This is a genomic window from Nitrincola sp. A-D6, assembly GCF_000764495.1.
In the GTDB taxonomy this organism is placed as follows: Bacteria; Pseudomonadota; Gammaproteobacteria; order Pseudomonadales; family Balneatricaceae; genus Nitrincola.
In genome coordinates, this window is the sequence record NZ_JRLB01000025.1 from 1 (window position 1) to 57,171 (window position 57,171).

General features: G+C 49.5%; 56 protein-coding genes and 9 pseudogenes (1 of these 65 only partly in view). 27 read left to right on the forward strand and 38 right to left on the reverse strand.

The genetic code is table 11. The annotated features are described in order from the left end of the window. Positions 1–15: 15 nt before the first annotated feature. A complete protein-coding gene (locus LH51_RS24655) occupies positions 16–114 on the forward strand; it encodes a type II toxin-antitoxin system RelB/DinJ family antitoxin (RefSeq protein WP_442934812.1) in 99 nt (32 codons plus the stop codon). Positions 115–197: 83 nt separating this feature from the next. Here LH51_RS24655 and LH51_RS04945 read toward each other — a convergent pair whose 3' ends face one another. Together LH51_RS04945 and LH51_RS04950 are read right to left on the reverse strand one after the other, a co-directional pair. Then, entirely contained in the window at positions 198–557 is a 360-nt protein-coding gene (locus LH51_RS04945) for a hypothetical protein (protein ID WP_144244181.1), read from the reverse strand. A 106-nt stretch (positions 558–663) separates the two neighbouring features. Continuing rightward, the gene (locus LH51_RS04950) at positions 664–1,260 is read right to left on the reverse strand and encodes a DUF459 domain-containing protein (protein WP_036520360.1); all 597 of its coding nucleotides are present in this window, start codon (positions 1,258–1,260) and stop codon (positions 664–666) included. Positions 1,261–1,422: 162 nt separating this feature from the next. Here LH51_RS04950 and rlmF point away from each other — a divergent pair, with 162 nt between their 5' ends. Continuing rightward, the gene (gene rlmF, locus LH51_RS04955) at positions 1,423–2,397 is read left to right on the forward strand and encodes a 23S rRNA (adenine(1618)-N(6))-methyltransferase RlmF (protein ID WP_235263528.1); all 975 of its coding nucleotides are present in this window, start codon (positions 1,423–1,425) and stop codon (positions 2,395–2,397) included. Positions 2,398–2,512: 115 nt separating this feature from the next. Here rlmF and LH51_RS04960 read toward each other — a convergent pair whose 3' ends face one another. From LH51_RS04960 to LH51_RS23405, 3 genes are all read right to left on the reverse strand, one after another. Then, a complete protein-coding gene (locus tag LH51_RS04960; RefSeq protein ID WP_036520363.1) occupies positions 2,513–2,788 on the reverse strand; it encodes a CopG family antitoxin in 276 nt (91 codons plus the stop codon). Positions 2,789–2,913: 125 nt separating this feature from the next. Continuing rightward, on the reverse strand, positions 2,914–3,396 hold the full coding sequence (locus tag LH51_RS23400) for a LysR substrate-binding domain-containing protein (protein WP_327124301.1): 483 nt from the start codon (positions 3,394–3,396) through the stop codon (positions 2,914–2,916). Next, positions 3,299–3,877 carry a LysR family transcriptional regulator gene (locus LH51_RS23405; RefSeq protein WP_200881875.1) on the reverse strand — a complete coding sequence of 193 codons (579 nt, stop codon included), beginning with the start codon at positions 3,875–3,877 and terminating at the stop codon, positions 3,299–3,301. Before LH51_RS23405 ends, LH51_RS23400 begins: the two co-directional genes overlap by 98 nt. Positions 3,878–4,029: 152 nt before the next feature. Here LH51_RS23405 and LH51_RS04970 point away from each other — a divergent pair, with 152 nt between their 5' ends. The 4 genes from LH51_RS04970 (at position 4,030) to LH51_RS04985 (ending at position 7,471) form a co-directional block, all read left to right on the forward strand. Further along, positions 4,030–5,217, forward strand: a complete 1,188-nt coding sequence (locus LH51_RS04970; RefSeq protein WP_081960666.1) for an MFS transporter — start codon at positions 4,030–4,032, stop codon at positions 5,215–5,217. Positions 5,218–5,322: 105 nt separating this feature from the next. Next, the gene (locus tag LH51_RS04975; RefSeq protein ID WP_200881876.1) at positions 5,323–5,868 is read left to right on the forward strand and encodes a hypothetical protein; all 546 of its coding nucleotides are present in this window, start codon (positions 5,323–5,325) and stop codon (positions 5,866–5,868) included. Then, on the forward strand, positions 5,861–6,262 hold the full coding sequence (locus tag LH51_RS04980; protein ID WP_036520371.1) for a hypothetical protein: 402 nt from the start codon (positions 5,861–5,863) through the stop codon (positions 6,260–6,262). Before LH51_RS04975 ends, LH51_RS04980 begins: the two co-directional genes overlap by 8 nt. A 309-nt stretch (positions 6,263–6,571) precedes the next feature. After that, on the forward strand, positions 6,572–7,471 hold the full coding sequence (locus tag LH51_RS04985; RefSeq protein ID WP_081960667.1) for a DNA ligase: 900 nt from the start codon (positions 6,572–6,574) through the stop codon (positions 7,469–7,471). Here the strand turns inward: LH51_RS04985 and LH51_RS04990 are convergent. Next, positions 7,441–8,430, reverse strand: coding sequence for a LysR substrate-binding domain-containing protein (locus tag LH51_RS04990; RefSeq protein WP_052063454.1), 990 nt, complete (start codon positions 8,428–8,430; stop codon positions 7,441–7,443). The genes LH51_RS04985 and LH51_RS04990 overlap by 31 nt on opposite strands. Positions 8,431–8,757: 327 nt before the next feature. On the opposite strand from LH51_RS04990, the gene LH51_RS19865 reads away from it, so the two are divergent. Further along, positions 8,758–8,886, forward strand: coding sequence for a DUF1127 domain-containing protein (locus tag LH51_RS19865; protein WP_160173679.1), 129 nt, complete (start codon positions 8,758–8,760; stop codon positions 8,884–8,886). A gap of 113 nt (positions 8,887–8,999) precedes the next feature. Here the strand turns inward: LH51_RS19865 and LH51_RS04995 are convergent, their stop codons facing one another. From LH51_RS04995 to LH51_RS05030, 7 genes are all read right to left on the reverse strand, one after another. Next, positions 9,000–9,263 carry a Txe/YoeB family addiction module toxin gene (locus LH51_RS04995; protein WP_036520373.1) on the reverse strand — a complete coding sequence of 88 codons (264 nt, stop codon included), beginning with the start codon at positions 9,261–9,263 and terminating at the stop codon, positions 9,000–9,002. Beyond that, complete coding sequence (locus LH51_RS05000; RefSeq protein ID WP_036520375.1) at positions 9,260–9,502, reverse strand: type II toxin-antitoxin system Phd/YefM family antitoxin; 243 nt, start codon at positions 9,500–9,502, stop codon at positions 9,260–9,262. The genes LH51_RS04995 and LH51_RS05000 overlap by 4 nt, the downstream gene beginning before the upstream one ends. A gap of 383 nt (positions 9,503–9,885) precedes the next feature. Continuing rightward, on the reverse strand, positions 9,886–10,581 hold the full coding sequence (locus LH51_RS05010) for a hypothetical protein (RefSeq protein ID WP_036520379.1): 696 nt from the start codon (positions 10,579–10,581) through the stop codon (positions 9,886–9,888). A gap of 241 nt (positions 10,582–10,822) precedes the next feature. Then, positions 10,823–11,038, reverse strand: coding sequence for a TIGR02450 family Trp-rich protein (locus tag LH51_RS05015; RefSeq protein ID WP_036520381.1), 216 nt, complete (start codon positions 11,036–11,038; stop codon positions 10,823–10,825). Positions 11,039–11,195: 157 nt separating this feature from the next. Then, the gene (locus LH51_RS05020) at positions 11,196–11,585 is read right to left on the reverse strand and encodes a tautomerase family protein (protein ID WP_036520383.1); all 390 of its coding nucleotides are present in this window, start codon (positions 11,583–11,585) and stop codon (positions 11,196–11,198) included. A gap of 48 nt (positions 11,586–11,633) precedes the next feature. Then, positions 11,634–11,990, reverse strand: a complete 357-nt coding sequence (locus LH51_RS05025; protein ID WP_200881878.1) for a MarR family transcriptional regulator — start codon at positions 11,988–11,990, stop codon at positions 11,634–11,636. 182 nt (positions 11,991–12,172) lie between these two features. Beyond that, on the reverse strand, positions 12,173–13,126 hold the full coding sequence (locus LH51_RS05030; RefSeq protein ID WP_036520385.1) for a LysR family transcriptional regulator: 954 nt from the start codon (positions 13,124–13,126) through the stop codon (positions 12,173–12,175). A 47-nt stretch (positions 13,127–13,173) separates the two neighbouring features. On the opposite strand from LH51_RS05030, the gene LH51_RS05035 reads away from it, so the two are divergent. Beyond that, positions 13,174–14,181, forward strand: a complete 1,008-nt coding sequence (locus LH51_RS05035) for a quinone oxidoreductase family protein (protein WP_200881879.1) — start codon at positions 13,174–13,176, stop codon at positions 14,179–14,181. Between the two features lie 211 nt (positions 14,182–14,392). Here LH51_RS05035 and LH51_RS05040 read toward each other — a convergent pair whose 3' ends face one another. After that, the gene (locus LH51_RS05040; protein ID WP_081960669.1) at positions 14,393–15,157 is read right to left on the reverse strand and encodes an AAA family ATPase; all 765 of its coding nucleotides are present in this window, start codon (positions 15,155–15,157) and stop codon (positions 14,393–14,395) included. Positions 15,158–15,258: 101 nt separating this feature from the next. Continuing rightward, positions 15,259–15,684: an acyltransferase gene (locus LH51_RS23410; protein WP_052063456.1), complete on the reverse strand. Its 426-nt coding sequence runs from the start codon at positions 15,682–15,684 to the stop codon at positions 15,259–15,261. 304 nt (positions 15,685–15,988) lie between these two features. Between LH51_RS23410 and LH51_RS20415 the strand changes: the two genes are divergently transcribed. After that, complete coding sequence (locus LH51_RS20415) at positions 15,989–16,222, forward strand: hypothetical protein (protein ID WP_144244182.1); 234 nt, start codon at positions 15,989–15,991, stop codon at positions 16,220–16,222. Then, on the forward strand, positions 16,174–16,908 hold the full coding sequence (locus LH51_RS05050; RefSeq protein ID WP_052063457.1) for an alpha/beta hydrolase: 735 nt from the start codon (positions 16,174–16,176) through the stop codon (positions 16,906–16,908). The genes LH51_RS20415 and LH51_RS05050 overlap by 49 nt, the downstream gene beginning before the upstream one ends. Positions 16,909–16,914: 6 nt before the next feature. Here the strand turns inward: LH51_RS05050 and mgtE are convergent. From mgtE to LH51_RS05090, 8 genes and pseudogenes are all read right to left on the reverse strand, one after another. Further along, positions 16,915–18,257, reverse strand: a pseudogene (gene mgtE, locus LH51_RS05055) (magnesium transporter). Between the two features lie 225 nt (positions 18,258–18,482). Further along, positions 18,483–18,956 (reverse strand): OmpA family protein, encoded by a 474-nt coding sequence (locus LH51_RS05060; protein WP_052063458.1) that lies wholly within the window; start codon positions 18,954–18,956, stop codon positions 18,483–18,485. A gap of 24 nt (positions 18,957–18,980) precedes the next feature. Continuing rightward, on the reverse strand, positions 18,981–20,216 hold the full coding sequence (locus LH51_RS05065) for a diguanylate cyclase domain-containing protein (RefSeq protein WP_052063459.1): 1,236 nt from the start codon (positions 20,214–20,216) through the stop codon (positions 18,981–18,983). Further along, entirely contained in the window at positions 20,213–20,758 is a 546-nt protein-coding gene (locus LH51_RS05070) for a YfiR family protein (RefSeq protein WP_036520391.1), read from the reverse strand. The genes LH51_RS05065 and LH51_RS05070 overlap by 4 nt, the downstream gene beginning before the upstream one ends. A gap of 41 nt (positions 20,759–20,799) precedes the next feature. Further along, on the reverse strand, positions 20,800–21,858 hold the full coding sequence (locus LH51_RS05075) for an FAD:protein FMN transferase (protein ID WP_052063460.1): 1,059 nt from the start codon (positions 21,856–21,858) through the stop codon (positions 20,800–20,802). Then, the gene (gene tcdA / locus LH51_RS05080; protein WP_052063461.1) at positions 21,858–22,727 is read right to left on the reverse strand and encodes a tRNA cyclic N6-threonylcarbamoyladenosine(37) synthase TcdA; all 870 of its coding nucleotides are present in this window, start codon (positions 22,725–22,727) and stop codon (positions 21,858–21,860) included. Before tcdA ends, LH51_RS05075 begins: the two co-directional genes overlap by 1 nt. Further along, a complete protein-coding gene (gene hda, locus LH51_RS05085; protein WP_036520394.1) occupies positions 22,721–23,428 on the reverse strand; it encodes a DnaA regulatory inactivator Hda in 708 nt (235 codons plus the stop codon). The genes tcdA and hda overlap by 7 nt, the downstream gene beginning before the upstream one ends. Beyond that, on the reverse strand, positions 23,416–24,204 hold the full coding sequence (locus LH51_RS05090) for a DUF2066 domain-containing protein (protein ID WP_036520397.1): 789 nt from the start codon (positions 24,202–24,204) through the stop codon (positions 23,416–23,418). The genes hda and LH51_RS05090 overlap by 13 nt, the downstream gene beginning before the upstream one ends. A 151-nt stretch (positions 24,205–24,355) precedes the next feature. Here LH51_RS05090 and purM point away from each other — a divergent pair, with 151 nt between their 5' ends. From purM to LH51_RS05130, 8 genes and pseudogenes are all read left to right on the forward strand, one after another. Continuing rightward, a complete protein-coding gene (gene purM, locus LH51_RS05095; RefSeq protein WP_036520468.1) occupies positions 24,356–25,417 on the forward strand; it encodes a phosphoribosylformylglycinamidine cyclo-ligase in 1,062 nt (353 codons plus the stop codon). Next, a complete protein-coding gene (gene purN / locus LH51_RS05100; protein WP_036520399.1) occupies positions 25,414–26,058 on the forward strand; it encodes a phosphoribosylglycinamide formyltransferase in 645 nt (214 codons plus the stop codon). Before purM ends, purN begins: the two co-directional genes overlap by 4 nt. A gap of 14 nt (positions 26,059–26,072) precedes the next feature. After that, positions 26,073–26,768 (forward strand): DUF3108 domain-containing protein, encoded by a 696-nt coding sequence (locus tag LH51_RS05105; RefSeq protein ID WP_036520401.1) that lies wholly within the window; start codon positions 26,073–26,075, stop codon positions 26,766–26,768. Between the two features lies 1 nt (position 26,769). Beyond that, positions 26,770–27,048 carry a YfcL family protein gene (locus LH51_RS05110; protein ID WP_036520404.1) on the forward strand — a complete coding sequence of 93 codons (279 nt, stop codon included), beginning with the start codon at positions 26,770–26,772 and terminating at the stop codon, positions 27,046–27,048. Positions 27,049–27,115: 67 nt separating this feature from the next. Beyond that, a complete protein-coding gene (locus LH51_RS05115) occupies positions 27,116–27,487 on the forward strand; it encodes a response regulator transcription factor (RefSeq protein WP_036520406.1) in 372 nt (123 codons plus the stop codon). Positions 27,488–27,491: 4 nt separating this feature from the next. Then, positions 27,492–29,528, forward strand: a complete 2,037-nt coding sequence (locus LH51_RS05120; RefSeq protein ID WP_036520410.1) for a 3'-5' exonuclease — start codon at positions 27,492–27,494, stop codon at positions 29,526–29,528. Between the two features lie 3 nt (positions 29,529–29,531). After that, positions 29,532–29,729: a hypothetical protein gene (locus LH51_RS05125; RefSeq protein ID WP_036520411.1), complete on the forward strand. Its 198-nt coding sequence runs from the start codon at positions 29,532–29,534 to the stop codon at positions 29,727–29,729. Beyond that, a pseudogene (locus LH51_RS05130) lies at positions 29,719–32,489 on the forward strand (ATP-binding protein). Before LH51_RS05125 ends, LH51_RS05130 begins: the two are co-directional and overlap by 11 nt. A gap of 11 nt (positions 32,490–32,500) precedes the next feature. Here LH51_RS05130 and LH51_RS05135 read toward each other — a convergent pair. After that, positions 32,501–33,613 (reverse strand): DUF294 nucleotidyltransferase-like domain-containing protein, encoded by a 1,113-nt coding sequence (locus LH51_RS05135; RefSeq protein ID WP_235263530.1) that lies wholly within the window; start codon positions 33,611–33,613, stop codon positions 32,501–32,503. A gap of 246 nt (positions 33,614–33,859) precedes the next feature. Here LH51_RS05135 and LH51_RS05140 point away from each other — a divergent pair, with 246 nt between their 5' ends. The 5 genes and pseudogenes from LH51_RS05140 to LH51_RS05160 all read left to right on the forward strand — a co-directional run bounded on the left by LH51_RS05140 (position 33,860) and on the right by LH51_RS05160 (position 39,940). Next, positions 33,860–35,389 carry a peptidoglycan DD-metalloendopeptidase family protein gene (locus LH51_RS05140; RefSeq protein WP_052063462.1) on the forward strand — a complete coding sequence of 510 codons (1,530 nt, stop codon included), beginning with the start codon at positions 33,860–33,862 and terminating at the stop codon, positions 35,387–35,389. A 44-nt stretch (positions 35,390–35,433) separates the two neighbouring features. Further along, positions 35,434–36,158, forward strand: a pseudogene (locus tag LH51_RS05145) (TSUP family transporter). A gap of 34 nt (positions 36,159–36,192) precedes the next feature. Further along, a complete protein-coding gene (locus LH51_RS05150) occupies positions 36,193–36,810 on the forward strand; it encodes a hypothetical protein (protein WP_036520413.1) in 618 nt (205 codons plus the stop codon). Between the two features lie 97 nt (positions 36,811–36,907). After that, positions 36,908–38,311 (forward strand): two-component system sensor histidine kinase NtrB, encoded by a 1,404-nt coding sequence (locus LH51_RS05155; RefSeq protein WP_036520415.1) that lies wholly within the window; start codon positions 36,908–36,910, stop codon positions 38,309–38,311. A gap of 29 nt (positions 38,312–38,340) precedes the next feature. Further along, positions 38,341–39,940: pseudogene (locus LH51_RS05160) on the forward strand (ABC transporter ATP-binding protein). Between the two features lie 47 nt (positions 39,941–39,987). Here the strand turns inward: LH51_RS05160 and LH51_RS05165 are convergent. The 5 genes and pseudogenes from LH51_RS05165 to nfuA all read right to left on the reverse strand — a co-directional run bounded on the left by LH51_RS05165 (position 39,988) and on the right by nfuA (position 45,548). Continuing rightward, positions 39,988–41,457 carry a peptidyl-prolyl cis-trans isomerase gene (locus LH51_RS05165; protein ID WP_442934813.1) on the reverse strand — a complete coding sequence of 490 codons (1,470 nt, stop codon included), beginning with the start codon at positions 41,455–41,457 and terminating at the stop codon, positions 39,988–39,990. Further along, positions 41,443–41,867 (reverse strand): annotated as a pseudogene (locus LH51_RS24660) (SurA N-terminal domain-containing protein); the annotation flags it as partial. The gene LH51_RS05165 and the pseudogene LH51_RS24660, both read right to left, overlap by 15 nt. Positions 41,868–41,953: 86 nt before the next feature. Then, a pseudogene (locus LH51_RS05170) lies at positions 41,954–42,232 on the reverse strand (HU family DNA-binding protein); the annotation flags it as partial. Positions 42,233–42,361: 129 nt separating this feature from the next. Beyond that, positions 42,362–44,805 (reverse strand): annotated as a pseudogene (gene lon / locus LH51_RS05175) (endopeptidase La). A gap of 149 nt (positions 44,806–44,954) precedes the next feature. Beyond that, positions 44,955–45,548, reverse strand: a complete 594-nt coding sequence (nfuA, locus tag LH51_RS05180) for a Fe-S biogenesis protein NfuA (protein WP_036520475.1) — start codon at positions 45,546–45,548, stop codon at positions 44,955–44,957. 164 nt (positions 45,549–45,712) lie between these two features. On the opposite strand from nfuA, the gene rlmD reads away from it, so the two are divergent. Both rlmD and LH51_RS05190 read left to right on the forward strand, forming a co-directional pair. Then, positions 45,713–47,053: a 23S rRNA (uracil(1939)-C(5))-methyltransferase RlmD gene (gene rlmD, locus LH51_RS05185; RefSeq protein WP_036520417.1), complete on the forward strand. Its 1,341-nt coding sequence runs from the start codon at positions 45,713–45,715 to the stop codon at positions 47,051–47,053. After that, complete coding sequence (locus LH51_RS05190) at positions 47,050–47,670, forward strand: RluA family pseudouridine synthase (protein ID WP_036520418.1); 621 nt, start codon at positions 47,050–47,052, stop codon at positions 47,668–47,670. Before rlmD ends, LH51_RS05190 begins: the two co-directional genes overlap by 4 nt. 12 nt (positions 47,671–47,682) lie before the next feature. On the opposite strand, the gene LH51_RS05195 is transcribed toward LH51_RS05190, so the two are convergent. The 5 genes from LH51_RS05195 to dapA all read right to left on the reverse strand — a co-directional run bounded on the left by LH51_RS05195 (position 47,683) and on the right by dapA (position 51,704). Continuing rightward, entirely contained in the window at positions 47,683–48,630 is a 948-nt protein-coding gene (locus LH51_RS05195; RefSeq protein WP_036520420.1) for a 2-hydroxyacid dehydrogenase, read from the reverse strand. A 15-nt stretch (positions 48,631–48,645) separates the two neighbouring features. Continuing rightward, positions 48,646–49,359 carry a phosphoribosylaminoimidazolesuccinocarboxamide synthase gene (gene purC, locus LH51_RS05200; RefSeq protein WP_036520421.1) on the reverse strand — a complete coding sequence of 238 codons (714 nt, stop codon included), beginning with the start codon at positions 49,357–49,359 and terminating at the stop codon, positions 48,646–48,648. A 61-nt stretch (positions 49,360–49,420) separates the two neighbouring features. Next, complete coding sequence (locus tag LH51_RS22200; RefSeq protein ID WP_235263531.1) at positions 49,421–49,978, reverse strand: hypothetical protein; 558 nt, start codon at positions 49,976–49,978, stop codon at positions 49,421–49,423. After that, on the reverse strand, positions 49,972–50,832 hold the full coding sequence (gene bamC, locus LH51_RS22205) for an outer membrane protein assembly factor BamC (RefSeq protein ID WP_235263532.1): 861 nt from the start codon (positions 50,830–50,832) through the stop codon (positions 49,972–49,974). Before bamC ends, LH51_RS22200 begins: the two co-directional genes overlap by 7 nt. Beyond that, complete coding sequence (dapA, locus tag LH51_RS05210) at positions 50,829–51,704, reverse strand: 4-hydroxy-tetrahydrodipicolinate synthase (RefSeq protein ID WP_036520423.1); 876 nt, start codon at positions 51,702–51,704, stop codon at positions 50,829–50,831. Before dapA ends, bamC begins: the two co-directional genes overlap by 4 nt. 191 nt (positions 51,705–51,895) lie before the next feature. Between dapA and LH51_RS05215 the strand changes: the two are divergent. Next, a pseudogene (locus LH51_RS05215) lies at positions 51,896–52,362 on the forward strand (peroxiredoxin). A gap of 36 nt (positions 52,363–52,398) precedes the next feature. Here the strand turns inward: LH51_RS05215 and LH51_RS05220 are convergent. Beyond that, a complete protein-coding gene (locus LH51_RS05220; RefSeq protein WP_036520426.1) occupies positions 52,399–53,508 on the reverse strand; it encodes an AI-2E family transporter in 1,110 nt (369 codons plus the stop codon). A 29-nt stretch (positions 53,509–53,537) separates the two neighbouring features. Further along, positions 53,538–53,777 carry a sulfurtransferase TusA family protein gene (locus tag LH51_RS05225; protein ID WP_036520477.1) on the reverse strand — a complete coding sequence of 80 codons (240 nt, stop codon included), beginning with the start codon at positions 53,775–53,777 and terminating at the stop codon, positions 53,538–53,540. Positions 53,778–53,912: 135 nt separating this feature from the next. Here LH51_RS05225 and LH51_RS05230 point away from each other — a divergent pair, with 135 nt between their 5' ends. Further along, the gene (locus LH51_RS05230; RefSeq protein ID WP_235263533.1) at positions 53,913–55,355 is read left to right on the forward strand and encodes a M48 family metalloprotease; all 1,443 of its coding nucleotides are present in this window, start codon (positions 53,913–53,915) and stop codon (positions 55,353–55,355) included. Between the two features lie 12 nt (positions 55,356–55,367). Here LH51_RS05230 and nadA read toward each other — a convergent pair. Together nadA and queC are read right to left on the reverse strand one after the other, a co-directional pair. Beyond that, positions 55,368–56,410, reverse strand: a pseudogene (nadA, locus tag LH51_RS05235) (quinolinate synthase NadA). A 98-nt stretch (positions 56,411–56,508) separates the two neighbouring features. Then, positions 56,509–57,171: the 3' portion of a 7-cyano-7-deazaguanine synthase QueC gene (queC, locus tag LH51_RS05240; protein WP_036520432.1), read on the reverse strand. 30 nt of this gene lie beyond the right edge of the window; only the last 663 of its 693 coding nucleotides appear in the window; its start codon lies off the right edge, out of view; it ends in the stop codon at positions 56,509–56,511.

The following is a 57,171-nucleotide window of genomic DNA, read 5'->3' on the forward strand; positions in this document are numbered from 1 at the left end:
ATTAATTACGGCGGCATCCCCTTTGAGCTTAAAATGAAGCAGCCCAATGCAGCAACAGCCGCAGCCATCTCCGAGCTAGAGTCCGGCAAGGCGAGTTCCGTTTCCAATCTTTAGGAGCTCTGAACATCGGCAAACTCCCGTGATATGTCCATGAATTCAGCAATTTCACGCTGAAGCAACCCTGGCGGCACGAATTATTAACCATACTTGATGGCTAGTAACATTACCGACACAGAAGCTGCCGCTGCAAAAGGGCTCAGCAGCAAGAGCAAAGAAACGCGGTATTCCTTCAAGGATTGATAAGTCCAATAGGCTGCAATAAAAAAGGAAGCAACCCCTGCCCCGTGGGCATTCTTACCCGAAAACTCAGCCATGCCGGTGCGTCCAGGATACGTCACATGATCAAAATAGAATGCCACTATACCAGCCACCAAGAACGTGAAACTGAGCAAACCGTATATGATTATCAAACGCCGACGGTAATAGTCAGCATCTCTGATTACTGGGTCAAACTTCATAAAACCACTACTCTCCCATGTAGTTAATGCAGGCAGCATGCTCGGCTGAAAAATAAGGACGAAGCAGCAAGTTGATTTTTCCCCTTTCCTTCATGACATCCTCCTGTATGCATAACGCCACTTTCCAGCTCTGCTGCATATTTTTTTAGGGCGCGTAAAACCACCAGTTTGGTGACGACGAAATTATGTGCGCCATTTTCACATAACCGCTGCTTCCAGGATGTGAACCGTCATTGTTCATCACCTCAAGCTTGTATGAATCATCAGACACCAGGGACGAAAAAAGATCAATGTAGGGCACGCTCTGCGCTGCCGCTTCTTCCGCAAAGGCCTGTGAAAGCGCCATGATTCTCTCATTTTGTTTGTCTTCACCAACTGGGGGTGGGCCAACCAAAATTGTTTTGTATTGTTTAGCCCTGTGAAGTAGCTCTCGTACATTTGCACGTGACTCAGCGTATGGAATACGCCTAGCTCCGTTTTCGATAACAGTGTCGTTGACTCCGCAGGAAAGCACGACTCGGCTATCACAGGTCTCGGGTAACCGCAGAGGGCATTCAATTTCAAAACGCTGCAGAATATCTCTGCTGGTGTTTCGTCGTATACCGAGGTTGTAGTAGGTGACGGGAATGTCGCGCGTATTCGCGGCAGCACACAATCGTCCAGCCCATCCAAGCGCTTCTTCATCCCCCGTGCCATTGACGAAAGAATCACCCACAAAACAAATTCTAATATCTGTAGTCATTAATACCTCGCGATTTTCATCCTGACGAGCCAGCCATAAACGGACGAGTGCGATGACGCCCTTCTGTATGCATAACACCCCGGTATGCCCAACACATACATAAAGATTATAATCATCGACTCAACCAGATCCACTCTACTTTTGAACTCAAGCCTCAGGCCTATGACTGTGAACACACGCCATCGAAGTAACAAAAGCCAAACCAGGACAGTTCTCAAAGGCCTGCACCCGAGGAATCTACATAACCAGGGCTATGATTTCCCGGCGCTGGTAAAAAGCCACCCCGCACTTGCCCCCCATGTGAAACCCAACGCTTACGGCGACCTTTCCATCGATTTCGCAGACCCCTTGGCGGTAAAAACGCTCAACGCGGCGTTATTAAACCGATACTACAATATTGTCGGCTGGGATATTCCAGAAGGCGCGCTTTGCCCGCCGATTCCAGGCAGAGCCGACTATATCCATTACATGGCTGACCTGCTTGGAGCTGAGCCTGGACTTGGCTCTGGACTTAACCCTGGACTTGAACAGCCCAGCATCAAACTGCTCGATATAGGCACTGGAGCCAATGGAATCTACCCGCTACTGGCCTGCCAAATTTACGGCTGGCAGTGTGTCGGTAGTGACATTAACACTCAGTCGCTTGAGAACGTCACCAGGATTATCGCCAAAAACCCCACACTCAAAGACCGTTTCACGCTGCGCAGGCAGCCGGATAAGAACCACATGTTTGAAGGCATCATTCAAGCAGGTGAATTCTTTGACGTCAGTGTATGCAACCCACCCTTTCATGCCTCGCTCGATGACGCACTTAAGGGCAGCCAGCTTAAAATCAACAACCTTGCTCGCAGTCGCGGTGTGCAAAACGCAACAGCCGAATCCCCCACTCTGAATTTTGGCGGGCTGGGAGCCGAGCTGTGGTGTAAGGGGGGCGAACAGCTGTTTCTTAAAAAGCTGGTCAGAGAAAGTCAGATGTATTCAACGCAATGTCGCTGGTTTACCAGCCTGGTTTCAAAAGCCGACACAGTTAAGCCTCTAAAGAAGCTGATTAGTAAGCTCGGTGCCGTTGATATACGGGAAATAGAGATGAAGCAGGGAAATAAGATTACCAGGGTATTGGCCTGGACATTTATTTGAGCCGCGCAGTGAAACTGCACCTGTTGCAACCGCTGGTTATGCGGCTGACTCATGTTCAACATCCCAGCCAGGAAATACTAATACAGCAGGATGAGATAAGAGAGGCCCATATAGGTTAGCTACGATCCTCATGCAAGCGACCCTCAACATACTTATGGAGGATACTGGCAACAAGTGTTTGGTAGGGGATACCTTCAGACAGTGCTTTTTTCTGAAGTCCCCGCAGGTCCTTGGAAGAAAGCCTGATGTTGATGCGGGCATCTTTCTTGAACATGGTTTCGGCATACTGTTGGTGCCGCACTTTTCGATCTTCAACATCTGGTGCACGCAGCAACTCGCCAGCATCGAACGCGTCCAGAATTTCCTGCTCTTCTTTATCCAGTCTGCTCATGTCGAACCTCCCAAATAGGTTTTAGTTGCCTTCCGGCTCGGAATGATCGTTTTCAGAAAAACTTCATCTTCCGACTCTACAAAGGGCACAAGATAGATGGCGCTTGTTTGGACCAGCCTCCGCTTTCATCGAGGAAAATCAACAACAGGGATCCAACTTTCAGCCCAGGTCTTATTAGCACTTTCACCCATGGACTCTAACGATGACATCATAAACTCAATAAAGACCCTGACCTTGGCGGGTAAATAATCTCGTTTGGGATAAATGGCAAACACGCCACTATCAGCTTGTGGCGGCCTGAAACAGGGGAACAGGGAAACCAAAGCTCCGCTGTTCAAACCACTTTTTGCAAGAAAGTGAGGCAGTTGAGCAAAACCCAGACCATCGGTACACATATGCGCCATTGTCTCGCCGTCATCGGTGATATGACTACGTTCTAATTCATAAGGGAGATACTCCCCTTTCTCATTCGGCAAAAAGATAGGCTGTAGCTGCTGTGTTTCCTTGATTCTAAAGCCAATCCAGCTGTGTTGTTGAAAATCGTCGGCACAACTCGGTGTGCCGTGTGCTTCCAGATATTGAGGGGACACACATGTCATAAAGTCCATTGGGCTGAGACTGCCTTGCCACTAGACGGCTGTCTGTCACGAAACCCGTTCGCAGCGCCACATCTATTTCATTCTCAATGATATCCACATATAGATCATTGATCTCTATTTCAAGCTTGATTTCCGGATAGCGCTGACAGAATGCCTGCAATAACGGGCGCAAATAGAGGTGGCCGTAGCAGGCGGCAGAATTAATACGCAAGGTGCCGCAAGGTGAATCATTTAAATGCCTCAGTTCATCTTCGCAGGAGGTAAGGTCCTGGAACAACTTGCGCACAGTATCGGCATAGCGCTTACCAGCTGTAGTTATGCGCAACTGACGGGTGGAGCGTTGGAAAAGAGTCAATCCCAACTGGGCTTCCAGACGGCCAATTGCCTTGCTGACCGTGGATGGATCTGTGTTGCAGCTTCTCGCTGCCGCCGCAAAGTTACCACTATCACAAGTGGCTAAGAATATTTCCAGTGAACGTAGCTTATCCATTGGCTGAGTATAGTCGGTCGTTCCTCAGACTGTCTATAACACGAAAATAATGAATATTCTTCACGACTGATAGGGAAGCCAACCTATTTTTCTGGGCTTTTCAGGGTCATAGAATTCCTGACGACAGAATACAGATATCTAAGTGAGGAATCATGTTGAAGCACTCTCTTTCAATACAACTACCGGCAAGCAATCCACTTGCATACTTTTTCCTAGGCTTTATCGCCATGGCTGGGCTGGCTTATATTAACTTTTTGCCGGGCGTTGTAAATGCACTGGCAGGCGGTATTGGTTTCAATGAGGCCGAAGCCGGGCAGATAGTTGCGCTTAATGGATATGGAAGTCTGCTGGGGTGTATTGTGTCCATTTTTATGGTCCGGTGCTTTCATTGGCAACCCGTTATGTTGGTATTTTTGACTCTGTTGGCGCTGGTTGATATCGGCACTATATGGGTTGATGACTACACCATCATGCTAGGCTGGCGTTTTCTGGCCGGGTTGCTGGGTGGGCTATGCGTCGGGATTGGCTTCTCGGTACTGGCTCGGCTGAATAATCCGGATCGTGCTTTTGGAACCTTGCTGTTTATACAGTTCAGTATTGGCTCTATCGTAATGTATGGGTTACCAGCGCTCGAAGAGCTACTGAACGCACATGCGGTTTTTTACGTCATGGCGGGTTTTATCTTTATCAGCCTGGTTCTGATACCCTTTCTTCCCGCTCTTCCACTGAGCAGTCAGTCAATCAGCCAATCCATGCCCTTAGCTAAGCTGTTTGGAAAACCAGTGCTATTGCTGTTGGCAATCGTGTTATATCTGACAGCTGCCAGTGCCATTTATGCTTACGTAGGGCTCATCGGCCTGGGCGCCAGTCTTACGTCTGAAAATATCAGTACCTACATCGCTATAACCGGCATGCTGGGGTTACTGGGGGCGATGATTCCAGTAATCAGTGGTAAACGTGTTAGTCGCATCTATATGGTTGTTACAGGCATCGCCATGTCGATACTGGCTGCAATACTGCTCAACTTTTCACACTTTACCTCTCTCTATGTTGTTGCCATGTCCTTACTGTTTTTTTCATGGCCAGCAGTCCAGTCATACTTGTTTGCAGTCACCGCCGAGATGGATAACAGCGGCAGGCTTTCAACCATTGCGGCAGTCGTCTCCTTTGTCGGACTGGCAACAGGACCGCTGCTAGCATCCAGTCTTCTGAATGATGGCAGCTTTGCAGTGATGCTTTACACCTGCGCGATGATCTTCCTGCTGAGCTTTTTGCTCTTGTTCAAACCTGTAAAGGCACAGGCAAAAGCACAAGACAGTGCATTTTCATCACAGCCTTGATCTTGGCACCTATAAAATTTGTGCTGTTTACAGCAAAGCATTGTTCTTAAATGGGATTGATACAAATCCTCAGGAGCTAAAATGATTCGATATATATGCAACAAAATGCTGCTATCCATGAAAAAGCGGTACGACTATGACGTTGGTTATATGCAGGATATTCTTCAAGCAGATGTAGGGGCGTTTTTAAAGTTTATGGGGTTTCAAACCATGTCATCCCACTCAGGACATGTACCGCCAGGGCCACTGTGCGCTGCCAGGATACGCGCAATTATCTGGGACGATTGCGGCCCCTGCACGCAGTTGGTGGTCAATATGGCTTTGGAAGCCAACGTAAGCCCGGATATTGTGAGCGCAATTATTGATAGAGACTTGAACAAGCTGCCCAAAGATATCGCACTGGTCGTGCAATTTACAGAGTCAGTGTTGGCCCACAATCCTGAGGCTGATGATTTGCGTGAAGAAATATTGGCCTTATGGGGCAAAAAAGGACTTATCACCCTTAGCTTTTGCATCAGTTCCTCGCGGGTTTATCCTGCACTGAAGTACGCCCTGGGATACGGTAAAACCTGTAGCAAAGTCATAGTGAATGACGCATCGCTGGCACCGACACGGCAAGCAGCGTTGCCCGTGAGACAGAAAAATGTTTAACAAAGCAACCATGATGACCGCCACCCTCTTGGGCTTGGCGGCCTTGGCTAATGGATTTTTTATGACATTCGCTCCTGAAGCCTGGTACTGGTTTGTACCTGGCGTACCGGGCCGAGGGCTGTTCAACCAGCATTTTGTCCGCGATATAGGTATCAACTACATTTTGATAGGTGTGGCCTTTATTGCTGGCGAAATGTCCATCAAACACCGGCTGGTACTCTGGTTGATGCCTACTGCATGGCTGACAGGTCACGCTATTATCCATGTGTGGGAGGTCATTGTTGGTATATGTGGAACGATATCCTTGTTTGAGGATTTTGCTGGCGTGACACTACCGGCATTATTGGCGCTAAGTTTGGTTTATGTCAGCTATAGGGATCAGAAAAATGAATAGAGCTAGAGTTCACCTTCAAAGCCAGACCACACTAACTCCACCCCATACGCCATTATGCATCATCTTTTAATGCCTGCCAGGAAAGTCTGTACACCTGTCGAGTCAGCACCGCCTCTAGCAAACACGCTCTACCCGCTCCTGCTCATCCCGAACCAGTTTCGTGACCACAAACACAGCAATGGCGGCTCTTCTGCGAGCGGAGAGTGACTAACTCATTGCCGCAGTGCGAAGCATAATTCCCGGTGCTATACTCTATTCGTACCGCTAGCGCAGGAGCGCTGCAACTTACTGACAAGCAAGGATGCTATGATGTCAAAACTCTCGAAGCTCTCAAAACGCTCAACATTACCTCGCGTTTATTTTACTCTTCTGTGTGTTGGCGCTTGTGCCCTATTCTCGGTGAAATCTTCAGCACAAGTGCAACTGGCAAAGGTCTATAACCAGGATAGTGCCGTCACCATCAGCGACTATTTAGTCAGTGAAAAATATGATGGTGTAAGGGCTATATGGACAGGCGAACAACTGCTGACCCGGCAAGGTAACCCGATACCAGCGCCTAATTGGTTCACCGCCCCCTTACCTGCGGTTTGGCTGGATGGTGAGTTATGGACACAACGTCAGGATTTCGAAGCCCTGAGTGGCATCGTACGCACCCAAGTAGCCAACGATGACCAATGGCGTCAGGTCAACTATATGGTTTTTGACATGCCTGATGCCCAGCTTCCCTTTGAGCAGCGTTACAGAAACTATACCGACTTAATAGAACAGATAAATGCAGAGCATATCAAAGCCGTAAAACAGCTGCGTTTTGATTCCAATCAGGCGTTAAGTGAACATCTGCAGGATGTTGTTGAAAGCGGCGCGGAAGGCTTGATGCTGCATTTAGCCAGCGCACAGCATCGGTCTGGCAGAACTGATGCGTTATTGAAGTTAAAGCCTTATTTTGATGCCGAAGCCGAGGTGATTGCGCATTTACCCGGCCGAGGCAAATACACCGGCATGCTGGGCGCTCTGCGAGTGCGAAATCAACAAGGCATTGAATTTTCTGTCGGCAGCGGATTCACTGACGCCGAACGCGCCAATCCACCGTCTATCGGCAGTACAATTACCTATAAATACCACGGCTACACCAATAATGGTTTGCCCCGTTTTACCAGTTTTTTACGGGTTCGGGACGATCACCCTTTAACAACGGCGCGAACGCAATGAGCGTCCGCTTGCCTGACCTCTTCCATATTGGGATGCGTCTTTAAATAGGTCATCCACGATACATCAATGGCTTTCACTTCATCTTCAATCCAGCGTTTGAACGCCATCACCTTTTGATACTTAAAATGAGGGGCAGGCGCGACAAGGTAAAAGTCATACTGCGACTTCATATAAATGGGCAGCGGGCAAATAAGCTGACCTTTTTCTATCTGCTCATACACCAGACTATAACGCATCATCGCCAGCCCTTGGCGAGACAACAACGCCTCCATCAAAGAGGTCGAATCCGCCACATGCAAATGCGATTTCATCGGCATATCGTAAAGGTCTAAAAATCGCTGTAACACCGGCCACACATGCTGAACATCCGGTCCAGTATCGGTAATAATAGGAATATTGAGTAATTGTGCCTTAATTGGCTCGTCCATGTTAATCATCGATGGATGGCACACCAACACTAAGTACTCTTTAAACAACAACTGTGAAGTCAGCCCAGCATACTGGCCTTGACCTAAACGAATACATAAGTCCAAATCACTGTCCGCAAAGGTCGATATATCAATGCTTGGACTCAGCCGAAGATGAATCTCCGGCTGCTGAGCCTGGAAGCGACCCAAACGCGACACCAGCCAACGGTTGGAAAACGACGGTACCGTACTGATCACCAGGGTATTAGGATTCGGGTCCTCCATAATCCCTTTGACCCCCTCTTCCAATAAGCCAAACGCCTTCTCAACATACTCAAATAAATACTGCCCTTCCACCGTCAGCACCACTTGGCGGGTGTGTCGTTCAAACAACGCCACCCCCAACGCCTGCTCCAAGGTTTTAATCTGCTGACTCACCGCCGCCTGCGTGACAAAAAGAGACTCCGCCGCCTTCTTAAAACTCAACGTCTGTGCCGCATAACGAAAGGCTTGTAAGGATTTAAGCGGTGGTAAAACACGACTGGAAGACATTGACGGCAGTTCTCATAAATAAGATTTTCTTAACTATAAAGCACTTTTTCTCGTTTGTCGCACCGCATTGAATAACCGATTATTTATCTAAAGCAGACTACCTATAAAGGGACCAGATCTCTTAAAGATAAAAGTACCGAGAACCCTCACATGAACTAGGCGCTTAGGGGATCTGCCCCGTAAACAGACAGACAAGGAAAAGGAGAAACACCATGAAAACATGCCCATCAGAAGAAATGAGCATCGTTAAAAGCAACCACTTAGACATCAACAACTGCTGCAAAGTAACATTAGAGAATCTAAAAGAAAAACCATGGAAAGCGAATCTTGAAAAAAGTCGTCCATAACTGGCGCACCAGAAGCCGACTCAGCCAGCTAAACGAAGCGCAACTGAAAGACATCGGCCTGACCGTCGCCGACGTAGATCACGAAATCAACAAACCGCTGTGGAGGTGATTGTCTTCATAATTCACTATTTCGGCGTCCCGTCCTCAAACCGGAACGTCACACGCCGTTTGGGAGCCGAGAAGCGGTGGAGAAATTGTCAGGCAGCAGCGGCTGGTTATACATTATTCGTAGTGGCTCCAGAGCCTCAGAACTTTCACCACTTGCTCATCTTCCAGCACTTGGTAGACCAGACGATGCTGAATATTGATGCGGCGCGAATAGGCCCCCGCAAGATCCCCAATGAGCTTTTCAAATGGAGGCGGCTTGCGGTATGGATCTTCCGCTATCAGCGTTAACAGTTCTTGGGCTTTGGGTTTGAGGCCGCTGGAGGCCAATTTCTTTGCGTCTTTCTGGGCTTGCTTGATGTAAACCAACTTCCATGTCACCAGTCCAACTCCTCATTGCATTCATCCACGGGGGTATCCATCCCCTCACGAATAGACTCCCGCATACCGGGTACGGAGAGTAGGTAAAGTGTTTCCTGAATTGCAGACCAGTCTTCCTCGGAGACCAGGATGGCTTTGTTCCGCTTACCCATGATGACGATTGGTTGGTGGGACTCAGCGGTCTCGTCAATCAACCGATAAAGGTTGCTGCGCGCTTCAGTTGCTGTGATTCCGTTCATAACGCACCTCTTGCGTGTTTAACTTTTAATCAAGTGTACGCTTATAAGTACGTACGTCAAGACGAACGCCTTGTGCAACGCTCTGCTTTGGGCACCAGATAGACCTATACCTCTATTTCAATCACTCAGTATTAATTTTTGAAAAAAGCAGTGACCTTCTTCAGAACATATATATATATAACAACTACCAAAACAATATAAGCACAAAGAACAACACCAATAACAAACGTGTTGCTCAAGTAGCTTAAAAGCACAAAAATTCCATAGATAGCAAGCGCCCAATACAATAAACCCAAAATCTCATCAATCAACGTGAATTTTGATATGTAATATGCCCATTTTCTCTTCTGCATATCAGATGCCTCATGTCTCGTGGGATCAGTTTAATTCATATTTTCTGTTGATCGCATCCATGAATTCATCATGATTTCGTTCAGCAGTAGATATATAGCCTGAACATATTTTTCCAAGGGCTTTTCCAGTAGAAAATATAGCAGCTGCAAATCCCCTTTTCTTTGTAGGATGAAGTAGAGTTGCGGACTCTTCATTCGAAGTCTCATGGCTGCATGTGAAGAGCGCTGCATTAGCCCTTGCATCATAAGCAGACCGATGGGAGTGCCTATACCTGTAGCTGATGCACCAGCCGATACCCCAATACGTTTTGCAATCTGCTTATATGCTGCACTTGCTGCAATGGCAAAAGCAATTCTAGTAGCTACTGCCTCAGCAAGTTTTTTACCTATCACCATTCTCCCGGCTGTATACCCAGCGCCTATACCCGCCTGCTCTGCCAATGTCACAATCGCGTCTTCAGGAAAATATGAGTAATAGTGCTCAAGGACATAAACAATACTTTTGTAAAGAGGACTCCTTCGATCACTGGAGCCATACCTGAAAAAGTCCTCGAGCAAAGATACCATTGCCCTATTTTCATAGCCAATGTTAGCTATTCGACCATCGTTGCCAAGCCCAAGTCCCTCTCCTGTTCGTTGTATGCCAAAAGCAACGTCTTGTCCTACAGAGTAAACCCCCTTACCTAAAGCTACGGCAACATCAATTGAACTATCCATAAATGACATAATCTTCTTCCTTTTTGTATAACGTTTATATAGCAGCCCCAAATACCACTTTACCAAGATGACTGCCCAATACAGGTTCCCGAAGAGCTTAGGGCTGATATGTCTTCCCTAGCATGTACAGCCTTGATATCTGATAGACAAACAGGTCATCAAGACCACTACCTCAGCATCATAACCATAATATATGTAATGGATTAAAGCAGGCAATATCCAGGGTTGCAAGGTTGGAAGCAGTTACACTCTACTTCCAACCCATATGCCACTCGGCATCATCCTTTAATTCCTGCCATGGAAATTTGTATACCTGCTTGGTCAACACCGCCTCTAGCAAACACGCCTCTACCCGCTCCTGCTCATCCCGAACCAGCTTCGTGACCATAAAGTGCTTTTCTTTATTACGTGGTGTAACGGCTGTCCATTTACTGCGCAGCAACTTCTCTGGATTGATGGCGTTCACATCTTATCCTCATCCGAATATAACCTATTGAACTGACTTATGCCGTTTGAACGTTAACAAAGTAAAAATGGATCAGGGTTAAGCCAAAGCTCTCTCGGCATTGGCATCCTGCGTCATTCTATCGCCCGGGGACCGGGCTCCTACCATAGGAGCCTCACTAAATGTGGTATCGGTACTCTTGAGTCTTGCCTCCGTAGCCGTATGCAGTAGCGCGTACATCTTGAACATAAACATAACTGACCTCATGCAGATCGCCGAGCAATTGGCTGAACCCGTCAAATGCAGCATGGATGTACTCGACTTTTTCAGCTTTGGTGTTTGTTTCATCTGTGATTTTGATATCAAAGTAGATTGTTTTTTTGCCGAGCTCTGCTAAAGACTTACCACCAATGAGCCAGTCTTCTGGATCGACATAGTCGATGGCGATTGATGTTACCTCCGGCTTTTTCTTGAGGATTCGGGTTGTGAGGTCCATTAAGAGGCCGGAAATAGATGTTGTCATCTCCGGCGATTTTTTTGCACTTACTTTGACGTTGAGAATGGGCATAGTAGATCTCCATTAGTTAGCTTTGCAACTATATAGGTATAAAAACACTCACTTTAAGGCGGAGCGCACACCACGAACCTTGGTCACCGTATCAGTAAAATCGTCTTGTCCTATGGTGTTCTTAATTCTTGTCGTCACAACCCCGCTAGCCTCATTGAGCGCCGCATGAATTTCAACCGCCGCATCTGTCGGCTGAACCGTTTGCTCTCTACCATCGTGCTTGGAACTTACCCGCTGGATAAACCCCTTCGCGGCAAGTGCATCAAGAGCGCGGGTTGCTGTGGGTCGTGATATGGCCATGGATTCAGCAATTTCACGCTGAAGTAATCCAGGCTTGTCTAACACCGTACGAAGCATAAATGCTTGGGGCGGTGTTAACCCAAAAGGTGCAAAGGCATCAGCCACTCTTTTTCAAGTTGGCGAGCCAGCGCAGTGGTATTGAAGTAGAGGCAATATTCAAACATAGCTGCAGTCTAGCCACATATAGTTAGCAATGCAACTATATATATACAAAACCAACGCCAAGATGTTCGATTTGACTACGATGCGTCTAAACTCGACGCTGTAGCCGTCAGTGGCTATATATTCTATACAAAGTCGCCACCCGCCAGACGGGCGTGATTGCTGATTACAAGTTCACTGAGAAAATCGGCCAGTACGCGCACACGTATTGATTGCGTCAGATCTGACTGGATCACCAGATAAATAGGCTGATCTATACCCAACTCAGTTGCTATACAAACCAACCCTGTATTTATTGCCGAGATATGCGGTAACACGGCCAAGCCAATTCCGGCCTGCGCGGCTACGACCTGAGTGGTGATGGATGTTGTAGTAAGCTTGGGTGCTCTTCCCTGCAATACCCGTTCTACCCATTGTGCGACAGGCAGATGCGCTTGCATGTCGGTCCAGGTGATAAAGTCGTCTTGGTCATAGTGGACTCCATCCGAAACAGGGTTGCGTTTACCAGCATAGGCCTGACTGCAGTAAACGCCATACCCCAGGGTGCCCAGGCGACGCAAATTCACATTGCCGCGCTCCGGCCTGACCATGCGCACGGCCAGATCTGCATCTCGGCGATGTAGATTCGCCGTGGCGATATCAGTCACCACCTCCACTTCAAGCTGAGGATAGGCTTGAAAAAACGCTGGCAAGGCCGGAAGGATCAGCCCTGTTGCCAGGCCTTCGGCCGTGGCCAGACGCACCTTTCCGGTGACTTGCGCATACTGCTCAGCGCCTGAAGAAAAGGCGTTTGCGGCCAGTTCCAGAGCCTCAGCTTTGTCAAGCAGAGCGGCACCATCATCGGTCAGTTTATAACCTGATTGCTGGCGTATAAAAAGCGGTAAATTCAGCGCCGATTCAAGCCTTTCGATACGTCGCGACAGCGTCGCAATGCCCAGACCGAGCGAATTGGCCGCGCCACTAAGTGTGCCACAACGCGCCACAGCAAGAAAAACGCGGGCGTCATCCCAGATCATATGCGCTAGCGGCAGCTTTCCGTTATTGGAAAACCGCTTATCATTTTTATCTATTTTTTTCATATTCGGATTATTCCACACTAGCCTTCCAAGATTCAAGGAGCGCTATCATGAATAAGCACGAATACCCACCAACTCAACCATCACAGCTGTCAGACGGTGATATGCACATTCGTATCAAAGCACCCGGAGGGCCAGAAACACTCGAGGTTATCGCGTCCACGCCACAAGCGCCAGGACCAGACGAAATTCGTATTCGTCAGCACGCCATCGGCGTTAATTTTATTGATATCTATCATCGCAGCGGGCTCCATCCGTTGCCTGAGCCGTATATTCCTGGGGTCGAGGGTGCCGGAGTCGTCGAAGCCGTTGGCACTGAGGTTGATGGAATTCGGGTTGGTGATCGAGTGGTTTATGCTGGCGTTCCCGGTGGCTATGCCTCAACCAGACTGCTACCCGCTTGGCGGGCGGTGCATCTGCCTCAAGAGATTGCTTTTAACACCGCCGCAGCCTCCATGCTGCGTGGACTCACCGCCCATATGTTGCTAACCGTCAGCTATCCGGTTGGCCCTGGGTCAGTCCTGCTTATTCATGCTGTAGCGGGCGGTCTTGGCGTACTACTCACCCGCTGGGCCAAGCAGTTTGGCGCCACAGTGATCGGCACGGCCAGTACAAAAGACAAGGCCGCGTACGCCCTTGCCCAGGGTGCCGATCATGTCATTGTTGGTCGGGATGCCGATCTAGTCCAGGAAATAGCCAAGCTGACAAACGCCAGAGGCGTAGACTTCGTGATTGATGGCATCGGCGGGGATATGCTAAGAAAGTCACTACAAGCTGTCCGCCCCTTCGGGACTGTCGCCAATATAGGTTGGGTGGCGAGACCTGTCTCTCCAATCAGAATAGAGGAACTGGCAACCGCTTCATTAGCAAAGCCAAGCGTCATGGCCTATTCAGCCGATCGAGACCGTTACGCCAAAGCTGCTGCCGCGACGATAAAAGCGTTCAGTGCGGGTGTCGTTGCGGATATCGGCGGAGAGTACAAGCTGGCGGATGCTGCAACAGCGCACAGGGAACTCGAATCTGGTCGCACAACAGGTAGCTTACTTCTGTTACCGTAAGGTTTTACACCTTTGAGGCCTCTTTGTGTCGTCTCGGTGTCGAGCAAGCCGTGCTGCTAATTGAATCCCTAACGGCTCTGCAACTTGGCCTCATGTGGTTATCCAAAGTCAGCAATGGAAAAAAGCAGGCTTTGGCGCATTGTAGAAAATAGGCGTCATACGCATAGATACAATGGATGGAGCGGAAAATCAGCCCCCTTATACTACCTGGTTAGGTATCCTCTTCAGCAAACAAATACCCGAGGATTCGCTCGGGTCCATTCAGGAATTCTTTAGTAATCAGGTAGTGATCTGTTTCGCGGTAGTTTACATCCCGAATACCGTCTTCCTCGAACTGGTATAGCGTGGCACCTGGATAGGCCAGAAGAATCGGTGAGTGGGTGGCAATCAGAAATTGAGCGTGGCGCGGGACTTCAAGCTCATGAATAATTCTTAGGAACGCCAGTTGCCTTTGAGGTGATAGGGCTGCCTCTGGCTCATCAAGGATATATAGGCCGTGTTCAAAGCGATGCTGGAATAGTGCCAGGAAGGATTCACCGTGAGATTGTTGATGCAGCGATTTACCGCCGTAAGCCATAAAATTGGAGACACTGTCGAGATAGCTTGCGAAATTGTAGAAGCTTTCTGCACGCATGAAAAACCCTTCCGTCATTTTAGGCATCCACGAGAGCCGCAGAGCCTGTGCCAGCTCTGATCGGTCTTCTCTCGCTTCCCGATAGTGGTCTCGGTTTCCACCTTCTGGATTGAAACCGCAGATTTCGGCGAGTGCCTCAAGCAGGGTGGATTTTCCACTGCCATTCTCACCGACGAAGAAGGTAACGGGTGTGGGTAGGTCAAGATTAATGCCGTTCCGGAACGCCGGGATATTAAACGGGAAGCTGTTACCGGACATGGGTTCGGAGTTACAGCGTATACTGCGTAAATACGGAGCACCTAAACGGGAAGCACCTTTTTGCGAAATTTTTCTGGACGCCATCAGTAACTCTCACTCTTCCATAGTGCTATGTACTCAATGAGCTTTTACAATAGCACTCATCATCAATATTGTGGAATGGATTGGCTGATAGACAAACAGTGTTACTCAATGGTTTTATTGATGTGTTTAATAAATCTTGCGGGAACACCACCTACAACTGTGAATTTTTTTACATCTTTAGTTACGACTGCTCCAGCTGCTACAACAGCACCCTCTTCGATAGTAACTCCTGGAAGTATAATAACGCCAGCACCAATCCAAACCTTGTCCTGAACTACAATTTTTTTTGTAAAAACTCCTCGACCTTTACCCTCTTCAAACACAATATTGTGACTTGCAGATTCAAAAGAAACACGTGGACCAATTAAAACTTGATTACCAATTACAATATCATCACCATTACATTCAAATCTGGTTTCACTATTGAAGTATGTATCATTCCCAATAAAAATTTTATTAGTAGTATCAGCACGTAAGGATAGAGGGCCAGTAATTGAAGCTCTAGCGCCTATATTTATTCCTGCCATACGATATAATCTTGGTCGGACTCTATTAAAAACCCAATACCGAGGTAAAGAATTCCCAATAGAAATTAATATATGATTATAAAAAACCCTCATCATCATGATATTTAATCACTCAATTAAAATTAATATAATATTATTTTTAATATTAACACAATTAAACCTTTTTTCAACATAAACATTTATATTAAAAACCTTAAAATAGGTCATAAAAACTGACATATAAAACACAATGTTATATTATCGGCTGATATCCAGCGTGATAATCACACTGGCGTTTTTGCCTATACACCTGAAAGGATACGGGATGAATATCGGGTTATATATCACAGGGTTTGTATTCATAGCGGTATTCGCTGCTATGGTGTTACGACAGCGTTTTCACCGGCGACTGCGTCAGGAGCTTAGCCCCTCCCGTGAACCAGTCACCGAATTACCTGACCTGGCTCCACTTGATTGCCAAACGGTTCGCTTTGCGACGCAGCGGGGCGAATGCTGGAGGGTTGGTGGCTGGCTGATGCAAAAGCGCAAGGCCAGGTGATATTAACGCATGGCTGGGGCGCTAACCGCAGGGCATTGTTTCCTTTGGCACCGATGCTGTTGGCGGCCGGATGGAATGTACTGCTGTTTGACGCGCGCAACCATGGCAATAGCGACGAGGATACCTTTTCTTCCATGCCGCGTTTCGCTGAGGATATTGATGCGGCGATAGCCTGGTTAAATGACACTCAGGGTCAGCGTCCGATTGCGTTGATCGGTCATTCGGTCGGTGCAGCAGCGACGCTTCTGGCTGCTTCGCGCCGTAACGATATCGCAGCCGTGGTGAGCTTATCCAGCTTTGCCCATCCCGCCGACATGATGAAGCGGTGGTTAGTGGAAAAAGGCATCCCTTTTTATCCATTGGGCTGGTATGTGCTGCGCTATGTAGAACGGATTATCGGGTATCGATTTGACCGGATCGCACCGCTTGAGAGTATAACCCGTATAAGTTGCCCTGTTCTGCTGGTGCATGGCGACAGCGATACAGTTATTCCGTTAGAAGACGCTTATCTACTGGCCAGCAAAACAGATAACGTCCTGCTGCGTGTCGTAGCGGGCGGCCATGATCTGACGCCCAGCATTGTTGAGCATGGCGAAGAGTTAGTTGATTTTTTACAGCTGTCCAGGCAGCCAAGCGTCAAGACTCAACTCATCCGCGACGAACCGGTAAGTGAATTAGTCAAATAATTGTGGCTACAACCCCAATATCGCCGTAGCTATACCAAAATACACCAGGATCCCCGCCGCATCCGCTATGGTTGCGACCAAGGGTGCACTGGCAGTGGCTGGGTCCAGACCCAACCTATGCAACACAAAGGCAGACTCAAGCCCAGCAGGCTACCCAGCATAACCACGGCGATCATGCTTAATGCCACAATCACAGCGATATCCATACCGCCACGGAAATGACCAATAAAAGCGACGGCAAAGGCCATGGTCAAGCCAAGCGCCAGCGCCACCAGTATTTCCCGACCAAATAATTTTGCCCAGTCAGACAGTTTCACATCCCCGGTTCCTAGCCCACGTACCATCAGCGTTGAAGCTTGAGAGCCGGCGTTACCGGCACTACCGATCAATAACGGCATAAAGAAGACCAGCACGGCATACTTGGCAATGGTATCTTCATAGATGGCAATTCCAGCGGCGGTAAAAATATTGGCAAACACCAGTAACAACAGCCAGAAGATGCGTTTGCGATACAGCATAAAGATGCTGGCATCTTTGAAACTGCCTTCAAGCCCGCCGACAGACCCCCCTTTGAGCATATCTTCGGTGGCTTCGGCTTCGGCGACGTCCATCGCATCATCATAGGTGACGATACCGACCAGGCGCTGCTGACTATCAACCACCGGCAGTGCCAGTAAGTCATAGCGGCTGATCATTTTTGCTGCTATCTCCTGATCCTGATCCGGTGACATGGTGATCAGTTCAGATTCCATCAAATCACTGATCAGTGCCGTGGGCCGGCTGACAATCAACTCGCGTAGTGAAATGGTGCCGACTAAACGGTGCAGCTTGTCCAGCACATAGATCTGATAGATGGTTTCGGCATCCGGGGCGGTTTTACGTATTTTGTCCAGCGCCTGCAGCACCGTATCTGTGACCGGCACGCTGGCATAGTTACTGGTCATGATGGCGCCGACGGTTTCGTCCTCATAGGAGGCCATGCGACGGAGATCTTCGCGCTCCTCCTGCGCCATCAGCTTGAGTACCGAGGTCTGACGGTCTTCATCCATGATATTGAAGAGATCCGCACGCTCATCCGAGTCCATGCAGTTCAACAGTTGTGCCAGCCCTTCCGTTGTCATCAGTTCAGACACCTGGAACTGGGTGTTTAACGGCAGATAACCAAATACTTCAGCACGCTCTTCAATATCCAGATGCGCCAATAGCTTCAGACTGACTTCAATCTCTTCATGACGAAGAAACTCGGCCAGGTCGGCAGGCTGAAATTCGGCCACCAGGGATTCCAAGGCAATAACATCTTGTTTTTCCATTGCCTGGCGCAGGGAATCAGCGAGTTCTGCGTAGTTCATTTATCAGTCTCCAAAGCGGGCTCTACGCCGGCCCAGACTGACCCACTGAATCTGATCAGTGGTTAAGGAAGGTCGTGCATGGAGCGGGCAAGTAACGGCTTTTTTTAATACTAAAACAACATCGACTGGAGTCCATGATGCTCCTCAGATTAGACCATAGAATTATGTATAATATATTGAAAAAAGGCGTATTTTGTCAAGAAATACGCCCCTGAAGAGAGAAGGTTAATTGGCTACAATGATGGTGACACGCCGGTTTTCGCTACGCCCATTCAATGTGCTGTTGTCAGCTATCGGCTTACTTCCTCCCATCCCACGCACCTGAATATTCTCCCTTGACATACCACTGCTGATCATCACCTCGGCAACAGCCATTGCCCGCCGTTCTGACAGTATAATATTATAGGCGGGATCACCGAATGTATCTGTGTGCCCTTCCAGAGTAAGCCCACTAATACCAACGTCCAGAAAGTCCTGGGTAATATTGGCAATAGTTTGCTGACTATCTGCAGCTATTTCATCAGAATCAAATTGGAACAAAACCTTGGCGGCCAGACCGAACTCCCAGCCTTCATCAGACAACTGAAATCCATACTTTTGCAGAACAGCTATCTGTTCAGAATTCAACCCATCCCTCGTCTGAAACAGCTGGCACGCCGTTAATGTCAACATACACACCAGCAAAATCACTACTCTCACAATACAATCCCCTCTGTATAAAATTTATTTAATGTGGAAATTTTTCGCGTTTTTCTTTGCGGTATACATAGCTTCATCAGCCGCTTGCATCAAAGTTTTGGGAGTGTCACCATGCTGAGGAAAGGTAGCGACACCGATAGTCAGTGCAAAAGGAATCCGCTCCCCACTCTCCAGAATAATCGGATGAGACATAGCGTCTACAATCTTATTGGCGATCACCTCAAGATCCTGATCTTGCTGTAAGGGCTGTATCAGTATGGCGAACTCATCTCCGCCGAGGCGCGCCAACTGATCCTGTTCTCTGATCAAAGCTCCAAGCCGTTTCGCTGTTGTAATCAGAACATCATCCCCGGCCGCATGCCCAAAAGTATCGTTGATAGATTTAAACTGGTAACCATCAATATAGAGCAGTGCCAGTCGGGTACCCTTGCCACGCGTAGAAATAATCTGCTGAGATAGCGTCCGCTCAAAACTGGCTCGGTTAGCCACTCCCGTCAGTGAGTCATGATTCGCCTTGAAACTAAGCGAGGTGTTCTCTTGCTGCAGTTGCCCTTCCCAGGTTTCTATCTCGTCCAGCAAGATATTCAGGTCTTCTGCCAACTCGCGAATTTCATAAATTGAACTGAGCGGTGCACGGAGTTCAAAAGAACGTTCACGCGCAATTTTTCTGGCAATACTGGCCAAATCCTGAACAGACCTACAGATGAAGGTATGGATGCGTCCACCCTCAATATTTGCGCCCAACGTACTGATAATCAGGCTGATAAATACAGCCAAAATACCGCACAGCAAAAATATGAAAAATACAGTGCCATCCGTATAAATTTTCAGTTCGCCAACCTGCTCGCCATTATGACGAACGGGTACAATTTTGGGCTGATCCAGTATCAGACCCAATACCTGCCGCTCGATCTGACCCCATTGGGTTTTACCAGAGGCACTCCATGAGTAGAGTGTGTCTCCATGCGCGTCGAGTACAACAACTTCCGAAAGTTTTTCAGTTTCCTGAATCAGACCAACTCCCTCACGTATCGCTTCACTGTCTTTGAATACTACAGCAGCCTCAAGTGTATAAGACAACACGCGACTAACCAGTTTCTGGTTATGATCTGCCAGGTTAATCAAGGCAAACAAGCCTAATACCGTGAGGATGGCACCCGCTGTAATAATACCCACGACATTAGTGCGTATTTGTGCTTTGTGCATCAATTTACGCAACGTGACTATTTTGCGATAATTGATGCCAGTGTCCTGATTCATCTGGTTGGCTCCAACTCTCTTCCAAGCTTCAGTACTTGTGGGTGTATGCGAATACCACTGCGTGCTACTGCGTCCAGGTTGACTTGGAATGAGACACCCTTCTCAATAAGATTCAAACAGATCAAACTACCTCCATCACAGCGGGGACTGTCTTCTACGATACTCAGCACAGGCTTGCTTGAAATTTCTGACAGGAGGCTATACTGCTCTGAAGAAGGAAGCGATCCGATATAAAGAATGTCGCAACTGCTCAGATCCCAATAATCACCTTCCGGATAAGAGTGCCAGGTGTAAGAGTTCCTGTTTATATTTTGGTTAAGCAGAGCTTGTTCATAGCGCGCTGTTCCAACGATACAGGCTTTCGCAGGAGCCAGGTTTTCAGGCCAGCGAGAATAGCTGATAATTCCCAATACAATATAGGAAACCTGTTGCCCAACCCCCTGCTCTTTATCTACTTCAGTATCAGACGATGAAGCGGCCTTCACTGGACCCGGCGTCAGAAAAACAACTGATATGAGAGCAAAAAAAATTAAAAAGCGCATCACGGAACACTGCTCCTAACGTTATCTCGCTAATAATAGTATCACTTGCCCTGCATCAACGCCTGTGCTTTCTCTTCTCCAAGGTACGCAACCATGGCGGATGACAGGTGTGTGGTCCAGTCACCTGCGTTTCTTTCCAACATCAATACCCGCAGACCCAATGATTCAGCCAGTGGCAAACCGTCGGTTCCCAGTACCATCATTGCGGTTGCCCAGGCATCTGCATTGGCGTTTTCAGGGGTCAGTACCGTCACCGAAGCAACTCGGTGGTCTATTGGCCAACCAGTGAGCGGATTGATGGTATGAGAAAATCGCTGTCCATCGACTTCGAAATAATTGCGGTAATCCCCGGATGTTGCTACTGACATATCTTTTACTGGAATAATATGATGTGCCACCTGAACTCCGCTATGCGGCAGCTCTATACCAATGCGCCAGCTCTGACCCGGCTCACGCTCACCAGATGCCACCATCTCGCCACCAATATTCACCAGGAAGTGACTTAGCCCCTGAGCTGTCAGATAACGCGCTACTTCATCCACACCAAAACCCTTGGCGACACCAGACAGATCAATAAAAAAATCCTGCTGCCGACGAGCCTGCCCGGCGGCGGCATCTAATTGCAAACCTTGATAGCCTGCCGTTTCCAAACTCGCCTGCAACTGCCCCGGATCAGGAATCGCATCCGGACGCTGCTGCGGACCAAAACTCCATAGATTGACCAAATTCCCTACTGTCACATCAAATGCTCCATCACTCTGCGCAGAAATAGTCTGGCTCAATGACAACACCTGCATCAGCTCCGCTGAGACAGCCATCCACTCACCAACCGGATGGTCATTCAACTGCATCAATTCCGACTCAGGTTTCCAGGTCGACATTTGCCAGTCAACCCGCTCCAGTGTTTCTTCGATTCCCTGACGCAATGCAATCAATTCTTCATCCGTGATCGGATCAGCCACCGACACCACCCATGTGGTACCAAAAATCCCACCCTCAAGACGCTTAACTTCGGGAGGCGTTTCTGTTTCAGCGCAACCTGCCAATAACATCAAGCACAACAACACCAGCAGCAGATACAGCGAACGCATCGATCTCATTAGCCTGTTACCTCAGTTTTTATAGCGTTACTGTCAGCCGCCAGCTGACGTACAAAACGGGCTTCCATTTTCTTTAACAAACGCGCCACTGCGACAAACCCAAAGGTTGCCGTGACACAGGTTGCGGCACCAAAGCCCCCGGCACAATCCAGTCGCGCTGACCCGCCTGTGTCTGGCTTGCGATGACATACGCTGCCATCCGCCTGCGGATAACGTAGCTGTTCGGTGGAGTACACACAGTCGATACCAAATTTGTCAGTTTTACTGAAACCATGATGGCGCTTTAACACAGAGCGTAATTTGGCGGCCAGTGGATCTTGAGAGGTTCGGGTCAGATCGGTAACGTTGACCTGTGTTGGATCGGTTTGCCCACCCGCACCACCTATGGTGATCACCGGGATTTTACGGCGTTTACACCAGGCAACCAACGCCGCTTTGTCGCGCACATTATCGATGGCATCCACAACATAATCGGCATCGTCAGGAATCAGCTCCGCTATATTGGAGGCTTGAATAAAAGCAGCCTGAGTAACAACCTGACAATAGGGGTTAATATCGCGCAGACGCGCCGCCATAGCCTCCACTTTCATCTGGCCAATACTGCTGGACGTGGCATGAATCTGACGATTAACATTACTGATGCAGATATCATCCAGATCGATCAGGGTGATACGGCCAATCGCAGTTCGGGCAAGCGCTTCCGCCACCCAGGAACCCACACCACCAATCCCTACCACGATGACTTGCGCCTGACGATAATACTCAGTCAGTGATTTGCCATACAGACGTTGTGTGCCACCAAAACGTAATTGATGATCAGCATCGGCCGCGACTGGATCAACGCCGGACTGTGTAGCCTGTGTCACCATCCCATCACCTGCTTCACAAAGGGTACAGTAATACGGCGATGGGCACTTAAAGAGGCATGATCCAGCTGATCCAGCACTTTGAGCAGGTCGATCAGGTCACGCTTACCATGGTGCATAATATAGCGCAGCACTTCATCACTGAGCTCAAACCCACGACTGGAAGCTCGCGCTTTCAGGGTTTCAATTTTGGCTTCTTCATGCAGTGGCTGCACCTGAAACACCATACCCCAATGCAGGCGTGACGTGAGATCCGCTAACTGCAGCTGCAGACCGGATGGTGGCTGTGTGGCAGCCGTCAGCAGCGCCACATTGGCTTGACGCAGACGGTTGAACAGGTGAAAAACGGCTTCTTCCCAAACTGCGTTTCCCGCAATTTCTTGCAGGTCATCAATACAGACCAGGTCCATCTGTTCCAAACCATCAAACAAGGAGGCGTCGTAATCAATCAATTCACTCAGGGGAACATAAGCAGCATGACGTCCTAGTGCATCGGCATGATGACAAGCACTCTGTAACAGATGCGAACAGCCCTGCCCAGCACTGCCCCAGAGGTAGAGAATTTGTTCGCCCTGGCCAGATGCCGACGCTTTAAGAGCCTCACACAGCAGACCATTGTCACCGCTGATAAAATTTTCAAAGCGCGCTTCTTCACGCAAAGAGATACCCAGTGGCAACTGCACAGGGGGTGTCAGATTGGACATAACTCAGTTCCAGAAAAATTCCAGCTGCCCATCTGGCAGTTCGGTAAGTTGAGATCCACGTAACAGCTCGCGCTGCAAAGCGGAAACCGCACCTTCATAATCAACACTGACCGCAGCGTGCCGGCATTAAAACTCACCGGTATGACCGCCTGAGAACCCAGGCGTTCCTTTAGCAGATCCATCACCTGCAGATAATTGCCGACTTGATTTAACCGGTAGATGGTTAGTAGATGGCCGGGGGGCGTCATTAGACCAGAGAGGGGTAAGGGTGCGGTGATGGCATCCGGATCCAGAGACGCATTGGCTGATGACGAAGGAGCTGCCTGATGAATGTTTGTTAGCAGGCTATCGGCCTGTGACTGCCATTCACCTTGCGTAGATAGCACTTGACGTTCACCACCTTGCCAAATCACCCATTCAGTAAAAGGTTCTGCGCCGCCCGCATCGATACGCCCAACCACAACAGCGTCGGCGGCATAACGCGCAGAGGCTGCCAAAATCGCGTCATCAGCACCCTGCCATAAGGCTTCAACACTCAAAACCTGCTGATCAGCCAGATCCATCAAGGGTGACAATACGACTAACGATCCCGAAGCGGAGACACGCAGCCCACCGATCAGCGGATGTCCCGTAGTAGCATAGTCACGCACACCCGCCCGCTCTTCGGCCAGCCAGACCAGTACTGACTCGGCTGCCTGACCTTGCAGTGGTAGCAACAACAGCAACATAGCCAGGGCTTGCTTCCAATTCAACCTGTTTGATTCGCTCTGTCTCATGGGCAATTAATTCCGCCTGCTGATTTTTTTAACCGATTTTTACAGAATTTGAGCAACAACTTTAACACACAATAGCCCAGCCACCAGCAACCTGCTAAACTTGCTGGCTGAATTTCTTCTTCTCATCCGTGATCTAAAGGTCGGATACACCATGTCTACAGATTCTGTAAAAACATCGCTCAGTTACAAAGATGCCGGGGTCGATATCGATGCCGGAAACGCGCTGGTCGAGCGCATCAAAGGTGTGGCCAAACGCACTGCTCGCCCGGAAGTCTTAGGTGGACTGGGTGGTTTTGGTGCCCTGTGTGAAATCCCGGAAGGCTACCGCAAGCCGGTTCTGGTTTCCGGCACTGACGGTGTAGGCACCAAACTGCGCCTGGCGATGGAACTGAACAAACACGACACCATAGGTATCGATCTGGTTGCCATGTGCGTGAATGATCTGGTGGTAGCTGGTGCAGAGCCACTATTGTTTTTGGATTACTATGCTACCGGGCGCTTAAATGTGGATATGGCCGCTGATGTGGTTACCGGTATAGGCAAGGGTTGTGAACTGGCTGGAGCGGCACTGGTCGGTGGCGAAACGGCTGAAATGCCCGGTATGTACGAAGGTGACGACTATGACTTGGCCGGTTTCTGTGTCGGCGTCGTGGAAAAGGATGAGATCATTGATGGCTCACTGGTCAAAGCAGATGATGCCCTCCTGGCACTGGCCTCTTCAGGCCCTCATTCCAATGGCTATTCGCTGATCCGCAAAATTATTGAAGTCAGCCAGGCTGACCTGCAGCAACCGGTCGGCGATACCACGCTGGCAGCCGCCCTGTTAGAACCCACACGTATCTATGTGAAATCACTGCTGCAACTGATCAAAACCCTGCCGGTTCATGCGCTTTCACACATCACCGGTGGCGGTCTGCTGGAAAATATTCCACGTGTCCTGCCTGCCGATGCCAAAGCTGTACTGAATGCCGACAGCTGGACTCTGCCGGCTGTCTTTGACTGGTTACAACAGACGGGCAATGTTGATCTGCAGGAGATGTACCGCACCTTCAACTGTGGCGTCGGTATGGTGATTGCCGTTGCCCAAGTCGATAAAGATAAAGCCCTTGCACTGTTAAACCAGCTGGGCGAAACAGCCTGGGAAATCGGTCATATCGAAACCGCGGCGGCAGGTGAAGCCCAGGTTGAAATGCGTTCCGGCAACAGCGTATGAGTAAACGTATCGTTGCATTGATCTCTGGCAGCGGTTCAAATTTACAGGCGATCATGGACCAATGCAGCCAGGGCAGTATCAATGGACAGGTGGTTGGCGTTATCAGCAACCGTGATGATGCCTTTGGCCTGAAACGTGCTGAAATGGCCGGCATTCCCGGCTATTTTATCAGTCATCGCGATTATGCCAGCCGGGAAAGTTTTGATCAGGCATTAATACACCAGATCGATGCCTGCGAGCCTGATCTGGTGGTACTGGCAGGCTTTATGCGCATTCTCAGTCCGGAATTCGTGCGTCACTATGCCGGACGGCTGTTCAATATTCATCCGTCCTTGCTGCCACGTTATAAAGGCCTGAACACCCATCAGCGGGTACTCGAAGCGGGCGACCCGGAACACGGTTGCACAGTTCATTTTGTTACCGAGGAACTGGACGGCGGCCCACTGGTCATACAGGCCAGAACCCCCGTACTAACGAGTGATGATTCAGCTTCGCTTCAGGGTCGGATGCATACACTGGAACATCAAATCTACCCACTAGCTGTCAGTTGGTTCTGTGCTGAACGACTCAGGCTTACAGAAGAAGGGGTGTTACTTGACGATACCCTGCTGCCAGCTTCAGGCTTTCAACTGGAGCCTTAACGAGAGGATTTTGCATGCTGCACAGAGGTTGCGTTACGTTATTGACACTGCTATTGAGCTTTCCGGTCCTGGCCAGCCCGGTTGAGCTAAAGCCCTACCGGGCGGTTTATAGCAATAAAGTGGACGCAACCATTTCTATCAGTGGTGAAGCGATTCGTGAGTTAAAACAGCTGGAGGATGGCACCTGGGAACTGTCTGTTGAAGCCTCTGCGATGATGGCCAATATTCGCGAAACTACGCGTGTAACCCAGCGAGACAATCAACTGCTGCCGCTGCGTTATGACTATCACCGCCGCATCCTGACCCGAAACCGCACCGCCCAATTACGTTTTGACTGGGATGCGGGTTATGTCACTACCGACATTGACGACAAACCCTGGCGCATGTCGATCGAACCGGGAGTACACGATAAGCTCAGCTATCAATTGCAGATGCCTGCCGATATTGCGGCCGGAAAAACCACACTCAGCTATCAGGTAGCCGATGGTGGGCGCATGCAAACCTACCGTTTCAATGTCATGGGTGAAGACTTAGTTGACACCCCTGCCGGTCAGTTCAATGCCATTCGCGTTGAGCGCGATAGAGGCGAAAATTCTGACCGGGAAACCCTGATCTGGTTTGCCCCGGAGCTGGACTACATGATTGTTCGTCTGGAGCAGATTGAGCCAAAGGGTGACCGCTTCACCCTGCTACTGAAACAAGCCCAATAAAATGAATGATATCTCCCTGCAAGCCGATAGCGCTTATGAAAAACTAATACGCCTGGAAGCCAGCGCCGAAACCAGCAGCGATGAGCTGTTCTGCTGTGCCTACCTGCTAGGTCATTTAAGCCTGATCAACGGTCAGGAATCAATGGACAGTACGAGTCTTGACCAGTTGATGCATACCAGCCTGCAGCAGGCTTTTAGCGTTGACCACCTCACTGATCAGGATAAAGCCGCCATAATGGCACTCTGGGATAGTCTGTGTTTATCGGCGGATCAGGATTAATTCTAACCCACACTTTCAACTTACCCTCATTCGCACTAGACTTAACTGAAAAGAATAAGGAGTGCATATGACCAAAGTACTGGTAGTGGATGATGAACCAAACATCCTGTTATCACTCGAATTTTTGATGGAGCAAGCAGGCTTCACTGTTTCAACAGCTGAAGACGGTGAAACAGCTCTGGAGCGTATTAGCCAGATTGAACCGGACTTGGTATTACTGGATATCAGCTTACCCGGCATCAGTGGATTTGATGTTCTGGAGCAGCTACGCAAAGACAGTCGCTTTACCCAGCTACCGGTGATTATGCTAACAGCCCATGGACGTGAAGTGGAACGCGAAAAAGGCATGGCGCTGGGTGCCGATGATTACATCACCAAACCCTTCTCCACCCAGTCACTGGTACAGAAAGTCAGGACTCTGCTTCAGGAAACGGACTAAGCCTATGCCAAAACGTCAGTTTCTTCTAGGTATCTGGATGCTGGCAACAGGCCTGATTACCTTTGCTGCCATACTCTTCGGGGCGCTGTTAGACAGTCAACTAACGCCGAATCCTTCCAGCCGGATTATGCTTTGGGCCGCAGTACTTCTGGCGCCGACGACTATGCTTTTAATCGGCTTTTGGCTGGAGTACAAACTGTTCTCTCCCCTGCGGCATCTGCAAATCCAGTTTGCCCGCCTTGCAGCCAACCCTGATGCCAAAGATGACTTTAAACCGGAAGGCTGGCTCAGCGGCCTGAGCAATGACTTTTCCCGCTTACGCGAGGGTTGGCGCAGTGACCGGGAACTGCTCAGCTCAGCACGGGAGGAAGGCGCACGAGATGCGGCCCGAATACGTCACGAACTGGAAGCCGTTCTGGCTGTACTGGATACACCTCTACTGCTGTGCGATAAACACCAGCGTGTGCTGATGTTGAATCCTGCTGCGAAAGCTTTTTTCAGTGACCATCCGGCATTAGGCCTTGGGCGTCATCTACAGCAACTCCTGCCCTTACCCAACCTGACTGAAGCGCTGAAAAAACTCCCTACCGATGGCAGCCCCCGGCAGCTCTTGCTACACCATGAAGAACGCTGGCTTCGCTGTGATCTGCGCCGTGTCCGTGCCAACCAGGGCGAAGCCTTACTGACACTCACCGACACCACCGACACGCATGAAAGCCATCAACGCTGGCGCCAGCCGCTAGCGCAGCTACTACCAGAGCTCCGGGGACATACCGCCAGCCTGACCACTACTGCTGAAGCACTTAGCGGATCAGCACCGGACAGTGATATTCGTCCTAAGCTGGAAACAGCGATGCATGAAGAAACCCGCATACTGGGAGACCTGATTGATCAGCTATCCCGTGTGCTCGAATCGCTGCAGCTGGATCAGACCTGTCTGTCTGACACCTGGTCGGTGGACCTGACCAGTGCCATGACCGACCTCTGGGAAGATAAGGCGATCAACATCACCCCTATCGGCATTCCAGCCTGGTTTAGTGCCGATAGCCCCACCCTGCTGGCGATGCTGGAGGTACTACTGCCTACACTGAGCGACAGTGTGGCTATAAAAGCCTTTGATATTGAGTTTTGCTTAGGTAATAAACGCATCTACCTGGATCTGGTCTGGGAAGGTCAACCGGTAGCCCAGCACACATTGGAATCCTGGCGATCCTTGCCTTTATCCGAGCAGCCCCTGGCACCGCGAATCAGCGATGTACTCAGCCAGCATAACTCTGACTGGTGGTGCTTGCCAGATCATGATCGTGAACATGCACGCCTGCGCATTCCCTTACCAGCCACTGACCGTTATGCCGAGCCAGATCGTAAAACCCAACCCAGACCGGAGTTCCATGATTTCAGCATTGCTGAACTGCCACCCCCTGACAGTGAATTGGGCAGCTGTTTGTTGAAGCAGCTGGAAATGGCCGTATTTGACACTGAAACTACCGGCTTAAAGCTACGCGATGGCGATACAGTTGTCAGTATCGGCGCCTGCCGTATCATCAATGGTCGTTTACGTGCCAATGAACATTTTGATCAACGCGTCAATCCAGGCATGCCGATTCCAGCCGAAAGCACACGCATACATGGCCTCAATGATGACGATGTACGTGATGCACCGCCTCTCGCCGTGGTTCTACCCCGTTTTCGCAACTATGTTGGACAGGCCGTTCTGGTGGCACATAATGCTGCCTTTGACATTCTGGCGATAAATCTGCCAGGACAGGAAGCCGGTGTCCACTTTGATATGCCGGTACTGGATACGCTGCTGTTATCTCGTGCCATTGACCCGGATTTAGAAGAGCATGGACTGGATGCACTTTCAGAGCGCTTTCAGATCACTTTTCCTGCAGGCACACGTCATACCGCACTGGGCGATGCAAGGGTCACGGCTGAGCTGATTCTAAACCTCATTCCGCGCCTGGAAGCACGCGGCATCCATACACTACAGCAGGCACTGGAACTCCAGGCCACCGCTGAGTCAGTCAGGGTGGGCTAGCGGATGCATGGCAAGTCGCTCATCAGCCGCCTTGTGTCTCTCACACTACTGGGGGTGCTGTTTTTTACTCCCCCACTGCTGCTGCTGTTTGATATACCTGCTGAAAACGGCTTGTCCTGGCTACCCGTCTGGTTATTCAGTGGTTGGCTGGTACTGATTATGCTAACCGCCTGGGTCATGGAACGTAGCGATGAAGAATGAAATCCTCGTTCTACTGGTTGCTTTCAGCTATCTGGCACTGTTATTTCTGATTGCTGCCTGGGGTGACAAGCGCGCCGAACAAGGGCGTTCGTTAATCGGTTCACCAACTGTGTATGCCTTGTCCATTGCCGTGTACTGCACCGCCTGGACTTTTTACGGCAGTGTCGGTCGAGCAGCCGAGGCAGGCCCCAGTTTTCTGTTGATTTATCTCGGGCCAACCCTGGCGATGCTGGCGGGCTGGATGCTGATTCGCAAAATGGTGCGGATTGCCAGGGCGCAACGCCTGACCTCAATTGCGGATTTTATCAGTGCCCGCTTCGGCAAGAGTGAAGCCATCGGGGCACTGGTTGCGGGGATCGCTGTTATCGGCATCATCCCTTATATTGCTTTGCAGCTGAAAGCCATCACCATCAGTTTTGATGTGCTTACCGGATATCCTGCTGTAGGAAGACAACGTGGCGCCGACATTTCGTTCCTGCTGGATCAATCCTTCTGGATCTCAATAGTGCTGGCGGTCTTTATTATACTTTTCGGCACCCGCCAGCTTGATGCCAGCGAGCGCCATGAAGGGATGGTCACCGCGATTGCATTTGAATCCCTGGTGAAGCTGTTCGCCTTCATGACTGTCGGGGTATTTGTGGTTTTTGTACTCTACGCCGGCCCCACCGACCTGTTTGCCCAAGCCGCGAAACACCCGGATCTGGCTGGCTCGATGGGGCTGGCCAGTGTACCTGGAGGTGCTGCAGGCTGGGTAGCTTACTGGTGTTGTCTATTCTCGCCTTTTTAACCCTGCCCCGACAGTTTCAGGTACTGGTGGTAGAAAATGTGGATGAGCGTCATATCAAGCGCGCCGCCTGGGTTTTTCCGCTCTATCTGCTGGCAATCAATCTGTTCGTCATTCCGGTAGCTTTGGCTGGGGTTATGCTTGGAAGTGCCGCCGGCGCACCGGACAGTTTTGTGCTCACACTGCCCTTGTCAGCCGGGTTGAGCTATTTGCCCCTGGTGGTCTTTATCGGTGGCCTGTCAGCCGCCACCAGCATGGTGATTGTGGAAACCATCGCGCTCTCTACCATGGTCAGTAACCAATTGGTGATGCCGATACTGCTGCGCTGGCGACGCCTGCATCTGGATCAGAGCAGTGATCTCAGCGGCTGGTTGCTGGGTATTCGCCGTATCACCATCATTCTGATTCTATTGCTGGGCTATCTGTATGTAGCCTTGATCGGAGAATCCTACTCACTGGTGACCATTGGACTGGTTTCCTTTGCGGCAGCGGCACAGTTTGCTCCAGCATTACTACTAGGGCTTTTCTGGCGCGGCGCTACCCGGGCAGGGGCGACTGCAGGCTTGATCGGTGGTTTTGCAGTTTGGTGCCATACGTTACTCATCCCTGGTTTTGCTCAGTCCGGATGGCTGTCACTATCGCTGCTGACTGAAGGGCCCTGGGGGATTGAGTGGCTGCGTCCCTATCAGCTTTTCGGCTTAACAGGGTTGGATATTCACACTCATGCGCTGTTCTGGAGCATGCTGGTGAATGCGGGTCTGATTCTGCTGGTCTCACAGTTTACCCGACAGTCCAGCCTGGAACAGACCCAGGCCGCGCTGTTTACTCAGGCGCTGAGCCAGGATAGCCTGCAAACCCATCTTTGGCAGGGTCACACCAGTCGTGGCGAGTTGCGTCAGTTGGTGTATCGCTATCTTGGTCCGGTAGCAACCGAACGCTTATTCAGCTCTTTCAGCGACACGGCTGACCCGGTCAGTGATGAAAGTCCGGCACCACCGGACATGATCAGTCAGGCCGAAAAGCAACTGGCCGGGGCTCTGGGTAGCTCATCCGCCAGGGTATTAATTAACTCTGTGGTACGTGGGGAAGCTCTGGACCTGCAAGCGGTACTGAGCATACTGGATACCACCTCACAAACGCTGGAGTACAATCGCCGCCTGGAACAAAAATCTGCCGAACTGGCCCGTATTGGCAATGAATTACGCGCTGCCAATGACCGCCTGCGCGAGCTGGACAAGCTTAAGGATGAGTTTGTCGCCATGGTCAGTCATGAGTTACGCACGCCGCTGACATCTATCCGTGCATTTGCCGAAATTCTTAACAACACTCAAGATTTACCCGCTGAAAAACAACAGCACTTTCTGGATGTAATTGTCAGAGAGAGTGAACGCCTGTCACGCCTGATAGAAGAGATTCTCGATCTGGCCAGATTAGAGTCCGGACGCATGACGCTAAAACCTCAGGCCGTTGATCTGGTTGCAGCACTGCACCAATCTGTCGAATCGGTCACCCGGCTCTATGAAGAACGTAACGTAACACTGGAGCTGCAAATTGAGGCGGATAGTGCCTGGGTCAGTGCCGATGTTGACCGCTTGCAACAGGTGCTAATCAATCTTCTTGATAATGCGCGTAAGTTTGCAGCGGAGGATCAGCCTGGTGTTATTGTCAGGCTGTACTCCGATCAGGACAACTACCGTCTAAGCGTTGAGGATAATGGCGTAGGTATTCCGGAAAACCAACGTGACCTGGTATTTGAGAAGTTTCACCAGGTCGAACGAGGCAATACCGAACAGCCACTCGGCCGTCCACGCGGTACAGGTCTGGGCCTGCCCATTTGCCGGGGAATTTTGACCCATCTGGGGGGTAAGCTTTGGGTAGATGAGCCACGCGAGCTTGGTGGCGCAGTACTGGTAATGGAGTTGCCAAAATGTAACCCGGCAGAAGTCACAGAAAACCACACTCCTACAACTGAATAGTCTTGACGTGATTAACCCGCTGCCAGTTTCTGCAATTCCCGAATCTGTATTAATGCCATTTTAAGCTGTTGACGATGATGCGGTGCCAGCCTGCTCTTATCTACCCAACCATCCGGTTTACGCCCCAGTGACACCGCTTCCATCTGCGCATCAAGCAATAATGACAGCAGGTATTCAAGCGCGTCATTCAGCGCTATGGCCCGGTCAGCTGAAAGGTGCCCGGTTTCACTCAACTCAGTCAGGCGACCTTTACAGTCCTGAGCGACAACCCCGTTACGTAATGCCATCAACCGCAAGGCGGCCTGCATCGGCAACAACCCCTGACGCTTAAGATTAATTGCCTGTTGATGCGGTGCATCCTGACCATCGCTGCTGAGGCGGTCAAACCGATCCAACGCTACAGTAGTCTCCTTCTGCAACTCATTCATCTCATCCAGAAACAGACCCGCACCAGGCATTAATTCCAGGATAGTTTGTCTGAATTTATCTGCCAGAGCAGTTTGACCATACACCGGATAGAAATCCAACAGAATATTGGACAGCTGCACCAGCTTGACTGTGCGACGGCGGCTCCAGAGATGCATCTGATCCCTCCATTGATCCAGCGACTTGCGCCATAAGGGCCAGCGCGCCATCACATGTCCCCGACACAGAGGAATCCCTGCGATATCCAGTTTATCAGTAAAGCGCTCACCCAGGGTTTGAAACCAGGTATCTATCTCGTTATGCCGGGTATCTGGATAATTATCAATAATCATCGCGTTATCCTGGTCAGGACCCAGCAGGCTTTCGTGGCGTGCACCTGAACCCAGGGTCAGCACACAAAAATTACACGGCGGATCACCCCAACCCTGACGCTGCATTTCAGCCAAAGATTCACGCAGGGTATAGCGGTAGATCCAGTCATTGTGATCGCTGATCACCTGGCTAATAGACCAGGCAGGCAGATTCAAAACTTGCATTGCCTTAACCAATACCGGCTGCCAGGCTTTCATCTCGGCCATAGAACGCTGTTCATCAACACATGCAAAAGCCTGCTTCAGTGACTCCAGGCAATCAGGCCAGTTTTTTGTATTCGGTAGCCCATCAAGACTAAATAACGATCGCCACCCTGTCTCTGTCATATCCTGCCTCTGAAGCTGCATTATCGATGAAAATATCAATATCACTAAAGTAGGTATAGACGCTTTAGGCGTGTCTGTCTCCTGTCAATATCCGTCAAAGTTTTTGATCTGGCGCAGTAAATACACTCTGATTGAGCAAACAGGGGTAATTAGCATCGATTTAACATTGCATTTTAACCGTTGATCGCGTGATAATGCCCTGCAATTATAATATTTATCTATAATTGATAACGTTCAGGGTATAGGATGCAACTGAGAAACACACACAAGTCAGCTCTCAGCTTACAGAGCATTCCAGTCAAACACCTCGTCGCACTTTTTTTGGCGTTGCTGATTATTCTTGCTGCTGCCCTATGGCCAGGTTCAGACTCAGAGCAGGCCACCAGCGAACGACATACCTTCGCCGTAAATTCACAAATAAGTTCACAAGATAATCGAACCATCACACCTCAGATTCGTTACCGCAGCAGCACAGCAACACAACCAGTGAATCCAGACAACTCAGGTACTGAAACCACCCGCTCACCTGATAGTGTTGAATTGACACGCTCTGAACCTGAAATACTCCATGAAAATGATGAGCAAATGCTCTCAGTTCAAGCTCTATCTGAAACGACTGAAATCGATGGAACTCATGAAGATGTTGATCTGGCAGCTCCAGTTGAACTTGAACTGAAGATTGCCATTGATCAGGGTGATACGCTCAGCACAATCTTTGATCAGGTGGAAATTAGCCAGACTACCATGTATCAGATACTCTCAGCTGATGAGCAAGTACTGGCACTGGACATCTTGCGACCTGGCAACATCCTGACCTTTCGTAAGCATCCGGAAACACTGGAGCTTGAAGAAATGGAGCTTTACATCCACGCAGGCAGTCGGATTATTTATCGCCGCGTTGATGAACAGAACTTTGAATACGAAGAAGTTATCCTCCCTGGCGCCTGGGAACAGGAAATACTCGCCGGTGAAATCTATGGCAGTTTTTATGTTTCAGCAATCAGGGCCGGTCTGAGCAAAGCAGAGATTCATCAAGTCAATGAACTACTGGGCGAGCAGATCGATTTCAACCGCCAGATCCAGGCAGGTGATCGCTTCCAGATAGTACGTAACAGCCAGTATGTTGATGACGAATCCACCGGGCAAACATCCATCGAAGGCATACGTTTGCAGCAACGCAGCCGCTCTTATACAGCGTTTCTGTTTGATGACGGCAACTATTACGATAGTGAAGGTGAAAGTCTGACTCGCGCATTTCGTCGTCACCCACACAATCAGAATTTCCGTGTCAGCTCCAACTACAACCCTCGCCGCTTACACCCGGTTACCGGGCGAGTATCACCGCACAACGGCACTGACTTTGCCATGCCAACAGGCACCCCCGTGGTCAGTATTGGTGACGGCGTGGTCACCCGTGTCGAAAACCATCCGTTTGCCGGGCGCTATCTGGAAATTCAGCACGGCACAACTTACAAGACCCGCTACCTGCACATGCATCGAATTGATGTGCGTCGGGGCGAAACCATCCAGCGAGGCCAACGCATCGGCCTTTCCGGGGCAACAGGTCGTGTAACCGGCCCGCACCTGCATTTTGAACTGCACATCAATGGGCGTCCAGTGAATCCCATGACAGCCAGTCTACCCATGGCCACCTCTGTACCCAAAGAGCAGTTAGCTGAATTCAACAAACGTGTTGATGAACTGGTTGCTATTATGGAAGTTGCACGCGAAGAACAATTCGCCATGCGTCGGGATGAAAGCCAGCCTGGAACCTAACCTATCACACCATGGAGCTTGAGCTCACTACCCTGTTGTTATTGATGCTGGCAGCCTTGGCTGCGGGCTTTATTGACGCCATAGCCGGTGGCGGTGGACTGATTACGCTACCGGCACTGCTTGCCACCGGCATGCCGCCAGCTATGGCTCTGGCCACCAACAAATTGCAAAGTTGCTTTGGTTCCTTTACGGCTACTCTTTATTTCTGGCGCCAGGGCTGATCCAGTTAAATACAATGTGGCCTCATATCCTCTGCACTTTTGGTGGCAGCGTGATAGGCACCTTGCTAATCCAACGCATGGACTCCGGCTTTCTCAGCAAACTACTGCCTTTTCTACTGATCGGCTTTTCCCTCTATTTTTTACTTTCACCCCGAATCAGCAATGATGACAGCCAGCAACGTATCACTCCCTTAGCCTTTGCCTTTCTGATCGGCACCAGTGTTGGCTTTTATGACGGTTTTTTTGGCCCGGGAACGGGCTCTTTTTTTGCTATAGCCTTTGTTGCCCTGGCCGGGTACGGCTTGGCTAAAGCCACCGCGCATACTAAACTACTTAACTTCACATCCAATATCGCCTCATTGATATTTTTTGCACTTGGCGGCCATGTTCTCTGGTCAGCCGGGCTAGCCATGGCAGTTGGGCAATATCTGGGCGCTCGTGTAGGGTCGCGTATGGTTGTCAGCCACGGAGTGAAGTTAATCCGTCCATTACTGGTTGGCATCTCACTACTGATCAGCCTACGATTGCTATGGCAACACTATTTTTGACGCCTTAAACACCTGTTGTTCGGAGAACAATCCCATGACTAGCTTACAACGCCTTACCTGGCTCCTGTTTCTGATCGGCCTATTCAGTCACAGCGCAATGGCTCAAACCGGAGAGTTTCGAATTCTTGCAACACCCGATGTACTCAACTCAGAGGAAGGGGGTGAAATACTGAAAATCTATATTCCACCAGGCTGGCACACTGTACATAAAGAATGGCTGGATGGCCGCGGCGTAAAAGAAGTGGTTCCTGCTGACCAGACCATTATCAACTGGCGGGAAATGCTCGCCATTCAGCTCATTGATAACCTGCGCATGTCACCAGAAGATTACCTTGCCCAACTGCGCGAGGCATTGCAAAGTAGCTGTGACTTTAGTCATTTCAGAATTCTGTCCGGCGGTCGTTCAAGCGCTCATGCCGAGACAACACAGATCAGTTGGTGCGGTCAGGTCGCAGGTGCTAAATGGGGTGAAATTGTTCTAAGCCGTATTATTTCGGGAGAAAACACAGTCTACAGCTTAAATAAATCCTGGCGAACCATTCCCTTCCGCTCGGTTGAAAGCATTGCTTTACCGGAGGAAGAAATCCAGTACTGGTCCACTCTGCTTAAATACAGTGAATTGTGCGATATGCGCAAAGAGGAGTGCCGATAGTCTTAACCAGAAGCATTGCTAATCTTCTGGTTAGCTAACAAAAGCTGTTAGAATAGGCAGTTATATATATCTAAAAAACACCAGGAGATAGTGTTCCATGCAGCGATCTGTTTTCCGCTTTTTTCACCTGGTCCTTGCTGCCCTGCTTTTATTGCCATCAACAGCACTACACGCCAGTCTGGATCTTGGACAGTATTTCAAAGATGAACAAGGTAGCACTAATTGGCAGTATGTAGCCAACTTCTCCAGCGGCATCCTGATCATCATCCTGTCACTGGTTGTGTTGGGATTGCTGTTGACCTGGCGCAAGGCACATCGTGCCAACCACGAATTGACCCTCATTCGCAATCAACTGGAAGACCGGGTAGAACAGCGTACAGCTGAGCTGAAAGCGTCAGAGTCTTATGTAGCCAATATACTGCGCTCTTTACCACTTATGCTGGTAGGCCTTAACCCCAAAGGACAGATCACTCACTGGAACCGTCAAGCGGAAGAAATTGCTGGTGTGACCACCACGAAGGCACTGGGCATGGATCTATGGCAGATTTATCCTACCATCGGTATCAAGCCCGCACAGATAGAGCAAGCACTAAACCAGAATGAACCTGTGTATATCAAACAAAGTCAAAGTGGGCTTTACTATTTTAACATCACCATCTACCCACTACAGGGACAGGATGCACAAGGCGTTGTGATTCTAATTGACGATGTCACCCAGAAGATTCTAGCTGAAAACATGCTGGTACATAATGACAAAATTGCTTCTATGGGTGAGCTCGCAGCGACCATGGCACATGATATTCATACGCCACTTCAGGCGATACTGTTTGATCTGAGCAGTTTTCAAAGCCTGCTGGCCTCGGGCAAGCTCATGCAGCCGCAGAATGAAACAGGCAAAGAAATAGAGCGCCTGAACCACCTGCTCGCTGATGCATCTGAGAAAGGGCGCAATGTAGCTGCAATTATCAATAATTTATTGGCCTTTTCGCGTCAGCGCAACGATAAAAAACTACCGGCACAAGTGCCGGAGTTACTGGAACATGCGCTACAGCTTGCTAACGACGTACTTATTTCACCTGATGATTTCCGTTTTAGTAATATACACATTGAAAAACACTTCGATGATAATCTGCCCACACTGCCCTGTTACAACATTGAATTACAGCAAGCCTTTCTCAGCCTTTTCCGGCATGCTTTTGATGCCATAACTGAGGCAGAATTACGCGTGACTCCATGCATCCGTATTCATGTTAGCGAGTCCTATGATACGCTGTGGATTCGAATCAATCACAATGGCAAAACTTTGTCAGACGAAGAGCAGATGGCCCTGTTTGAGCCCTTCTTCAATAACAATGAAGCCAGCCAGCACACAAATGAAGCTGGTAAGCGCTTATCGTTTGCTTATTTCATCATTACTGAGCAGCACCAGGGTCATATGGCGGTTACATCAGACTTGGAATCAGGAACAACGTTTCATATGCAGCTTGGTACGGGTGGCTGATCAGGCATTACCAAAACAGGGCAGGATAGATGGATAAAGCACTATTAAACATTAAGAACCTGTCAGTTGCCTTTGCCAACTCCCCGGTAGTTCATCAAGTTAATTTGCATATCCAACCTGGTGAATGTGTTGCACTGGTAGGCGAATCCGGTTCTGGAAAATCAGTAACGGCCTTGTCAGTTCTGCAGTTACTGCCCTACCCGCTGGCGAGCACCCTCAGGGACAGATACTATTTCAGGGTGAAGATCTGCTTCAGGCTAGTGAATCTAAGATTCGTGCAATTCGTGGCAATCGCATCAGCATGATTTTCCAGGAGCCCATGACCTCACTCAACCCGCTGCATTGTGTCGAGAAGCAGATTGGAGAAACACTACAATTACATGCCGGCATGAACCGCAAACAAGCACGGGTACGAATTCTTGAGCTTTTAGAGCTGGTCGGCATTCCTGAACCGGAAAAGCGCCTTAAACAATATCCACATGAACTATCCGGCGGCCTGCGTCAGCGTGTCATGATTGCCATGGCGTTGGCAAACGAACCACAACTATTGATTGCAGATGAACCTACCACCGCACTGGATGTTACTATTCAGCAACAAATTTTAGAGCTACTCAAAAGTTTGCAACAAAAACTGAACATGGCCGTTTTGCTGATCACGCACGATCTGAACATTGTCAGGCGCTATGCCAACCGTGTTTGTGTAATGCATCAGGGACGCCAGGTTGAATCATCACCCTGCCAGGTACTGTTTGAGCAACCCCAACACCCCTACACCCGTAAACTCCTGGATGCTGAGCCTGCTGGACGACCTGCCGATGTTGCAGACATCACCCACAGGTATTGGAAACCCAGTCTCTTAACGTCTGGTTTCCCATCCATAGCGGCTTACTTAAACGTATCAGTGGATATAATAAAGCGGTCAATGATATTAACCTGACCCTGCATCGTGGTGAAACCTTGGGTATTGTGGGTGAGTCTGGTTCCGGCAAAACCACACTGGCGCTGGCAATCCTGCGCCTGATCCGTTCGGACGGCAGGATAAATTTTGTTGGTCAGGATCTTAACAAACTGGCCCAGAAAGCCATTAGGCCTTATCGAAAACAGATGCAGATTGTTTTTCAGGACCCCTTTGGCAGTCTAAGTCCACGCATGCTGATTGGTGAATCCATAGCAGAAGGACTGGAAGTTCATGGTATTACAGATAAAGCCGACATTGAACAACGCATCTGCCAGGCATTGGAGGATGTGGGCTTACCCACCACTATTCGCAACCGCTATCCGCATGAGTTTTCCGGGGGACAGCGCCAGAGAATTGCGATTGCCAGAGCGCTGGTGCTTAAGCCAGAACTGATTGTACTCGACGAACCCACATCTGCACTGGATAGAACCGTACAGAAACAAATTATCGAGTTATTGCGGGATTTACAGGCGCGCTATCAGCTCAGCTACCTGTTTATCAGCCATGACCTGGCTGTTATCAGAGCACTGAGTCATAGGCTACTGGTTATGAAAGATGGCGTGGCTGTAGAACAAGGAGATGCCGATAGCATTTTTCAAGACCCGCAACACCCCTATACCAAAGAACTGCTCCTGGCCGCCTTCGGTGACACAGCGCGTCCTTGCGCTTGAAGCTACTTTCCTGACCTGGATCGGCGGTACAAGAGCCCAAGGAGGGCTCAGTTGCGCTTAACCGTAGCGGACTGGCGTAGACTGTCTACACGGCTCTGATATTCCTGCTGACCCTGAGTAGCACCCAGCAAGGACATCATCAGCGCCATTTCCTCAGCACTCAAATCTGCCTCACTTTGCTGTACTGCATCCAACCGGATGATAGCAAAATTACCATCACGCAGCTGCATCAGCTCAAAACCAGGCAGCTGATCACCCTGCATAGCAAAGGCACGCTGCCGGATTTCAGACGGCACACGCGAGTCACCACGGTCTGCATCAATCACTTCAACCCAATTATAATCATCATTCAGTTGTGCCAGTGTTTCTCCTGCCTGCAACGCATCCAGCCACTCGGAGGCTTGCTGCTCAAGCTGCTGAGTGGCCTGCGCCGTAATCAATTCCAGCTCCAGCTCATCACGTACTTCTTCAAATGTAACCTGACGGCTAGGCAAGTGCTCATGAACCCGCACCACAACCGTACGTTCACGGTCCAGCTCTATAGGCAAACTATTAAGACGTTCACCTAGCAGGTCAGAACTGAAAGCGGCATCAACGACACGAGAGTTACCTCCCAGTTCACCGGCACCCCCCTCACGGCTGATGGGTTCAGAGCGTTCAATAACCAGATCCAGTTCTTCGGCCGGTACAATCAAATCAGCGGCAGAAAACGACAGGTCGGCAAGACGCTCCATCTGCTCCACATAGCGCATCTCGGCATCACGCTCAGCAATCTCAAGACGCAAATCATATGCTTCTTGTTCAAATGAGGGCTGTTCTCCCTGGCGTATTCCATCCAGACGGATCAGGTGAAAACCAAACTCGGTCTGCACCGGCTCAGACACCTGCCCGACTTCAGTCATATCAAACAACGCATCAGCAAACTCATCAACCAACTCATCCTGAGTCAGATAACCCATAGAACCACCTTCATTAGCCGAACCAGGGTCATCTGAGTGTTGCTGTGCCAATTCAGCAAAATCAGCACCTGCTTCCAGTTCCAGGGAAATCTCCTGCGCCTTAGCCAAGGCAGCCAGCTCATCACGTGATTCAGTGGTTTCGATCAGAATATGTGATACCGAGCGCTCTTCTTCGCTTACAAAATCAGCCAGCATCTGCTCATAGATACCACGCACTTCATCATCACTTACCAGTGATGGATCTACAAAATCATTTTTATCCAGCATGACATAGTCAAGTACAACCTGCTCAGGCGTCTGCAAAGACCCTGCGCGCTGTTCGTAAAGTTCACGAATTTCGCTTTCAGATACACTGGTTTCATTCAATACATTCAGCAAGGGCAGTCTGACCCAGGCCAAGTCACGTTTTTGTTGATCCAGCCTGACAATGCGCTCGATCTCATCCGGTGTACTGAATGCTGACAAGACAAGTGCACTTCGCTCCTGATCAGCCAGCGTTTCCTTGCGTAACAACTCGCGGTACATCAAGGGTGTAAACCCGGCGTTACGTAATACCATTTCAAATTGATTGCGGTCAAAACGCCCATCTACCTGAAATTCGGGTGTCGACACAATCAATTGATCCAGCATTTCTTCAGACACAAACAGACCCTGACGATTCGCAGATTGAATCAACAAGGATTGCTCTATCAGGCTTTCCAACACTCTGCGCTCTAACAAAGCATCATCCAGCTGTGTCGGGTCAGCATCCGGACCCATTTGCATCAGCAGTTGCCGACGCTGCAAATCAACTCCACGCATCAGATCAATAACGGCGATATCTTCACCGTTGACTTCAGCTACAGGCTTTTCCTGGGAGCCCAGGCCTATCAGTGATTCAGCCCCCACAACACAAATGTCAGTGCGATCAGGCCGACGATGGTCTTGGCAATGATACCTTTTGAGTTATCCCTGATGGTTTGAAGCATTGTTTACATTTCACCTATGGTTGTCATACAAAAAAAGCGCACCCGTGGGAATGCGCTTTCTTCTTTCTTCGACCAGAAAGGTCAGTTTACTTGTTTACCGCATCTTTCAGAGCCTTTCCGGGCTTGAAAGTTGGCAAGGTAGCAGCGGCAATTTCAATCGGCTGACCTGTTTGTGGATTGCGACCTGTGCGGGCAGCACGTTCTTTAACCGAGAAGGTCCCAAAACCAACCAGAGCAACGGATTCGTTGTTCTGTAATGCTTTTGTAACAGCTTCCAGAGTCGCATCCAATGCACGACCTGCAGCTGCTTTAGGTAGATCAGCAGACGCAGCAATAGCATCAATCAATTCAGATTTATTCACATTGTTCCCCTTAAATGCATCGTTATTTTGTTCTGTTCGCGTGGTGTGAGCCGTTACGCGTCAGGCCACTTTATACCAATACTCAGATTCCCGTGTCAACCGAAGAGCCCCATTTTAACAGGGTTCAGACGATTAATGGGTACTTAATTGCCCTGGCTCATTTTTTACGCCACTAGTTTCTTTACTAACAATTTCAGTTTCTTGGTCTGAAAGAGGCTCCGGAACCCGGGTCAAAGCAATATCCAGAACCTCATCAATCCATTTTACCGCGATTATGTCCAAGTCTGCCTTAATATTTTCAGGTATTTCTTTTAAATCGCGTTTATTTTCATCAGGAATGATCACTGTAGTGATACCACCACGATGGGCTGCCAGTAATTTCTCTTTCAAACCACCAATCGGCAACACCTGTCCGCGCAGTGTGATCTCACCCGTCATAGCCACGTCTGAACGCACTGGAATGCCTGTCAGCACTGAAACCAGAGCCGTACACATGCCAATCCCCGCACTGGGTCCATCTTTCGGTGTAGCCCCTTCAGGGACGTGAATATGAATGTCGTGCTTCTCATGAAAATCAGCACGAATACCCAGTTGCTGTGATCGGTTACGCACAACAGTCAGCGCCGCCTGAATAGACTCTTTCATCACATCGCCAAGTGAACCTGTGTGAATCTGACGCCCTTTTCCAGGCACGAGAGCCGCTTCAATGCTGAGAATTTCGCCCCCTACCTGTGTCCAGGCCAGCCCGGTGACATGACCAATCAGATCTTCCTCTTCGGCTTTCCCATAGCTGTGTTTGTGCACACCGGAATAGTGCTCCAGATTATCAGAGGTTACTTGCTGCAGGTCAGCCGTCATTTTATTCAGCGCAAACTCCCGCACTGCCTTACGGCAGATTTTGGCTATTTCCCGCTCCAGCCCACGCACACCCGCCTCACGGGTGTAGTAGCGAATCAGATCGAGTATGGCCGCATCGGTAAACTCCAGTTCACCCGCCTTTAATCCACTTTGCTTGATCTGTTTGGTGATCAGGTATTTTTTAGCAATATTGAGTTTTTCATCCTCGGTATACCCCGGTATACGGATGATCTCCATACGATCCAGCAGAGGTCCAGGAATATTCATGGAGTTGGACGTGCAGATAAACAACACATCCGAGAGATCCATGTCTACTTCCAGGTAGTGATCGTTAAAGGTGTTATTCTGCTCAGGATCCAACACCTCCAGTAATGCAGAGGATGGATCGCCACGATGGTCCATGCCCATCTTGTCAATTTCATCCAGCAGGAACAATGGATTTTTAACGCCTGACTTGGTGATTTTCTGCACCAGTTTACCCGGCATAGAACCTATGTAAGTACGACGATGCCCACGTATTTCAGCCTCATCACGCACACCACCCAGCGCCATACGCACATATTTGCGATTGGTGGCGCGAGCAATTGATTTACCCAATGAGGTCTTTCCGACCCCAGGAGGTCCCACCAGGCAGAGGATTGGCCCTTTCAGTTTTTTAACGCGCTTCTGCACCGCCAGGTATTCGACGATGCGCTCTTTCACCTCATCAAGACCAAAGTGATCTTCATCAAGAATGGTCTGAGCCCGCTGCATATCCAGGCGAACCTTGGAACGCTTTTTCCAGGGTATTTGTAGCATCCAGTCGATGTAACCGCGCACCACCGTCGCTTCAGCGCTCATAGGCGACATCATTTGCAGTTTTTTATGTTCTGCAAGTGTCTTTTTCAGCGCATCTTCCGGCATTTCAGCCGCTTCTATACGTCGACGCAGCTCATCCATATCGCTGCCGCCGCTTTCATCCATATCACCCAGCTCTTTCTGAATAGCCTTCATCTGCTCGTTCAGATAATACTCACGCTGGCTTTTTTCCATCTGCTTTTTGACCCGGCCACGGATACGCTTTTCAACCTCAACAAGGTCAATTTCAGCTTCCATTTTGGCCATCAAATATTCGAGGCGCTCACGACTACTGAGCATCTCTAATACCTTCTGCTTTTCATCCAGCTTGAGTGCCATATGTGCAGCCAGGGTGTCAGCCAAGCGTCCGATATCATCGATATTCTGCAGGGAGTTCAGCACTTCAGCAGGAATTTTTTTGTTGACCTGAATAAAACGTTCAAACTGATCCAGGGCTGTATGCTTATAGATATCACTTTCTGCATCTGTTGCCAGCTCAGTAACCATCACCTCAAGACTGGCTGAAAAACACTCCTCGTCATCTGTCAGGCATGCAATCCGTGCACGGTACTCACCTTCAACCAGCACTTTGACCGTGCCATCCGGAAGCTTCAGCATCTGTAGTACTGTAGCAACAGTGCCCACATGAAAAAGATCTGAAGCAGAGGCTCATCTTCGGATGCGCTTTTCTGCGCAACCAGAACTATCTGTTTATCTTGTGCCAGCGCAATATCCAGGGCACGAATCGATTTAGCCCGGCCAACAAATAACGGAATGACCATGTGCGGATAAACAACCACATCCCGCAAAGGGAGAACCGGAAGCTCAATAGCAACCTGGCCACTCGGGGCTGTGTCATCTTTTGCTTCAAAGTGATCCATAATTTTGTGCCTCTGTGCTGCGCACCAGCCCGGTTTGAGCTGTGCTCTTTGGATAGTATCAGTCTATGGGGTCAGGACCCAAAAAAAACAAGCCGTACAGCGATACTCAACTATACGGCCATCTGTTGCAATTTGGAGTATGCGTTGATTTATTTGTAATACGCATTGGCTCTATTACTGTGATCGGTAACGTCTCTTACAGCCATCAGTCCCGGCACCCGCTCGATCAGGGTTTTCTCAACGCCGTCCTTCAGCGTCAAGTCAACCGCACTGCACCCCTGGCAACCACCGCCAAATTGCAGTATAGCAATCTGCCCCTGCTCTTCTTCAACCAGCTCAATTAATTTGACTTCACCACCATGCGCGGCCAGACCTGGATTGATATCGGAATAGAGAATGTAGTTAATTTGATCCTGCAACGGACTGTCAGCCGATACCTTCGGCATCTTCGCATTAGGTGCCTTGATTGTCAGTTGTCCACCCATACGATCTTCAGCGAAATCGATGGTGGCTTCTTCTAAAAAAGGCAGGCTGTTACGCTCAAGATAAAAGCGCACCTTTGGCGTTTCCATTACCTCATCTTCAATATTCACTTCATCTGGCCGACAATAGGCCAGACAGGTTTCAGCGTAAGGCGTTCCTGGCTGAGTCACAAAAAGCCGTACAGCCATACCTTCGACATTCTGTTTTTCAAGCAAGCCGGCCAAGTATTCCTGGCCACCATCTGTTACGGTAATTATCATAGTTTTTACACTCACAACCATCGTGGATATAGTGTAGACAGCATACACCGAAAACAATTCCGAGTAAATTGATCGGATATTATGCAGACCACCTTAAATTCGTGAATCCATGCCCCGCTCGGCTTCAAAATAGGCTATAATCGCTTTCTTTTTTTCAGAATAATATGCCCAGAAAACAACAGCGTTCAAAACCACTAGCTAAACCATTGCAAATCCTTGATACGCCACTTTTGGTGGATCGGTTTAGCCATGAATGTCGTGGCATTACCAGCCATCAGGGAAAAACTGTATTCGTACGCAATGCCCTACCGGGTGAGCGAGTCAGTGTCAGGCTGGAAAAATCCTATAAGCGCTATGATGAAGGCGAGGCTATCAGCATCGCTGATTTCAGTAGCGACAGAGTGCCACCCGTCTGCCCGCATTACAATAGCTGCGGCGGCTGTGATTTGCAGCACCTGAATACCGAGCGAGCCCCTGAAATCAAACAGCAACTCGTACTGGACCTGCTGCAGCGCTTTGCTGGCTGCACACCTCATGTTATCGATGTGCCCGTTATCTCGGCTGCCACAGGCTACCGTCGCAGCGCACGTATCGGCATCAATCAACGCCAACGTGATGGTGCACTTCTGATTGGATTTCGTCGACGCCAGTCAGCAAAGCTAATGGATATTAACCAGTGTCCGGTACTTGACCCGCGTCTGGATAGACTGTTCATCACGCTGCACGCATTTCTTGATGATCTTAAGGATCTACGCCATTTAACCGAAGTTCTCGTCAGTTTAGGTGACAATACCGGTGCACTGCGTTTTCGACTGACCCGACCCGCATCTGAGCAACTCAAGCAGCGCTTGATTGGCATTGCGGAGCAGCTCCAGTTATCAGCCTGGACTGAAGACGACCAGCATCAGTTGACTCCTCTGTCATCCACCCCCGAATTGAATTTTCTGGCTGACGAGCAGACTCGATTGCAATTTTTGCCAGGCGACTTTCTACAAGTCAATGCCAGTGTTAACCGTGCCATGATTAAACGCGCGCTGGAATGGCTTAAACCTGAACCCAACCAGGTGTTACTGGATCTATTCTGCGGCTTGGGTAATTTTTCTCTGCCGCTGGCCCCGCACCTGAAGCAGGTCATCGGTGTTGAAGGCAGCCTGACGATGGTTAAACGTGCCCGCCATAATGCCGAGCTGAACGGGCTCAATAATGCTGAGTTTCACTGCGCTGATCTAAGCCAACCCATCACAGCAACCGCGTGGTTTCGCAATGGATCTGCCGATCTGATCCTGCTTGATCCGCCTCGCAGTGGCGCAGCTGAGTTGATACCCCAGTTACTGCAACTCAAACCGGTAAAGGTCCTCTACATTGCCTGCAATCCAGCGTCACTCGCCAGAGATACGGCGTTAATGCTCACAGCAGGCTACCGTTTACAACGTTTTTCAGTATTAGACATGTTTCCCAATACGTCGCATATTGAATCCATGGCACTGTTTGAGATAAATACATGATTGAGCTACTTTATGCTGATGACGTAATGGTTGTGGTTTCAAAACCAGCCGATCTGTTATCTGTGCCCGGTATCGGCGAAGAAAAAAAAGACTGCCTGGTAAGCCGTTTGCAAATGGAATTTCCCACCATCCGCATCGTACACCGGCTGGACTATGCCACCTCAGGACTGCTGGTACTGGCACTCAACCGTGGTTCACATCGAGCCTTAAGTATTCAATTCCAGGAGCGTGTTCCAAAAAAACGCTATCAGGCGCTGGTCACGGGACAGGTTGGTGATAGCAAGGGTGAAATCAATCTTCCAATCGGCCCTGACTGGGAGCGTCGTCCGCGCATGCTGATTGATCACCAGCAGGGCAAACCCTCACTAACACACTGGGAATGTATCGACAAGCAGGACAATTGCAGTCGTATGCTGCTCTACCCGCACACCGGCCGCTCACATCAATTGCGCGTACATATGCTGGCCATGGGCCATCCAATTCTGGGAGATGTGTTTTACACTGAAGAAGCCGAGCACAGCAGCCATGAGCGCATGATGCTGCATGCCGATCAGTTGGGATTGCAGCACCCTGTCAGTGGACAGTGGATGGATTTTAACTCCCCCTGTCCCTTCTGACAGATTCTACTGTCAGTTTACCCGACGCTGGTTGCCATCAACCAGCCAATCCTGAATATTCTCACAGGTCTGGCGAATAATGGTTTCACGCGCCTGACGACTACCCCAGGCACAGTGCGGTGTAATCAGCAGATTAGGTATATCCGTATCAAATAACAGGTTACCTTCCTTAGGCGGCTCCTGGGTTAACACATCGGTTGCGGCACCAGCCAGGTGCCCGGAACACAACACATCAGCCAGTGCGGACTCATTGACGATACCACCACGCGCTGCATTTACCAGATAACTGCCTTGCGGCATCAATGCCAGTGCCTCGGCATCAATCAGGTCACGGGTTTCTTCTGTTAACGGACAGTGCAAACTTAACACATCGATTTTAGGTAACAGCTCAGCTAAGGGTACACGCCCAGCCTTTGCCTCACTTCCTGGTCGTGCCGCAATCAAGACATTCATGCCGAAAGCCTCAGCCAGTCGCTTAACTTCAGCACCCAGCACACCGTAACCCACAATACCCAGGGTTCGGCCGCGTAGTTCCAGAATAGGATAATCCAGCAAACAGAATTGTGACGACTGATTCCAGCGCCCCTGCTCCACCGCCGCTTTATAATCAACAAAGCGGGTGTGCATGACCAGCATTAACATCAACACATGCTGAGCAACTGACCCTGTGCCGTATCCCTGACAGTTGTATACCGGAATACCCGCCGCCGTTGCTGCTTCGATATCAACATTATTCACCCCCGTAGCGACAACACAAATCAGCTTCAAACCAGGCGTTGCCTGAATTACCTCAGCTGACAGCAGCACTTTGTTGGTAATAACTATATCAAAGCCCTGTATCCGTTTCGCCACCTGCTCTGGCAAGGTACCTGGATAAACAACCAGCTCTGACAAACCCGCTTCAAGTGGTGTCAGATCAAGATCATCCAGACTTAAGCTATCCAGAAATACAGCGCGCATGCGTTAAATCCACCTTCAGTCGAAATCAATACCAAGACGATGGCCTACTTCTTCGTAAGCTTCAATCACACCGCCAAGCCCTTGGCGAAAGCGATCTTTGTCCATTTTAGTTCGCGTTTGCTTATCCCATAGACGACATCCATCAGGCGAGAATTCATCACCTAAAACAACCTGGCCTTGGTACAATCCAAATTCCAGCTTGTAGTCAACCAGCAGCAGACCGGCATCATCAAAGAGTGTTTTCAGTACATCGTTGGTTTTAAATGTCAGCGCTTTAGCGGTTTCTATATGCTCAGGCTCGGCCCAACCGAAGGTCGCAATATGCGACTCGTTTACCATTGGATCACCCAGTGCATCATTTTTCAGAAACATTTCAAAGGTAGGGGGGATCAAATCCAGGCCTTCTTCTATTCCCAGCCGACGACACAGAGAACCGGCAGCAACATTGCGTACCACACACTCAATCGGCATCATATCCAGGCGTTTAACCAAACTCTCGGTATCTGACAACAACGCTTCAAAGTGTGTTGGAATGCCGGCTGCTTCTAACTTCTGCATGATAAAAGCATTGAATTTATTGTTTACCTTACCCTTGCGATCAAGCTGCTCAACTTTTTTGCCATCAAAGGCTGAGGTGTCATCACGGAACACCATGACCATGCGATCAGGGTCATCCGTTGTATAAACAGACTTGGCCTTACCCGCATAAAGTGCTTCACGCTTTTCCATTCTTATCTCCAATAGACAGCACCCGTATAAAGAGTGCTGAGAATCATTAAATATCTGTCATCTAAAGTGTTTGCGGCAACTGATCTTTAATCTGCCAGAGTATTTCTTCAGCCACGACAGCGGGTGCTGCAATGCCCTCATCTGTCAGAACTGTCACCATCACACCCGAGCGGGTACGACTCAGATTAAGCTGGTAGCGACCCACATGTTCAAACTCACCGGTGTTGTTATTAAACACACCACGGCCACTGCCGCCAAACACAAAAATAACACGCCCGCCTAACCAGATTTTATAGCCATCCTGATTAGCTGGATTATTTGGATCATTCAAATCAGCCTGCACTTCCTCATCACCAGCCTGTTCAGCCGAAGTCAGAGTGCCACGTGAAGAATACATATTCTGTTCAGCTGCATCTGACTCAAGACCCAGTGCTGAATTGATAAAGCTGGTATCCAGCTTTATCTCCTCACGGTCCGAGAACAACCAGTCAAAGAAACCCTGACGACTGGTATCTTCAACAGGGGTTGTGGTGGTGTAGGTCATATAAAAAATACCAGCTTGTTGATCACGCGTACCCACATCAACATCAGCTTTATCCAATGCCTCGTTAATTAACACCCAGCTCGATCTGCCGGGGCATTGACTCTGAGTGCCGGGTTACCGCGCCCATCACGCCCCAATTCAGCACGACTAGCTCGCTGTTGCTGCATGGCCAACAGTGTTCGCGCCGTAGTAGGCTCAGAGGCACGACTGAAGTAGCGTAACATCTCAAACATCATATCACTCTGATAGCTGATATCAGCGACACCCGTGTCCCAGTTAATCTCTTCAGGTTCCTGCCCGGAAGCATACTGAACATGCTGCATGCGGATAGAGGTCCGATCATAGTTATCCGGATCTGGTCGCACGGTAACGCGGAGCTTATTCTCAGCAGGGCCCTCCAGTGAACGCAAGGTCAATCGACGTAACCAGCGATCAACCAGGTTATATTCCTGACCATCTGTCTGAATCCAGTCGGTTTCGATCACCCCTTGACGCGGATCAGTTCGTGCAACTCTGACACCATTGTAATCCCAGAAATCGATGACTTTGGTCCATACATCTGCAATCGGTTCATCAACCATGATGACCCGCTCACCATCCAGGCGCTGCAGGTTGACCAGGTCAGATCCAGGATCGACATAGAAAAACTCTGGCCGGGGCGCTCTGAAACGACCTTCAATCCGTGTTGCAGTACTACCCACATTCGGCACAACTAACTGATCACGGGTTTCACGCGCTTGAATATGTGCGGGTATTTCCAGGCGCTGACCCGCTTCTGCCAATTCATAGTCCTGGCTGCGATCACGTATAATGCCATGTTCACCATAAATAGGATTTTTTACAGAGCCACAACCCGTCGTAACAAGTACAACAGCCAGAAAGGGTAAGGTCAGTATTCGCGCTAAATGTATTTTGCTATTTATAATCATGCGATGCCACTGTCTTTGAGAGCTTGACGTACCACTTCATGGTACTGGGGTGAAAGTTGCGTTAGGGGTAAACGTATACCAGGCTGCATTAACCCCATTTCAGCCAGAGCCCATTTCACCGGGATCGGGTTAGCTTCAACAAACAAACGGGTATGCAGCGGCATCAGCTTATGCTGCAGATCACGAGCGGCATCGGCCTGCCCCTCAAGGCCCAGACGACACAGCTCGGCCATTTCAGCAGGAGCCACATTCGCAGTCACGGAGATATTTCCCTGACCACCCAAAAGAATCAGCTCAATCGCTGTAGCATCATCACCAGAGTACACGGCAAAGTTATCTGGCGTGGCATCAATAAGCTCTTTGGCCCGCTCAAGGTTACCCGTCGCTTCTTTAATGCCGATAATGTTAGTCACTGTTGCCAGGCGCAAAACGGTTTCCGGCAACATGTCGCAGGCCGTACGTCCCGGCACGTTATAGAGTATCTGCGGAATATCAACAGCGTCAGCAATCGCACAATAGTGCTGATACAAGCCCTCCTGAGTAGGCTTGTTGTAGTAAGGTGTCACCAGCAGGCTGGCATCAGCGCCCACGGCTTTGGCTTCACGGGTCAGTTCAATCGCCTCACGCGTTGAGTTTGCACCGGTACCGGCAATCACCGGAATACGGCCCGCTACCTGATCAACAATAAAACCTATAGCCTCAGCATGCTCTTTACAGCTGAGTGTGGCTGACTCACCGGTAGTACCCACGGCTACAATTGAGGCTGTGCCCTTTTGAATATGAAATTCAATCAATTGCTTCAACGCTTCCCAATCAATATCTCCATTGAGGGCCATCGGGGTTACCAGCGCTACAATACTGCCGCGAATCATCATATTCTCCATATTTATATCTAACGGGGGCGATCTAAATTTCGCACCGGGCGTAAACAGAAACAATGTTAACCTGAGGATCTGCTTCTGTTATCGTTATCTTATCTGAATGACCGGTCATTCTAAACGAATAACCCCCCTTTAGCGTAGTAGCAGACGCATTTTTCAACAGACTTTTTCAGGAGAGAGCAATGAGTGAGCTAATTACGGGGCATCCTGTGCCCGATTTTAGTGCCCCCGCAACCAGAGAGACAACCTTTACCCTCAGTGAGTTCAAAGGTCGAAACCTGATCATCTACTTTTATCCTAAAGACAGCACGCCTGGCTGCACAACTGAGGGGCAAAATTTCCGTGACCTGTATGACCAATTCCAGGCACTGGACACAGAAATTTTTGGTGTATCACGCGATGGGTTAAAAAGTCACGAGAACTTCCGTACTAAACAGGCTTTTCCATTTGACCTGATCAGCGACAAGGATGAAGTTGTCTGTAAGCTATTCGATGTTATTAAGCTAAAAAAACTTTATGGCAAAGAGCACCTGGGAATTGAACGTAGCACATTTCTGATCGACAAAGCCGGCGTACTGCGCCAGCCTGGCGTAAAGTCAAAGTACCCGGTCATGCAGAGGAAGTACTTGAAAGCGTCAAAGCGCTGTGAACGAGTGATCTGACAGAAACAGCGAGCAGGAGCGAATCACTTCTCCTGCTCAGCCTCAGTTTCAGTTTCAGGATCGATAACCTGTCCATCATGAGCATGCTCCATAGCTTTGGGCCAGGCATTCACCACAGACTTAACCAGGGTAGCCAAGGGAATGGCAAAGAACACCCCTAACACGCCCCACAAGCTACCAAACACCAGCACCGCCACTATGATGGATACCGGATGCAAATTTACAGCCTCTGAAAACAGAATCGGAACCAGCACATTGCCATCCAGCGCCTGAATCACAAAATAAGCAGCCATCAGTGTAATAAACTCACTGCCCCAGCCCCACTGGAAGAAGGCGACCCCAGCTACTGGCAGAGTTACGATAGCAGCGCCTATGTAGGGAATGATTACCGACAAGCCCACCATTAACGCCAGCAGCGCGGCATAATTCAGCCCCATAAACACAAACACGACATAAGAAACAGAGCCCACAATCAAGATTTCAATGAACTTACCGCGAATATAGTTGGCTATCTGGGCATCCATTTCAGTCCAGATACGTCGCATCATGTCGCGCTTTTCCGGTAAATAGGCTGTCAGGCTACCGGCCAGATAGTTGCCATCACGCATAAAGAAAAACACCAGGATCGGCACCAGAATAAGATAGATTAACAAAGCAACAATATTGGTAATGGAGTGCAACGAGAAGGTTAACGCCCACTGCCATGCTTTACCTATTTCAGCTGCTGCAATCGCTATTAACTGACGTATCTGTTGCTCTGCCACCAGCTCAGGGTAGCGTTCAGGTAAGAGCAAGAGCACTTTTTGAATCTCAGACATGATGCGTGGCGCTTCATTCAGCAAGGTCACCAACTGCCGCCAGATCTGTGGCATGACCAGTAACATAAACGCGAGAAAAGCCGCCATAAAACTGGTAAAGACTAACAATATGGATATATTACGTGGCATAAAGCGGCTGCAACGCTGCACCACTCCCTGCATCAAAAATGCCAGAATAATACTGAAGAACACCGGTGCTAACGCTTTACCCAAAGTCAAAATAACAACTAGAGCAATGACTAATAAAAAAAACAGTAAGAGTGCCTCTTCATCTGAGAAATAACGATGAACCCACTTACCGAGAATTTTTATCATGATTACGCGTACTCCTGCGGCTAGGTTTATCAGCCACGGCGAATTAAATAAACAAATGTATCCTGATCAGTGAACGACTCCAGCAACGCATGGTCTGACTGATCTGTATAGGCTTTAAAATCCCTGACAGAACCGGCATCAGTGGCTGTTACTTTCAACACCTGGCCAATTTCCATCTTGCTCAGCGCTTGCTTAGCCTTCAATAAGGGCAAGGGACAATTAAGCCCGCTGGCATCAAGCAACTGATCTGGTTCAGATTTAAACACCATGTAAACCTCGGTTTCAAAGCATGTCAAATATAACGGCAGCCGTTTATTGAAGCTGCTGGACGTAAATGCCACGCTTAGATTAAAGTGCTGCTCATGGTATTACAACTTATCACTATGACAAACAGGTATTTATATTTGAGATTTATACTCTCGGCTATGCTGCTGTCTATCTGCTCAAGTTTACTATTTACTTCAGCCAGCAGTGCATCAACGAATTTGCCAATCCTGTCAGATCGCTCATCCGCATCGGTATCCATGGCATCTGAATATCGTCTTGGGCGTAATTGGGCACGCCTGTTGCGTGGCCGGGCACCCTTGCTGCATGATCCGTTGATATTTCAATACCTGGAAGAGCTCCTTTGGGATCTTGCCCCACACAGCCAGCTATCAGATCGGCGCCTTGAGTTGATTGTTCTGGATAATCCGACTTTCAATGCCTTCGCCGTACCCGGTGGGGTTATCGGCGTTCATGCCGGGCTGATCACGGCTGCCGGATCAGAAGATGAGCTGATATCAGTGCTTGCACATGAGCTTGCACACTTAAGCCAACGTCACTTTGCTCAACGTATCGAAGAAGAGCGACGCAACCAGCCACTGGTCTTAGCGGGTGTACTGGCTAGCATACTCATTGCAGCGGCAGACCCCCAGGGTGGAGCGGCAGCACTGTCATCAACCATGGGCGCCTCAGCACAAGCACAGCTAAACTTTAGCCGTCGCAACGAAGAAGAAGCTGACCGGGTGGGCATGCAAACCATGGTTGCCGCTAACCGAGATCCCAAAGCCATGCCTCAGATGTTTTCACGCCTGCAGCGAAACTACCGGTTTTATGGTCAGCGCCCCCCTGAATTTTTACTCTCCCACCCGGTCACTGAAGCCCGTATTGCTGACTCATTAAATAGAGCGGAGACTCTACCAGCTGTCAGCCCCCGCCCTTATTCACCAGAATTTGACATTATCCGAACCCGTTCAGAAGTACATCTCAGTGATCAACCCGGGGAAATATTAAAGCGCTTTCTTGCTGATACCGATCAAAGCAATAGTGCCATCGCACACTACGGCGTTATGCTGGCCGCCATACGCACGGGACAACTGGATCTCGCCACCCAACACTTTAATCAGCTACCGGCGCCGTGGAAGCAGCATGCCTACGTTCTATTAAGCGAAATTGAATTATTGCTGGCAAAAAACGACTTCAGCCAAGCCGAAACCCGCTCTGAGGAAATGCTGGCCTTGTATCCTGACAGCATGCCTGTGATGAAAATACATGCTCGGGTGATGCATATGTCGGGGCAGCCAGAGCGTGCGGTTCCAGTCTATAGACGCCTGCTACAGGATTACCCGACTGACACTGACAGCTGGTATCAACTGGCCGAAGCCGAAGGCCTGGCTGGCAATATTACCGGGGTTCATGAAGCCCGTATTGAATACTTCCTGCTGACGGGTGATATCGACAGCGCCTTACAACAAGTCACTTTTGCCAAGCGCGAGTCTGGTCTTCGGCCTTCCGATATAGCAAGACTGGAACAACTGGAAGCTGAAACCCTGGAAATCCGCCGACAGATCAAGGAAGACCTGTAGGCGGCAATCGGGTTAATTCAACGGAAAATCAAGCATACGCTGCAAAGGTACGCGGGCTCTCCGGATCAAATCACTGCTGACGTGTACTTCCTGGTCACCGTTTAACAACACATCCCGCAAATTTTCCAGACCATTCATCGCCATCCACGGGCAATGAGCACAACTGCGACAGGTTGCGCCGGTACCACCGGTAGGGGCTTCAATCAATGTTTTTCCAGGTGCTGCCTGCTGCATTTTGTAAAAAATACCGCGATCCGTGGCAACAATAAACATCGGATTGGGTAACGTAGCAGCAGCCTTGATCAGCTGACTGGTAGAACCTACCACATCGGCAAGCTCCACTACCGCTTCCGGGGATTCTGGATGTACCAGAACCGCCGCTTCAGGGTAAATGGCTTTCAGATCACGCAACCCTTTGGCTTTGAATTCCTCATGCACGATGCAAGCACCGTCCCAAAGCAACATCTCAGCCCCGGTATTCTGCTGAACATACTCACCCAGATGCTTATCTGCGCCCAGATAACTTTCTTGCCCTGCTCTGCCAGGTGCGCAACCACACGCAGCGCAATACTTGAGGTCACAACCCAGTCAGCACGCGCTTTCACGGCGGCTGAGGTATTGGCATAAACAACAACCTCATGATCCGGGTACTGATCGCAGAAAGCCGAAAATTCATCAACCGGACAGCCTATATCCAGAGAGCAGGTTGCTTCCAGCGTTGGCATAAGAATGCGTTTTTCCGGGCTGAGTATTTTCGCGGTTTCACCCATAAAGCGCACACCCGCCACCAGCAGCGTGGAAGCGTCGTGCTGACTACCAAACCGCGCCATTTCTAACGAATCCGAAACACAGCCACCACTTTTTTCAGCCAGGGCCTGAATAACCGGATCGGTGTAGTAATGTGCGACCAGACAAGCATTTTTCAGCTTCAGCAGCGACAGGATTTCATCAATCAGCACAGATGTTTGCTGCTGATCCAGCGCATCAGGTAAATGCTCCTGAGCAAAATGCTCTTGTACAAGAATACGGTCTGCCAAATCTCGTTTACTTAGCATCAATACTTCCGAGTTGAATAAAGGGTCAGCAAGCCTTGGGCATGCATGAAAACTAGGCATTATAGCACATAGAAAAACACGAATAGACTGATAAACTATCAGGGTTGGTAGCGTGTCGGATCAGGCACACCGGCCTGCTCAAAACCCTTGGCACGCAAACGACAACTGTCACAACGCCCGCAGGCACGCCCTTCATCATCGGCCTGATAACAGGAAACGGTGTTAGCGTAATCCATTCCAAGCGCAGTGCCAGCCTGAATAATTTGTGCCTTAGTGAGATCAATCAGTGGTGTATGGATACGTATCGGCTTACCTTCAACACCCTGGCGTGTTGCCAGAGCCGCCATTGCTTCAAATGCACGGATAAACTCAGGACGACAATCCGGATAGCCGGAATAATCGACGGCATTTACACCGATAAAAATGGCACTGGCATCCAGGACTTCAGCCCAACCTAACGCCAGAGATAAAAACACGGTATTTCGCGCAGGTACATAGGTCAGCGGAATACCTTCCTCCTGCACATCATCAGTATCCGATTCCGGCATACTGAGGTTATGATCTGTCAGCGCAGAGCCACCAAAATCTTCCAAATTCAAACGCAAGACACGATGTTCAACTACATCAGCTTCCATAGCAACAATGCGCGCAGCATTCAGCTCAGTCAGTGAACGCTGCCCATAATCAAAGCTAAGTACATAGCAGCTATAACCCTGATCTTTGGCCATAGCCAGAACCGTTGCTGAATCCAGCCCTCCGGA

What these genes read in the sequence shown, in the direction of transcription:
- LH51_RS05070 (WP_036520391.1), bottom strand. Translation starts at nt 20,758, where the DNA reads ATGCGCTTTTTAATTTTTTTTGCTCTCATATCAGTTGTTTTTCTGACG.
- nfuA (WP_036520475.1), bottom strand. Translation starts at nt 45,548, where the DNA reads ATGATAATTACCGTAACAGATGGTGGCCAGGAATACTTGGCCGGCTTG.
- LH51_RS05220 (WP_036520426.1), bottom strand. Translation starts at nt 53,508, where the DNA reads ATGATAAAAATTCTCGGTAAGTGGGTTCATCGTTATTTCTCAGATGAA.
- LH51_RS04975 (WP_200881876.1), top strand. Translation starts at nt 5,323, where the DNA reads ATGCTGCTATCCATGAAAAAGCGGTACGACTATGACGTTGGTTATATG.
- LH51_RS04990 (WP_052063454.1), bottom strand. Translation starts at nt 8,430, where the DNA reads ATGTCTTCCAGTCGTGTTTTACCACCGCTTAAATCCTTACAAGCCTTT.
- LH51_RS23410 (WP_052063456.1), bottom strand. Translation starts at nt 15,684, where the DNA reads ATGGCAGGAATAAATATAGGCGCTAGAGCTTCAATTACTGGCCCTCTA.
- LH51_RS20415 (WP_144244182.1), top strand. Translation starts at nt 15,989, where the DNA reads ATGAATATCGGGTTATATATCACAGGGTTTGTATTCATAGCGGTATTC.
- LH51_RS04950 (WP_036520360.1), bottom strand. Translation starts at nt 1,260, where the DNA reads ATGACTACAGATATTAGAATTTGTTTTGTGGGTGATTCTTTCGTCAAT.
- LH51_RS04980 (WP_036520371.1), top strand. Translation starts at nt 5,861, where the DNA reads ATGTTTAACAAAGCAACCATGATGACCGCCACCCTCTTGGGCTTGGCG.
- LH51_RS05020 (WP_036520383.1), bottom strand. Translation starts at nt 11,585, where the DNA reads ATGCCCATTCTCAACGTCAAAGTAAGTGCAAAAAAATCGCCGGAGATG.
- LH51_RS04985 (WP_081960667.1), top strand. Translation starts at nt 6,572, where the DNA reads ATGTCAAAACTCTCGAAGCTCTCAAAACGCTCAACATTACCTCGCGTT.
- purN (WP_036520399.1), top strand. Translation starts at nt 25,414, where the DNA reads ATGAGTAAACGTATCGTTGCATTGATCTCTGGCAGCGGTTCAAATTTA.
- LH51_RS05125 (WP_036520411.1), top strand. Translation starts at nt 29,532, where the DNA reads ATGCATGGCAAGTCGCTCATCAGCCGCCTTGTGTCTCTCACACTACTG.
- LH51_RS23400 (WP_327124301.1), bottom strand. Translation starts at nt 3,396, where the DNA reads ATGGACTTTATGACATGTGTGTCCCCTCAATATCTGGAAGCACACGGC.
- rlmF (WP_235263528.1), top strand. Translation starts at nt 1,423, where the DNA reads ATGACTGTGAACACACGCCATCGAAGTAACAAAAGCCAAACCAGGACA.
- LH51_RS05155 (WP_036520415.1), top strand. Translation starts at nt 36,908, where the DNA reads ATGCAGCGATCTGTTTTCCGCTTTTTTCACCTGGTCCTTGCTGCCCTG.
- LH51_RS05140 (WP_052063462.1), top strand. Translation starts at nt 33,860, where the DNA reads ATGCAACTGAGAAACACACACAAGTCAGCTCTCAGCTTACAGAGCATT.
- dapA (WP_036520423.1), bottom strand. Translation starts at nt 51,704, where the DNA reads ATGATTCGCGGCAGTATTGTAGCGCTGGTAACCCCGATGGCCCTCAAT.
- rlmD (WP_036520417.1), top strand. Translation starts at nt 45,713, where the DNA reads ATGCCCAGAAAACAACAGCGTTCAAAACCACTAGCTAAACCATTGCAA.
- LH51_RS05150 (WP_036520413.1), top strand. Translation starts at nt 36,193, where the DNA reads ATGACTAGCTTACAACGCCTTACCTGGCTCCTGTTTCTGATCGGCCTA.
- bamC (WP_235263532.1), bottom strand. Translation starts at nt 50,832, where the DNA reads ATGATTATAAATAGCAAAATACATTTAGCGCGAATACTGACCTTACCC.
- LH51_RS05225 (WP_036520477.1), bottom strand. Translation starts at nt 53,777, where the DNA reads ATGGTGTTTAAATCTGAACCAGATCAGTTGCTTGATGCCAGCGGGCTT.
- LH51_RS05030 (WP_036520385.1), bottom strand. Translation starts at nt 13,126, where the DNA reads ATGAAAAAAATAGATAAAAATGATAAGCGGTTTTCCAATAACGGAAAG.
- purM (WP_036520468.1), top strand. Translation starts at nt 24,356, where the DNA reads ATGTCTACAGATTCTGTAAAAACATCGCTCAGTTACAAAGATGCCGGG.
- LH51_RS05135 (WP_235263530.1), bottom strand. Translation starts at nt 33,613, where the DNA reads ATGACAGAGACAGGGTGGCGATCGTTATTTAGTCTTGATGGGCTACCG.
- LH51_RS04945 (WP_144244181.1), bottom strand. Translation starts at nt 557, where the DNA reads ATGCTGCCTGCATTAACTACATGGGAGAGTAGTGGTTTTATGAAGTTT.
- LH51_RS05040 (WP_081960669.1), bottom strand. Translation starts at nt 15,157, where the DNA reads ATGGCGTCCAGAAAAATTTCGCAAAAAGGTGCTTCCCGTTTAGGTGCT.
- LH51_RS05115 (WP_036520406.1), top strand. Translation starts at nt 27,116, where the DNA reads ATGACCAAAGTACTGGTAGTGGATGATGAACCAAACATCCTGTTATCA.
- LH51_RS05090 (WP_036520397.1), bottom strand. Translation starts at nt 24,204, where the DNA reads ATGAGACAGAGCGAATCAAACAGGTTGAATTGGAAGCAAGCCCTGGCT.
- LH51_RS05035 (WP_200881879.1), top strand. Translation starts at nt 13,174, where the DNA reads ATGAATAAGCACGAATACCCACCAACTCAACCATCACAGCTGTCAGAC.
- purC (WP_036520421.1), bottom strand. Translation starts at nt 49,359, where the DNA reads ATGGAAAAGCGTGAAGCACTTTATGCGGGTAAGGCCAAGTCTGTTTAT.
- LH51_RS05065 (WP_052063459.1), bottom strand. Translation starts at nt 20,216, where the DNA reads ATGAATCAGGACACTGGCATCAATTATCGCAAAATAGTCACGTTGCGT.
- LH51_RS05075 (WP_052063460.1), bottom strand. Translation starts at nt 21,858, where the DNA reads ATGAGATCGATGCGTTCGCTGTATCTGCTGCTGGTGTTGTTGTGCTTG.
- LH51_RS05010 (WP_036520379.1), bottom strand. Translation starts at nt 10,581, where the DNA reads ATGTCATTTATGGATAGTTCAATTGATGTTGCCGTAGCTTTAGGTAAG.
- LH51_RS05195 (WP_036520420.1), bottom strand. Translation starts at nt 48,630, where the DNA reads ATGCGCGCTGTATTTCTGGATAGCTTAAGTCTGGATGATCTTGATCTG.
- LH51_RS04970 (WP_081960666.1), top strand. Translation starts at nt 4,030, where the DNA reads ATGTTGAAGCACTCTCTTTCAATACAACTACCGGCAAGCAATCCACTT.
- LH51_RS05110 (WP_036520404.1), top strand. Translation starts at nt 26,770, where the DNA reads ATGAATGATATCTCCCTGCAAGCCGATAGCGCTTATGAAAAACTAATA.
- LH51_RS05120 (WP_036520410.1), top strand. Translation starts at nt 27,492, where the DNA reads ATGCCAAAACGTCAGTTTCTTCTAGGTATCTGGATGCTGGCAACAGGC.
- LH51_RS05165 (WP_442934813.1), bottom strand. Translation starts at nt 41,457, where the DNA reads ATGGTATTACGTAACGCCGGGTTTACACCCTTGATGTACCGCGAGTTG.
- LH51_RS05105 (WP_036520401.1), top strand. Translation starts at nt 26,073, where the DNA reads ATGCTGCACAGAGGTTGCGTTACGTTATTGACACTGCTATTGAGCTTT.
- hda (WP_036520394.1), bottom strand. Translation starts at nt 23,428, where the DNA reads ATGTCCAATCTGACACCCCCTGTGCAGTTGCCACTGGGTATCTCTTTG.
- LH51_RS05000 (WP_036520375.1), bottom strand. Translation starts at nt 9,502, where the DNA reads ATGAACGGAATCACAGCAACTGAAGCGCGCAGCAACCTTTATCGGTTG.
- LH51_RS04960 (WP_036520363.1), bottom strand. Translation starts at nt 2,788, where the DNA reads ATGAGCAGACTGGATAAAGAAGAGCAGGAAATTCTGGACGCGTTCGAT.
- LH51_RS23405 (WP_200881875.1), bottom strand. Translation starts at nt 3,877, where the DNA reads ATGGATAAGCTACGTTCACTGGAAATATTCTTAGCCACTTGTGATAGT.
- tcdA (WP_052063461.1), bottom strand. Translation starts at nt 22,727, where the DNA reads ATGGTGACACAGGCTACACAGTCCGGCGTTGATCCAGTCGCGGCCGAT.
- LH51_RS05190 (WP_036520418.1), top strand. Translation starts at nt 47,050, where the DNA reads ATGATTGAGCTACTTTATGCTGATGACGTAATGGTTGTGGTTTCAAAA.
- LH51_RS05050 (WP_052063457.1), top strand. Translation starts at nt 16,174, where the DNA reads ATGCTGGAGGGTTGGTGGCTGGCTGATGCAAAAGCGCAAGGCCAGGTG.